The 56547-nt window shown below is 49.5% G+C and carries 57 protein-coding genes, 4 tRNA genes and 1 riboswitch (1 of these 62 only partly in view); of the genes, 19 read left to right on the forward strand and 42 right to left on the reverse strand.

The window, feature by feature from the left end; translation table 11 throughout:
- Nucleotides 1–175 precede the first annotated feature (175 nt).
- From WG68_RS16785 to dnaQ, 6 genes are all read right to left on the reverse strand, one after another.
- Nucleotides 176–252: transfer RNA gene (locus WG68_RS16785), tRNA-Asp, on the reverse strand.
- A 40-nt stretch (nucleotides 253–292) separates the two neighbouring features.
- Nucleotides 293–369 (reverse strand) — tRNA-Asp (locus tag WG68_RS16790).
- A 24-nt stretch (nucleotides 370–393) separates the two neighbouring features.
- Nucleotides 394–470: transfer RNA gene (locus WG68_RS16795), tRNA-Asp, on the reverse strand.
- Nucleotides 471–487: 17 nt separating this feature from the next.
- Nucleotides 488–564, reverse strand: a tRNA-Asp gene (locus WG68_RS16800).
- 108 nt (nucleotides 565–672) lie between these two features.
- Nucleotides 673–2097 carry a TIGR03503 family protein gene (locus WG68_RS16805; RefSeq protein ID WP_046558951.1) on the reverse strand — a complete coding sequence of 475 codons (1425 nt, stop codon included), beginning with the start codon at nucleotides 2095–2097 and terminating at the stop codon, nucleotides 673–675.
- Nucleotides 2085–2789, reverse strand: a complete 705-nt coding sequence (dnaQ, locus tag WG68_RS16810) for a DNA polymerase III subunit epsilon (protein WP_046558889.1) — start codon at nucleotides 2787–2789, stop codon at nucleotides 2085–2087. Before dnaQ ends, WG68_RS16805 begins: the two co-directional genes overlap by 13 nt.
- Before the next feature lie 66 nt (nucleotides 2790–2855).
- Between dnaQ and rnhA the strand changes: the two genes are divergently transcribed.
- The gene (gene rnhA / locus WG68_RS16815) at nucleotides 2856–3332 is read left to right on the forward strand and encodes a ribonuclease HI (RefSeq protein WP_046558890.1); all 477 of its coding nucleotides are present in this window, start codon (nucleotides 2856–2858) and stop codon (nucleotides 3330–3332) included.
- Nucleotides 3333–3604: 272 nt separating this feature from the next.
- Here rnhA and WG68_RS16820 read toward each other — a convergent pair whose 3' ends face one another.
- The 8 genes from WG68_RS16820 to WG68_RS16855 all read right to left on the reverse strand — a co-directional run bounded on the left by WG68_RS16820 (nucleotide 3605) and on the right by WG68_RS16855 (nucleotide 11451).
- Nucleotides 3605–4189 (reverse strand): glutathione peroxidase, encoded by a 585-nt coding sequence (locus WG68_RS16820; protein WP_046558891.1) that lies wholly within the window; start codon nucleotides 4187–4189, stop codon nucleotides 3605–3607.
- Between the two features lie 89 nt (nucleotides 4190–4278).
- Nucleotides 4279–6333, reverse strand: coding sequence for a TonB-dependent receptor (locus WG68_RS16825; RefSeq protein WP_046558892.1), 2055 nt, complete (start codon nucleotides 6331–6333; stop codon nucleotides 4279–4281).
- 20 nt (nucleotides 6334–6353) lie between these two features.
- Nucleotides 6354–6860: a hypothetical protein gene (locus tag WG68_RS16830; RefSeq protein ID WP_046558893.1), complete on the reverse strand. Its 507-nt coding sequence runs from the start codon at nucleotides 6858–6860 to the stop codon at nucleotides 6354–6356.
- Nucleotides 6860–7972 (reverse strand): tetratricopeptide repeat protein, encoded by a 1113-nt coding sequence (locus WG68_RS16835; protein ID WP_046558894.1) that lies wholly within the window; start codon nucleotides 7970–7972, stop codon nucleotides 6860–6862. The genes WG68_RS16830 and WG68_RS16835 overlap by 1 nt, the downstream gene beginning before the upstream one ends.
- A 47-nt stretch (nucleotides 7973–8019) precedes the next feature.
- Nucleotides 8020–8511 (reverse strand): Ig-like domain-containing protein, encoded by a 492-nt coding sequence (locus WG68_RS16840; protein ID WP_046558895.1) that lies wholly within the window; start codon nucleotides 8509–8511, stop codon nucleotides 8020–8022.
- Between the two features lie 10 nt (nucleotides 8512–8521).
- Nucleotides 8522–10105, reverse strand: a complete 1584-nt coding sequence (locus WG68_RS16845; RefSeq protein WP_046558896.1) for a DUF4331 domain-containing protein — start codon at nucleotides 10103–10105, stop codon at nucleotides 8522–8524.
- A gap of 132 nt (nucleotides 10106–10237) precedes the next feature.
- Nucleotides 10238–10912: an anti-sigma factor gene (locus WG68_RS16850; protein ID WP_046558897.1), complete on the reverse strand. Its 675-nt coding sequence runs from the start codon at nucleotides 10910–10912 to the stop codon at nucleotides 10238–10240.
- Entirely contained in the window at nucleotides 10909–11451 is a 543-nt protein-coding gene (locus WG68_RS16855; RefSeq protein WP_083981951.1) for a sigma-70 family RNA polymerase sigma factor, read from the reverse strand. Before WG68_RS16855 ends, WG68_RS16850 begins: the two co-directional genes overlap by 4 nt.
- 207 nt (nucleotides 11452–11658) lie before the next feature.
- Here WG68_RS16855 and WG68_RS16860 point away from each other — a divergent pair, with 207 nt between their 5' ends.
- Nucleotides 11659–12708 (forward strand): glutathione synthetase, encoded by a 1050-nt coding sequence (locus tag WG68_RS16860; protein ID WP_046558953.1) that lies wholly within the window; start codon nucleotides 11659–11661, stop codon nucleotides 12706–12708.
- Between the two features lie 85 nt (nucleotides 12709–12793).
- Entirely contained in the window at nucleotides 12794–12976 is a 183-nt protein-coding gene (locus WG68_RS16865; RefSeq protein ID WP_200897623.1) for a PA3496 family putative envelope integrity protein, read from the forward strand.
- A gap of 65 nt (nucleotides 12977–13041) precedes the next feature.
- Here WG68_RS16865 and WG68_RS16870 read toward each other — a convergent pair whose 3' ends face one another.
- The 3 genes from WG68_RS16870 to WG68_RS16880 are packed head-to-tail and all read right to left on the reverse strand — an operon-like array spanning nucleotide 13042 to nucleotide 15015.
- A complete protein-coding gene (locus WG68_RS16870) occupies nucleotides 13042–13845 on the reverse strand; it encodes a DUF4198 domain-containing protein (RefSeq protein ID WP_046558898.1) in 804 nt (267 codons plus the stop codon).
- Between the two features lie 27 nt (nucleotides 13846–13872).
- Nucleotides 13873–14358 carry a DUF2271 domain-containing protein gene (locus tag WG68_RS16875; protein ID WP_046558899.1) on the reverse strand — a complete coding sequence of 162 codons (486 nt, stop codon included), beginning with the start codon at nucleotides 14356–14358 and terminating at the stop codon, nucleotides 13873–13875.
- A 33-nt stretch (nucleotides 14359–14391) separates the two neighbouring features.
- On the reverse strand, nucleotides 14392–15015 hold the full coding sequence (locus WG68_RS16880) for a PepSY-associated TM helix domain-containing protein (RefSeq protein ID WP_046558900.1): 624 nt from the start codon (nucleotides 15013–15015) through the stop codon (nucleotides 14392–14394).
- Between the two features lie 199 nt (nucleotides 15016–15214).
- On the opposite strand from WG68_RS16880, the gene WG68_RS16885 reads away from it, so the two are divergent.
- Nucleotides 15215–18157: an EAL domain-containing protein gene (locus tag WG68_RS16885; protein WP_235357764.1), complete on the forward strand. Its 2943-nt coding sequence runs from the start codon at nucleotides 15215–15217 to the stop codon at nucleotides 18155–18157.
- A gap of 91 nt (nucleotides 18158–18248) precedes the next feature.
- Here the strand turns inward: WG68_RS16885 and folE are convergent, their stop codons facing one another.
- A complete protein-coding gene (folE, locus tag WG68_RS16890; protein ID WP_046558901.1) occupies nucleotides 18249–18893 on the reverse strand; it encodes a GTP cyclohydrolase I FolE in 645 nt (214 codons plus the stop codon).
- Nucleotides 18894–19005: 112 nt separating this feature from the next.
- Nucleotides 19006–19359: a DUF2750 domain-containing protein gene (locus WG68_RS16895; RefSeq protein WP_019676987.1), complete on the reverse strand. Its 354-nt coding sequence runs from the start codon at nucleotides 19357–19359 to the stop codon at nucleotides 19006–19008.
- Nucleotides 19360–19516: 157 nt separating this feature from the next.
- Here WG68_RS16895 and ettA point away from each other — a divergent pair, with 157 nt between their 5' ends.
- The gene (ettA, locus tag WG68_RS16900) at nucleotides 19517–21178 is read left to right on the forward strand and encodes an energy-dependent translational throttle protein EttA (RefSeq protein WP_046558902.1); all 1662 of its coding nucleotides are present in this window, start codon (nucleotides 19517–19519) and stop codon (nucleotides 21176–21178) included.
- Nucleotides 21179–21269: 91 nt separating this feature from the next.
- On the opposite strand, the gene WG68_RS16905 is transcribed toward ettA, so the two are convergent.
- Nucleotides 21270–22025 (reverse strand): substrate-binding periplasmic protein, encoded by a 756-nt coding sequence (locus WG68_RS16905; RefSeq protein ID WP_235357765.1) that lies wholly within the window; start codon nucleotides 22023–22025, stop codon nucleotides 21270–21272.
- 128 nt (nucleotides 22026–22153) lie between these two features.
- Here WG68_RS16905 and WG68_RS16910 point away from each other — a divergent pair, with 128 nt between their 5' ends.
- Entirely contained in the window at nucleotides 22154–22840 is a 687-nt protein-coding gene (locus WG68_RS16910; protein ID WP_152663147.1) for a thiol:disulfide interchange protein DsbA/DsbL, read from the forward strand.
- A gap of 64 nt (nucleotides 22841–22904) precedes the next feature.
- Nucleotides 22905–23279: a DUF6746 family protein gene (locus tag WG68_RS16915; protein ID WP_046558903.1), complete on the forward strand. Its 375-nt coding sequence runs from the start codon at nucleotides 22905–22907 to the stop codon at nucleotides 23277–23279.
- 57 nt (nucleotides 23280–23336) lie between these two features.
- On the opposite strand, the gene gdhA is transcribed toward WG68_RS16915, so the two are convergent.
- The gene (gdhA, locus tag WG68_RS16920; RefSeq protein ID WP_046558904.1) at nucleotides 23337–24689 is read right to left on the reverse strand and encodes an NADP-specific glutamate dehydrogenase; all 1353 of its coding nucleotides are present in this window, start codon (nucleotides 24687–24689) and stop codon (nucleotides 23337–23339) included.
- A gap of 67 nt (nucleotides 24690–24756) precedes the next feature.
- Between gdhA and WG68_RS16925 the strand changes: the two genes are divergently transcribed.
- Nucleotides 24757–25605, forward strand: a complete 849-nt coding sequence (locus tag WG68_RS16925; RefSeq protein WP_046558905.1) for an alpha/beta fold hydrolase — start codon at nucleotides 24757–24759, stop codon at nucleotides 25603–25605.
- A 3-nt stretch (nucleotides 25606–25608) separates the two neighbouring features.
- Here the strand turns inward: WG68_RS16925 and WG68_RS16930 are convergent, their stop codons facing one another.
- Together WG68_RS16930 and WG68_RS16935 are read right to left on the reverse strand one after the other, a co-directional pair.
- Nucleotides 25609–27381: a TonB-dependent receptor domain-containing protein gene (locus tag WG68_RS16930; RefSeq protein ID WP_046558906.1), complete on the reverse strand. Its 1773-nt coding sequence runs from the start codon at nucleotides 27379–27381 to the stop codon at nucleotides 25609–25611.
- A 37-nt stretch (nucleotides 27382–27418) separates the two neighbouring features.
- A riboswitch (cobalamin riboswitch) is annotated at nucleotides 27419–27605 on the reverse strand.
- A gap of 78 nt (nucleotides 27606–27683) precedes the next feature.
- Entirely contained in the window at nucleotides 27684–28166 is a 483-nt protein-coding gene (locus WG68_RS16935) for a YajQ family cyclic di-GMP-binding protein (protein WP_046558907.1), read from the reverse strand.
- Between the two features lie 94 nt (nucleotides 28167–28260).
- On the opposite strand from WG68_RS16935, the gene WG68_RS16940 reads away from it, so the two are divergent.
- Both WG68_RS16940 and WG68_RS16945 read left to right on the forward strand, forming a co-directional pair.
- Nucleotides 28261–28617, forward strand: coding sequence for a VanZ family protein (locus WG68_RS16940; RefSeq protein WP_046558908.1), 357 nt, complete (start codon nucleotides 28261–28263; stop codon nucleotides 28615–28617).
- Complete coding sequence (locus WG68_RS16945) at nucleotides 28584–29501, forward strand: ketopantoate reductase family protein (RefSeq protein WP_046558909.1); 918 nt, start codon at nucleotides 28584–28586, stop codon at nucleotides 29499–29501. The genes WG68_RS16940 and WG68_RS16945 overlap by 34 nt, the downstream gene beginning before the upstream one ends.
- Before the next feature lie 6 nt (nucleotides 29502–29507).
- On the opposite strand, the gene thiI is transcribed toward WG68_RS16945, so the two are convergent.
- The 3 genes from thiI to pomA form a co-directional block, all read right to left on the reverse strand.
- Nucleotides 29508–30971, reverse strand: a complete 1464-nt coding sequence (gene thiI, locus WG68_RS16950) for a tRNA uracil 4-sulfurtransferase ThiI (RefSeq protein WP_046558910.1) — start codon at nucleotides 30969–30971, stop codon at nucleotides 29508–29510.
- 126 nt (nucleotides 30972–31097) lie between these two features.
- Entirely contained in the window at nucleotides 31098–32054 is a 957-nt protein-coding gene (locus WG68_RS16955; protein ID WP_083981953.1) for a flagellar motor protein MotB, read from the reverse strand.
- A complete protein-coding gene (pomA, locus tag WG68_RS16960) occupies nucleotides 32051–32824 on the reverse strand; it encodes a flagellar motor protein PomA (protein WP_046558911.1) in 774 nt (257 codons plus the stop codon). The genes WG68_RS16955 and pomA overlap by 4 nt, the downstream gene beginning before the upstream one ends.
- 197 nt (nucleotides 32825–33021) lie before the next feature.
- On the opposite strand from pomA, the gene WG68_RS16965 reads away from it, so the two are divergent.
- The 3 genes from WG68_RS16965 to dxs are packed head-to-tail and all read left to right on the forward strand — an operon-like array spanning nucleotide 33022 to nucleotide 36036.
- Nucleotides 33022–33267 (forward strand): exodeoxyribonuclease VII small subunit, encoded by a 246-nt coding sequence (locus WG68_RS16965; RefSeq protein WP_046558912.1) that lies wholly within the window; start codon nucleotides 33022–33024, stop codon nucleotides 33265–33267.
- Between the two features lies 1 nt (nucleotide 33268).
- Nucleotides 33269–34156, forward strand: coding sequence for a (2E,6E)-farnesyl diphosphate synthase (ispA, locus tag WG68_RS16970; protein WP_046558913.1), 888 nt, complete (start codon nucleotides 33269–33271; stop codon nucleotides 34154–34156).
- Nucleotides 34157–34170: 14 nt separating this feature from the next.
- On the forward strand, nucleotides 34171–36036 hold the full coding sequence (gene dxs / locus WG68_RS16975) for a 1-deoxy-D-xylulose-5-phosphate synthase (protein ID WP_046558914.1): 1866 nt from the start codon (nucleotides 34171–34173) through the stop codon (nucleotides 36034–36036).
- A gap of 19 nt (nucleotides 36037–36055) precedes the next feature.
- Here the strand turns inward: dxs and WG68_RS16980 are convergent, their stop codons facing one another.
- The 9 genes from WG68_RS16980 to glyA form a co-directional block, all read right to left on the reverse strand.
- Entirely contained in the window at nucleotides 36056–39142 is a 3087-nt protein-coding gene (locus WG68_RS16980; RefSeq protein ID WP_083981955.1) for a ligand-binding sensor domain-containing protein, read from the reverse strand.
- 32 nt (nucleotides 39143–39174) lie between these two features.
- Nucleotides 39175–39654, reverse strand: a complete 480-nt coding sequence (locus tag WG68_RS16985) for a phosphatidylglycerophosphatase A family protein (protein ID WP_046558915.1) — start codon at nucleotides 39652–39654, stop codon at nucleotides 39175–39177.
- Complete coding sequence (gene thiL / locus WG68_RS16990) at nucleotides 39651–40613, reverse strand: thiamine-phosphate kinase (protein ID WP_046558916.1); 963 nt, start codon at nucleotides 40611–40613, stop codon at nucleotides 39651–39653. The genes WG68_RS16985 and thiL overlap by 4 nt, the downstream gene beginning before the upstream one ends.
- A 35-nt stretch (nucleotides 40614–40648) precedes the next feature.
- Nucleotides 40649–41062, reverse strand: a complete 414-nt coding sequence (nusB, locus tag WG68_RS16995; protein ID WP_046558917.1) for a transcription antitermination factor NusB — start codon at nucleotides 41060–41062, stop codon at nucleotides 40649–40651.
- Nucleotides 41063–41073: 11 nt separating this feature from the next.
- The gene (gene ribH / locus WG68_RS17000; RefSeq protein ID WP_046558918.1) at nucleotides 41074–41538 is read right to left on the reverse strand and encodes a 6,7-dimethyl-8-ribityllumazine synthase; all 465 of its coding nucleotides are present in this window, start codon (nucleotides 41536–41538) and stop codon (nucleotides 41074–41076) included.
- Between the two features lie 76 nt (nucleotides 41539–41614).
- The gene (ribBA, locus tag WG68_RS17005) at nucleotides 41615–42724 is read right to left on the reverse strand and encodes a bifunctional 3,4-dihydroxy-2-butanone-4-phosphate synthase/GTP cyclohydrolase II (protein WP_046558919.1); all 1110 of its coding nucleotides are present in this window, start codon (nucleotides 42722–42724) and stop codon (nucleotides 41615–41617) included.
- Between the two features lie 81 nt (nucleotides 42725–42805).
- On the reverse strand, nucleotides 42806–43927 hold the full coding sequence (gene ribD / locus WG68_RS17010) for a bifunctional diaminohydroxyphosphoribosylaminopyrimidine deaminase/5-amino-6-(5-phosphoribosylamino)uracil reductase RibD (RefSeq protein ID WP_046558920.1): 1122 nt from the start codon (nucleotides 43925–43927) through the stop codon (nucleotides 42806–42808).
- The gene (nrdR, locus tag WG68_RS17015) at nucleotides 43927–44379 is read right to left on the reverse strand and encodes a transcriptional regulator NrdR (RefSeq protein WP_019674770.1); all 453 of its coding nucleotides are present in this window, start codon (nucleotides 44377–44379) and stop codon (nucleotides 43927–43929) included. Before nrdR ends, ribD begins: the two co-directional genes overlap by 1 nt.
- Nucleotides 44380–44439: 60 nt before the next feature.
- A complete protein-coding gene (gene glyA / locus WG68_RS17020) occupies nucleotides 44440–45693 on the reverse strand; it encodes a serine hydroxymethyltransferase (protein ID WP_046558921.1) in 1254 nt (417 codons plus the stop codon).
- 236 nt (nucleotides 45694–45929) lie between these two features.
- Here glyA and dinB point away from each other — a divergent pair, with 236 nt between their 5' ends.
- Entirely contained in the window at nucleotides 45930–46985 is a 1056-nt protein-coding gene (gene dinB / locus WG68_RS17025) for a DNA polymerase IV (protein ID WP_046558922.1), read from the forward strand.
- A gap of 93 nt (nucleotides 46986–47078) precedes the next feature.
- Here dinB and WG68_RS17030 read toward each other — a convergent pair whose 3' ends face one another.
- Together WG68_RS17030 and WG68_RS17035 are read right to left on the reverse strand one after the other, a co-directional pair.
- Nucleotides 47079–47291, reverse strand: a complete 213-nt coding sequence (locus WG68_RS17030) for a cold-shock protein (RefSeq protein ID WP_019674773.1) — start codon at nucleotides 47289–47291, stop codon at nucleotides 47079–47081.
- A gap of 263 nt (nucleotides 47292–47554) precedes the next feature.
- On the reverse strand, nucleotides 47555–48877 hold the full coding sequence (locus WG68_RS17035; protein WP_200897627.1) for a DEAD/DEAH box helicase: 1323 nt from the start codon (nucleotides 48875–48877) through the stop codon (nucleotides 47555–47557).
- A 108-nt stretch (nucleotides 48878–48985) separates the two neighbouring features.
- Here WG68_RS17035 and WG68_RS17040 point away from each other — a divergent pair, with 108 nt between their 5' ends.
- Both WG68_RS17040 and WG68_RS17045 read left to right on the forward strand, forming a co-directional pair.
- The gene (locus tag WG68_RS17040; protein ID WP_046558923.1) at nucleotides 48986–49519 is read left to right on the forward strand and encodes a DUF2058 domain-containing protein; all 534 of its coding nucleotides are present in this window, start codon (nucleotides 48986–48988) and stop codon (nucleotides 49517–49519) included.
- Between the two features lie 46 nt (nucleotides 49520–49565).
- The gene (locus WG68_RS17045) at nucleotides 49566–50429 is read left to right on the forward strand and encodes a TraB/GumN family protein (protein WP_046558924.1); all 864 of its coding nucleotides are present in this window, start codon (nucleotides 49566–49568) and stop codon (nucleotides 50427–50429) included.
- Nucleotides 50430–50460: 31 nt separating this feature from the next.
- Here WG68_RS17045 and WG68_RS17050 read toward each other — a convergent pair whose 3' ends face one another.
- Nucleotides 50461–51198: a methyltransferase domain-containing protein gene (locus tag WG68_RS17050; RefSeq protein WP_046558925.1), complete on the reverse strand. Its 738-nt coding sequence runs from the start codon at nucleotides 51196–51198 to the stop codon at nucleotides 50461–50463.
- Nucleotides 51199–51236: 38 nt separating this feature from the next.
- On the opposite strand from WG68_RS17050, the gene gloB reads away from it, so the two are divergent.
- The 3 genes from gloB to WG68_RS17065 are packed head-to-tail and all read left to right on the forward strand — an operon-like array spanning nucleotide 51237 to nucleotide 54208.
- The gene (gene gloB, locus WG68_RS17055; protein ID WP_052749153.1) at nucleotides 51237–52022 is read left to right on the forward strand and encodes a hydroxyacylglutathione hydrolase; all 786 of its coding nucleotides are present in this window, start codon (nucleotides 51237–51239) and stop codon (nucleotides 52020–52022) included.
- A gap of 54 nt (nucleotides 52023–52076) precedes the next feature.
- Complete coding sequence (locus WG68_RS17060; protein ID WP_046558926.1) at nucleotides 52077–53669, forward strand: lytic transglycosylase; 1593 nt, start codon at nucleotides 52077–52079, stop codon at nucleotides 53667–53669.
- Nucleotides 53670–53716: 47 nt separating this feature from the next.
- On the forward strand, nucleotides 53717–54208 hold the full coding sequence (locus WG68_RS17065; protein WP_046558927.1) for a hypothetical protein: 492 nt from the start codon (nucleotides 53717–53719) through the stop codon (nucleotides 54206–54208).
- A 2-nt stretch (nucleotides 54209–54210) separates the two neighbouring features.
- Here the strand turns inward: WG68_RS17065 and WG68_RS17070 are convergent, their stop codons facing one another.
- The 4 genes from WG68_RS17070 to WG68_RS17085 form a co-directional block, all read right to left on the reverse strand.
- Entirely contained in the window at nucleotides 54211–54462 is a 252-nt protein-coding gene (locus tag WG68_RS17070) for a hypothetical protein (protein ID WP_046558928.1), read from the reverse strand.
- Nucleotide 54463: 1 nt separating this feature from the next.
- Complete coding sequence (maiA, locus tag WG68_RS17075; protein ID WP_046558929.1) at nucleotides 54464–55105, reverse strand: maleylacetoacetate isomerase; 642 nt, start codon at nucleotides 55103–55105, stop codon at nucleotides 54464–54466.
- A gap of 219 nt (nucleotides 55106–55324) precedes the next feature.
- The gene (locus tag WG68_RS17080) at nucleotides 55325–56341 is read right to left on the reverse strand and encodes a fumarylacetoacetate hydrolase family protein (protein WP_046558930.1); all 1017 of its coding nucleotides are present in this window, start codon (nucleotides 56339–56341) and stop codon (nucleotides 55325–55327) included.
- Nucleotide 56342: 1 nt separating this feature from the next.
- Nucleotides 56343–56547: the end of a homogentisate 1,2-dioxygenase gene (locus WG68_RS17085; protein WP_046558931.1), read on the reverse strand. It continues 959 nt past the right edge of the window; 205 of the gene's 1164 nt are visible here — the last part of the coding sequence; the start codon falls outside the window, past its right edge; it ends in the stop codon at nucleotides 56343–56345.

The following is a 56547-nucleotide window of genomic DNA, read 5'->3' on the forward strand; positions in this document are numbered from 1 at the left end:
GGAGTGAGCTGATGCGCTTTGGAAACTGACTGAAATGGCGGAGCTGCCGGGACTCGAACCCGCGAGCAACATAGCTTTGGGCGTGACAGGCCGGCTAAGCTGTTAACAGAGAGCAACCGACTGAACTACCGCTTGGCGTTGGAGTGAGCTGATGCGCTTTGGAAACTGAATAAAATGGCGGAGCGGACGGGACTCGAACCCGCGACCCCCGGCGTGACAGGCCGGTATTCTAACCGACTGAACTACCGCTCCGCACTGGAGTGAGCTGATGCTCTTTGGAAACTGACTGAAATGGCGGAGCGGACGGGACTCGAACCCGCGACCCCCGGCGTGACAGGCCGGTATTCTAACCGACTGAACTACCGCTCCGGAATCAGAAAGCGTTTGCTGCTATGGCGGAGCGGACGGGACTCGAACCCGCGACCCCCGGCGTGACAGGCCGGTATTCTAACCGACTGAACTACCGCTCCGAAGAAGCAACAAAAATTGGCGGAGCGGACGGGACTCGAACCCGCGACCCCCGGCGTGACAGGCCGGTATTCTAACCGACTGAACTACCGCTCCGCGCTAATTACACCAGACAATTTCATTTGGGTATCGTCTGTTGCGGCGGGAATGATACGGATAAGGCCAAAGCCCGTCAACTTCTTTTTTGTCGCTTTTGGCTATTCCTTAATCATCCGGCAGTGAAAGATCCAGAATATCATCCAGATCGTTGTTTTTTTGCGCTTTTGTCTGCGAAGACGCAGATTTTGTAGCATTTCCAGCAGGCGTCGCGGCTTTATTGTCTGACACTGGCGCTGCTTTACGCCAAAACAACAGAGCATTGAGTTTTTTCCCACTCATTACCCACCAGATAGCAATGCTGCCGCTCACCAAAATAAACAAATTGATACCAATAACCAATCCCCAGGGAAATTCAGGCTCAGGCTCTGGTTGAGCGGCAATCTGTTCTGCCAGCAGTTGCTCTGGTAGTTTTTCCAGCTCGGGCGCGGCAAAAGTTTGCTGATTCACCACAAAACTGAGCTCGGGCAAAGTAAGCATAAACTCACGGCCATCTTGCCAGTTACCAAATACAGCAGACTCCATAATGTAGCTGCCGAACCCTTTGTTTTCCAGCAAGAGTGACTTATCTGCAGCGGTGAGTGTATTAAGGGCAAATTGATCAATACTGCCATCGGGATAACGTACCCGCCCCTGGATCAGTAAACTTGTCGCATCTACCATGGGCTCGGTAATGTTAAAGATAATCCGGTGTTTGTCGGTTTCTGTTGTCGCCATAACAACCTCTGGGTTAACAGGCGCTGGCTTTAAAATAAGTGGTGAGTGCTCTACTTCACGGGTATAAAGTGCGGTACGAACAATATATTTTGGGGTCCACTCGCCGGCCACAAAATCCAGTTTAAATTCGCCGGTAAAAACGCCATCTCTTGCCCGCTCATCAAAGCCTCTGCCGTCATCCCGAAAGGTAGCCACCTGAATAATGCCCCGGCCAAAATTGTCATAATCGGCATTATTGGTACTGATGAAAATCACTTCCAGCGTCAGCACTTCACGAAAATCGCGGGCGTTAATCGCAGCCCCGCCATTTAACAACCTTGCTGTTACTTTTACCGTCTCGCCCACCATCAGGTTGTCAGGTAGCGGATCAACATCCAGTTTAATATCGGTAAGCACCATAATACGGCTTTCAGGCAGGAGTCGACCAATAGCCTGCCAGGGTCCGGGCATAGGATTGTTAATTTCGATTAAATCGTAAGTCGCGGCGTCATGCCATCTTATCTGGTTTTGCTCTGCAGTATTAAAGTACAATTTACTGCCGTCAGGCCTTACTAAAACGACTGAGGCGCTACCTGGCCGGCGAAACAATAACAGCGTGATAGTGTCGACGTCGCTATCAATCCGAAAGCGATTATCAAACAAGGGGATCTGGTTCTTGGTGGGCAAGTCGGCTAACAGCGCAAAGCCTTCTTCTTCGGCAGTGGTCAGCTCGGCGCTTGCTGCTGGCGCAGCGGTATCCTGGGCTTGTGTCAGGGCCGGCCACAGCAATGCAGACAGCAACAACAGGTAACCCCACTGAACACTTAATTTCGCCACAAACAACTTCCTCCTTTTTTCTGCACTAAATCAAGCCGGCTTTCGTGGGCTTGTAGTTCATCGGCTGATGCTCTGACAACCTTTAGCTTACTACTACGAATAATGGCAATCTCACCGCTATCGCCTTGTTCACCCTGATGTTGTTCGGCGGCCAGGTTTAAGCTTACCTGGCCACCGGTCATCAGTAAGTAGACATCGGCCAGTATTTCGGCATCCAGTAAGGCGCCGTGTAAGGTCCGGTGGCTGTTATTAATATCATAGCGACGGCACAAGGCATCAAGGTTATTCTTTTGCCCCGGATGCAGCTCCCGGGCTAATTTCAGGGTATCCAGCACGGCGCAGTATTCGTTGACCGGCGGCAACGCCGGGCGCAGCCGGGCAAATTCATGGTCAATAAAGCCGACGTCAAACGCCGCATTATGAATAACCAGTTCAGCACCCTGAATATAGTCAAAAAAGCTTTTAGCAATATCGCGAAACTTCGGCTCAGCCGCTAACCGCTGGTTAGTAATACCGTGTACAGCGATGGCTTCGGCTTCAATTTCCCGCTCCGGGTTAATGTAAACATGGTAGTTATTGCCGGTAAAACGCCGGTTTACTAACTCAACACAACCAATTTCAATGATACGGTGCCCTTCCCGCGGATTAATACCGGTCGTTTCGGTATCCAGAATAATTTGTCGCTTTGCCATGATAGATTTCGCTTTTTACTGCAATTAAGTTAGATTATACGCCGTTTTGCTTCGAGGAAAGGCTTTATGCAGAAAAGTGTTGCGATCTTCACCGATGGTTCTTGTCTGGGCAACCCGGGACCTGGCGGTTATGGTGCCATTTTGGTGTACAACGAACACCGCAAAGAGCTTAGCGGCGGTTTTCGCCTGACCACCAATAACCGGATGGAACTGCTGGCTGCTATTGTCGCGCTGGAAAGCTTAAAATCAGCATGTCAGGTAGATTTAACTACCGACAGCCAGTATGTGCGGCTGGGTATTATGCAGTGGCTGGCCGGCTGGAAACGTAATAACTGGAAAACCAGCCAAAAACAGCCGGTTAAAAATCAGGATTTATGGATACGGCTCGATGCTGCCGCAGCAAAACACAAGGTTAACTGGCACTGGGTAAAAGGTCATGCCGGCCACCCGGAGAATGAGCGTTGTGACGTGCTGGCCCGCAAAGCCGCTGAAGCTAAACCTACAACAGTTGATCAAGCTTTTGAGCAAAGCCAACCAGCTTAAGTATTAATCCTTACGTTCAAACCTGTAACAGACAGTAGCATCACTCAATAGTCAACTGCGGCTGGCGCAAAGTCAGCTGCTTTTGCTACAACACTCGCCTTGGCTCATCACAGCAACTACTACGGGCATCCTGCCCTTCACCCGTGACGGGCCAGCTGAAGCTGTTCAAACTTGTTCCTGACAAGTTTGTCGCTCGCGCTTGCGCACTCACTCAGACACTCTATGATGACCAATTCGAGGTTCTAGCCGCAGCTGACAGTTTAGATCGCTAATCACTCCCCTGCTTTATCAGCTACTGCAACAGCGCCATTAGCAGCCAGCATTTTTTCCAGTTCAGCGATAAAAGCCTTGTCATCTGGCGCGGTACGGCTGCCAAAATGCTTTACCGTTTGCTCATCGCTACTTACCAGATATTTATTAAAATTCCAGGATGGCGTTTCACCGGTTTTGGCAATCAGCGCTTTAAATACCGGGTTCGCATCATCGCCACGTACTTTAGTTGTGGTAAACATCGGGAATTTAACGCCGTAGGTCAGGTAACACACTTCAGCCGTTTTCTCGGCGTCGTCGTACTCTTGCTTAAAACTGTCTGACGGAAAGCCCAGCACCACCAGGCCTTTATCCTGATATTTCTGGTATAAGGCTTCTAAGCCTTCAAACTGTTTGGTAAAACCACATTTGCTGGCAGTATTAACTACCAATATGGTTTTACCCTGATACTGTTCGCAAAGATCAACCGTTTCACGGGTGTTCAGTTGCTGCATAGCATGGCCCAGTATTTCACCACACTGGTTTGCCATTGCCGGTGCCGCTATTACCGTTGCAGCCAATGCGGCTGCACTTAACCAAGTTTTCATTTTAATCTCCAGTTTTGCAGTTGCTATTACGTTACATCGCTTACGTTAGCTTAGCGTAAACCGATCTCCTTTACAGTGATAGTAACTGATTAAAAACGATAAGTGACCTTGGCCCGCACCGTTCTGGGTTCTATCGGGTGCGAGTGGCGGTCTTCAACGCCCTCAGCCGGCTCGCCGGGTAAGCGGGAGGCATAAAAATAATCAATGTCATTGTCGTTACTGTCCAGTAAATTTAATAGCTCCAGACCAAAAGTCCATTGTTGCCAGTTATATTGATAGCCGGCGTTTAATACCGTTGTGCTGGCCGAGCGCTGCTCGTTAAAACTGTCCAGGGTGCGTTTGCCAAAATGTCGCAACCTTAAGCTGGTTTGCCAGGCACTATCGGCTTTATAAATCAGCCCCATACTGGCAACAAAAGGCAATGAACCGTCAATATAATTGCCTTCATCGGCCTCTGGCTCAGTAAAACGGGAACGGGTAACGGCGAGCTCAGCATCCAGACTCCAGTTATTACCCAACCAGTAATATGCGGCTAATTCGACCCCAAAACGCCGACTAGCGCGACTGGGCTCGTTATTGCCAGCATCACCAACATACAACAACTCTGAGTCCATCTGCAGATACCAAAGGGCCACAGAGGCATTAAAAGCCGTGTAGTCAAAAAAGCGCAGCCCCAACTCCGCCCCCTCTGAGCGCACCAGTAAATCCACCGGATCTACCGGCTCGAGGGTTAGCGGATCGGCAGCAGTTGTTACGCCACGGGCATCATTGGAGTGAAACCCCTGGCCGGCATTAATATAAGCGTGCCAGTTGGCTGAAATCTGGTAACTGAGGCCAGCTTTTAATGACCAAATAGCGTCTGATGCGCCACCCGAGTTCGCGGTGGTTAAGGCACTGTCGACCGATACATCAACATAGTCGTATCTTAGCCCCAGGTGCGCTGTCCAGTCGGCACTGAGCTGAATATCAGACTGGCTGAATAGCCCTACTGAACCTTGTTGTACCTCATCGCTACGCACGGTATTTAAACGCTGGCGGGCCCGGGTGTTATACAGGCCAACCTCGCTGATATCATCATAACGCAGCTGCACCCCAAGGTTGTGCTCTACTTCAAACTGTCCTAAGCGCTGATGCCAGTGATGGCTAAGCTGACCGCCATAAATCCAGCGTTTATCAACTTGTTCAAACTGATCACCATTAATTGGGTCTTCCAGAAAGTAAGTAAAGTTCGACCACAAATCCATATCGGATTCAATAATATAGGCACTTAGCTGCCAGGCATCGCTATACCAGTTGGTTGACAGGCTGTAGCGCCTACTCTCTCCCCCAACCGTGGTATCCAGCGAACCTAAACGGTCAAGCTCGCCACTCGACACTACTCTGCCGGGTATTTGATCGGCAGCCTGCCAGCTATTGTCATACGCCATTAAGGTGACCGACAATTGGCCGCTCGCTAATGGCTGGCTGTAGCGCGCCAACAAATTCAGCTTTTCTACATTCTCATTAATATCAGTCCAGGGGCCATCGTATTGCTGCATCTCACCGGCTAACAGCAAATCGCCCTGACCTTGCTTGGCGCTGCCTTTGGCCAGTAAACGTTGATAATTATCCTGGCCCAGTCCTATCGATATTTCATTAGTGGTGCGGTTTTGCAGGCTAAAACGGGCTGAGCCGGCCGCCGAAAAATCACCACTGTCAGCATGATAGGCGCCTTTTTGGTAATCAATCTGGCTAATAAGCTCTGGCATAATAAAGCTTAAATCAGTATAGCCCTGGCCATGACCGTGGCTGCGCATATTGACCGGCATACCATCAATAAAGGTACTGAAGTCGGTGCCATGGTCTAAATTAAAGCCGCGCAAAAAATACTGGTTGGCTTTACCGCTGCCGCTATGTTGAGTCACGACCATTCCCGGAATAAATTCCAGTACTTCGCCAGTGCGAAGTAACGGCCGGTCACTAATCTCAGCATTGCCGACCACCCCTTCTGATGCTGAGCTGGCCTGCCCCAGTAAGTCCGTTTGCCGACCTTTGATGATAATTTGCTCCATAACATGAGCAGACAAGGGATCGGCACGCCCTTCTGTCGGCACTAAACAAACAGATAACACGCTAAATAAAATACTGTACTGATAAATTTTCATAGGGAGACCTGAGAATAAGATTAGTAGACGGGATAAGTGTCGGAATCAGCCGCCAGCACGGCATTGCCGCTACTAACGGCTACCTGCCAGGACAGCAGTAGTTTATGGCTGGCTTCACTTTGAAATAGTGCGCGATACGTTAGCTGCCAGTCACTGTTCGCTGGACAGGTGACCGCCAGCGGCAGCAGCAAGTACAAATCGCGTTGCAAGCGCTGCAGCTGCCATTCGCTGGTTGCTGCCGGGGTAATTTGACAGGCTTGCTGCTGACTAGTAAAACTAAGGTGTTCTGCCAGATAACGATTAAGTACCGGCGCACTGTCCAGCACTTGCTGCCAGCTCACCTGATGATTATTTTTTGCCGCAATAAGTTTGGCCTGTGCCAAATCATGCAGGGCCACTTTCCATAGCAATGTTGGCTGATCGTTAGCTACCGTTACATCCATATAGGCAGTACTGAATTTATGTGCCTGCACAAATGGCGCTAACAGGCAGCAAGCTAAAGCCCCGAAGAGCGTTTTCTTTTTCATTAGTAAGCTTCCGTTAATTTGTTTGATTGGGTAAAGGCCTGCTTGCTTTGCTTAAGTAAAGCAAGGTCATCAGGCTCTTTAGCACTTTGATAATTAAGTTCGGCCCAATGCAGTGCAGCAGCTGCATCAGGCTTAATATGTAAAAAGTAATAGGCTAAATCCGCGGCGTGATCGCTATCACCGCGCGCTATTCTTACGTTAATCCGTTGTGCCAACTCTGCAAAAAATGAGGGTTGGCTGGCGCTGTGTTGTTCAGCCGTTAATTGCTGCTCAGCCATCACTAACCTGACCAGCAAACTATCCGCAAACCCTAAATGTTGTTGTAACGCGGACAGTTTATTGAAAACCCGCTCGGCTTCGCCCAGTTGCAGGCTCAAATCTGCCCACTTCAACCACAAACTGGTGGGAGCCTGAGACAAAATAGGCTGTAACCACTGTTGGGCAACTCGCATTTGGCCCAACTGCTCTGCTTGCTCAGCCAAAATGCCTCTAACCCAAATCTCAATCGCTGGTGGTATGCTGGTTTGTCGCTGATAAAGCTGCTCCAGCGCCGGATAACTGCTGGACCAGTTTCCTTTGCGGCCAGCCACTTCATAGCTACATACCGAGAACAGAAATAAGTCTTGCTGCCATAAGCGGGCACAAGCTTGTTGTGCCGCCTGATGCTGTGCCGTGGCAAGATAAACCCGGGCTGCCATCAGGCTGGCAGAAAGATGTTGCGGATCTTTATTCAAAACAGCCTGCAACGTCTGCAGCGCAGCCTGAAACTGATGTTGCTGCTGCTGAATGTCGGCGCGTAACAACAGATAGTTGATTGAACCAGCACTTTTATTGCCTAAGGTATCAAGCCATTGTTCAGCCTCATGAAACCAATCATCAAAACCAGGTTGCCGCGCCCCTTGTAAGTACAAGCCACTGAGTTCCAGGGTGGCATGTTCCAGTGTAGCGGCTTTATCAGGCTCGCTAGTCAGTCGTGCTAGTAACTCAACCATCCGATCCGTTAGTGGCAAGGCGGCAGCTAACGCCAGGCTATCATCAGCCGCAGGTCGAAAACTGTCTGCCTGCAGTGGCGGCACTAATAACCACACTAAAATTAAAAGGTATTTGTTCATAAGCTTAAGTAAAAACAGGGCGATTGCTCGCCCCGTTTTATGTCCTGTTAAAGGCCCTGCAGCAGATCGGCATAATCGGCTTCAGCCATGGCGTCCATGGTGAACTCCCGACCATTTGCTGATAACGGTGTGGCATCAGTATCCTGGGCAAACGCACTGCGGCTATAGTCCAGAAATGACACTACTGCTACCTGAACATCTATGGTAACCGTCGCCTGCACCACATTCTTACCGTCAGTAATGGCTACAGCAAAGCTGTCGTCACCGGTAAATTCACTGGCCGGGGTATATAAAAATTGCCCGTCGCCTTGCACAGTGACCATGCCCGCTTGCGCGTCGCCTACTAAGCTAAAAATCAGCCGGTCATTTTCCGGATCCGACGCCACTAATTTATCAGCAATGGCCTCGTCCGTTTCAGTTACAAAGCTGGTACTCACCAACTGCGGAGCCTCATTTGGCTTATCGCTGCTACTATTACACGCCACCAGCCCGGACATCATTGCCAGCACCAGGGCGGTTTTAAATGCTACGTTGTTCATTACAACCTCCTTAGTTAGGTGAGCCCGCTAATGGGGTTAATAAATAGGGGAAGCTGCTGTTTAACATAGTGGCATTTAGCGGCGCACCGTCAGTAAAGGGCACATTACCTACTGGCGCATCTTCCGGCATGCAGTACCCCAGATTAGTAGGGGTGCCATTTACCGGGATATCGTGACACAGCGCTCCCATTACTACCCGTAGTGCAATATCAACTACATCATCACCCGGACGACGACCATTAGGGAAACCGGCTAAATCATCACCCGCCACACCAAAAGCAGACTGCATCGCCGCGGGCTTGGCCGGAATGGCCGTGTTTAAGCGCAACATTTCTGACGGTGTTACGGTCGCTAATTGGTTAACCCCTTCGACACCGGTTAAAAACACATTAACCAAATCCAGACGTGGAAAGTTTGACGGCGCTAAATCGTCGATATTGGTACCAAGTGTGCTGTTTACAGCGTCTCTGAAGAGGATATTCAAAAGTGCAGGTAAGCTTGGATGCGTCACATAGTCAGCAAACTGGCCATCAGCAGCCGGCTTGCTACTATTAAATTTATCTTTATCGGCTAACCCAATTACCAACTCATTGACCAATGGATTACTTAAGCGTGAAACCTGAACCAGAGCACCGCCATTAACGTCGGGCCGGTCAAATGTCGCATTGGGGTTTAAAATGCGGGCTTGCGGTAAGCTGGCTGTGGTCCACGCCCCTACAACGCCATTGCCGCTGCCGGTAATACAGGCTGTGGGTACTTCAACTGCCAGAGACGTTACATTTTTGTCTACTAAATCATCATTGGCACTGCTTTGAGTGATCCCGCCCGGAAAGCCAGCACCATCTCCGGCTCCCGGTGCACTGTCACCTTCTACCGGCACATAGTTCACTAAATCAAAGGTTTCGCCCAGATTGACTACAAAGGGGTCTTTGCGCTGGCCAACAAAGATCCGCGCTGGGGCGTCACAACCCGGTAATGCCACGTCATACACATATTGATCGGCATAGGCCTGATAAGCAGCACTGTTGCTGAAAGTTTTATTGCCGACATAGTCATAAGGCTTGGTAAATTGCATGGTACCATCGTCAGGCATTAACATACTGCTACTGCTGCCACTGGCCAGTTCTACTGTGTAGTTTTCAATAAAGTTAAGTGCAGCGCTACTGTCGCTACTGATACCACCGACGTTTTTCAGCGGCACACCGACCATCCGCTGATTACCTTCCGGCCCTATGGCTAACTGCACACCATTGCCTTCATTCGCCAGGCTTTGGCTAAAACGAAAGTTAAAGCTCATGTTGGGCATGGCATCACCGTCGTTGTCGATATGAATACTGTAGACAGCTGCTGGGTCGAGGGCGAAATAATTGGGGCCGCCATAGGCGTCCTGCAGTGGAATATAATTTGCGATCAGTGTGACATAACCCTCGCGTCCACTCTCATAACTGTTAAACACATAAAAGTCTGTTGCATCGACAGTGGGTGAACGGGTAATACTGGGTGCTTCGCGGTGGCTTGATGCCTGCACATCGGCAACCATTACCGCAGCGCCTAGTGCTGATGTTACTGCTAGACATAATATTGAACGTTTCATTTTCTGGATCCTTTTTTATTTATATTGCGACCTAGTAACGACTGACTTGTGCTACTGGATGCAGCTATTCCAAAAATAAAAAATAAAAAAACCGCCGCAGCGGTTTTTTAGTTTGAATTGAGTGAAGCGAGCTTAAATTGCCATAATCTCCGCAGTAAAGAGCACAGTCCCGGTGGGCTGGCCGGTTGGTGAACCGCCTAATGGCTCAAAACTGACTGCCAGCGCGGCAATATCAATGCCCCTGGCAGCTTGTGGCCACTGCACGGTACTTTCACCTTGTTGGGGTAATAACCCCAGCGAAATAGGCGGCTGACCATCGGCTGGCAACATCCACAGCTGATAATCATTTTCAGCGGCAGCAGAAACGGCTGCGGTCGCTTTAAAGACTAACTGCTGCTGCTGGCGTGATACCAGCCACAATGCCTTTGCATCACTGGTTTGAATAATCGCTACTTCAGTTTTTACCGGCGCTGTCAGCATCGGTTGCAACAATACTACTGCCAGTAACAAGCTAGCAGCGGTGGCCAGGCTCAGCCAAAATGGTCGCACATTGCGGCTAACGGCTTGCTCAGGCGCTAACCAGCCCAGACGGCGTTGGATTTTTTGCCACACCTCAGACCGCGGCGATGTAGCGGGCAGAGACTCGGCCAGTGGATTTAAGTGCTGCTCCCAATGCCACACCGTGGTTCTTACCTGACTTTCGGTGGAAATAAGTTTTTGAAAGCGCAAGCGGGCGCGGCCGCGCATACCGCCCAGCACATAATTAACCGCTAATGCATCCAGTCGTTGTTGCTGTAAATAATTCATCCTTCCAGACACCTCTTTAACTGGGTTAAACCCCGGCGGATCCAACTTTTCACCGTACCTAATGGCGAGCCGGTATGCTCGGTAATTTCATGATGACTCAGGCCATTTAAATACGCTAACTGGATAGATTGACGTTGCTCAGGCACTAACGCATCCATACACTCGTCCAACTTAACCTTTTCCCTGGTTAAGCCCAGCACCTCCCCCGGCTTTATCTCGGCGGCCAAGTCTTCTGTGACATCAAGGTGCTCTGCTTTAATCCGGCGTGATTTAAGCAAATCCAGTGCTCGGTAACGGGTAATGCTGATCATCCAGGTCATTACTGTGCCTTTTTCGGCATGATAATCCGAGGCATTGTGCCAAATTCTGACAAAGGCATCCTGCAGTACATCTTCTGCCCAGTCATGACGGCGAAGCAAATGCAGTGACACAGAGAACAATTTTCCCGAACTGGCCTGATAAAGCTTTTCGAACGCTGAACGGTTACCATTAGCCGTAGCATACAACCACTCCAACAACTGTTGTTGCGATGTTTCCATATCTGATCCTTTGTTGTTTTTTGACAAGCTACGACCTGGCGCGCTAATCAGATGCAGCCACAGGTGTATTTTGTCGACATATTATTATTTTTAAAAAGCCGCAACAAATATCAAGGCTTACGCTATCATCCACTTTCATTTTTGCTCAAGCCCATTATGCTTAGCACATTATCAATAAAAATACCCTACCAACAAAATGAGTATCAGATGCGTATTTGTTTTCTAATGTATCCGTGGGAAAAAGTGATGCCCGATGGTGATAGCACCATCCGGATGATCCATGAAGCAGTAAGCCGCGGCCACAGCGTGGCTATAACCCATGCCAATAACCTGACCGTGCGCGACAGCATTGCCCAGGCATTTTGTAAAGTGGTGGTAAAGGGCCAGAAAATTTCCAGTAATATTGCCAGCTTTTACCAAAAGGTCGAATTTAACCAACAGAAACTGCCACTGGCTGCTTTTGACGCTATTTTTATCAGGCTTAACCCGCCGCTTGACCCTATTGTACTGAACTTTCTCGACTCGGTACGAGAGGATACCTTTATTATGAATGACTTAGATGGTATTCGTATCGCCAATAATAAAATGTATACCGCCTCATTGCATGATCCGGCCAATGAGTTTATTCCGGTAACCCACGTGTCAAAGAACAAAGACTATCTGGCACGGGTACTGGCTGAATCGACCAACGATAAGATGATTTTAAAGCCCCTGAACGGCTATGGCGGCAAAGGCGTGATTGTGATGGAAAAATCCGCCGTGCAAAGCGCCCGCTCATTACTGGACTTTTACATCGGTGATGGTGATAAGGGTAACTACGTTATTTTGCAGGAATATGTTGAGGGTGCAGAGCAAGGCGATATCCGCATACTGATGTTAAACGGCAAAGCCATTGGCGCGATGCGGCGTGTTCCGCCGGCTGATGATATGCGCTCCAACGTGCATGCAGGTGGCACCGTGGTAAAACATCAACTCAGTGAGCAGGAGAAAAAACTGTGCGCCCACATCGGCCCAAAGCTCGCCCGCGACGGTTTATTTTTTGCCGGTATTGATGTTATCAACGGCAAGTTAATTGAAGTTAACGTAATGAGCCCTGGCGGCATTGCCCGGATTAACCGGCTGAACAAGGTTCGATTGCAAGAGAAGGTAATTGATTTTATTGAAAATATTGTCGAGGCCAAACAAAGTGTCTCGCCGCGAAAGCAAGTATTTCAGCCTTTACTGGCGGCGGCGGAATTACAAATTGCTCTTGAGTAAAAAATTTTTATCGTTAGTTGCAAAATAATTCACTGTTTTATCGGCCGAAATAACGGTAAATAGGCAAAAAACGGAGGTGTTGTCTATGTTGTTAGCTGTAAACCCTGAAGTAGAAGAAGACGATATTGCCACTGACATTGAACTGCGCAAAGAAGTCAGCAAAGATAGTAAAGCCAAACAAAAGTATGAAGCACGCCGGCGCATTGACGATCTGCTGGAACAAAAGCGGCTGCGTCAGTTGCTGGACGACTGGGATTTGGAAGAGTAACAAAATGGCCTGGCGATATCACCAGGCCGACTTATGCAGCTGTTGCTTGTACTCAAGCCTATAGCCTAAGGTAAGGCGACTTCGAAACTCCAGGTCAGGCCTTCCGATATCCTATCGGCTCTGGTTGTCGCCACGTCCGCATTGTAACGCGCTTCCAGTAAGTAACGCCCAGCGCTGGCTGGTGTATAAGTAAATTGGCCGTGGTTGTCTGTTGCAGCCAGTACCCGCATAGCATCATCCCGATAGTTTTCACCATCAAAGCTCAGCTCAAGCGCCACGCCAGCCTGTGCTTTGCCATCCAGTAACAGGGTTATCGCCAGTGGCTCGCCGGCAACAATATCGGCCGGGTGTAAACTGGTTACCAGTTCCAGTCCTTCGCCGCGAGGTGTTATAACCGTGGTCGTTGGCTGCTTTAGTGTAATATAACTAATGGCTTTACTGCGACTTTGAGTAGTTTGGATATTTTCGGCACCCGCCGGTAAGCTGGCAGCGCGCTCTGTTTTATCAGCCTGTAACCGCTTACGCTCGCCGTTCAACTGATAGCTGGTAAAGTAGCGGGCCGGCCCACCCAGCTCTAAACGATAAGTACCCTCTGCACTTAACTCGACATCCACCATTGCCTTACGCTTGCCCTGATGGCTGCCAGCAGCCTGTTGTACGGAACCATCAGGTAAATGCAGCCGGAAGTTTGCCACACTGACCCCTTTGTCGGGTTGAAAGGTCATATTCGCCGCAGAAATATCGGCGGTTATCCAGCTACTGTCAGTCGATATAACAAAGTGGCTGGGCAAAATGTACAAGGTATGGCTGCTGGCGGGGGCTGCCAGCACACTGAATACAGCAGCAGCGAGAGATAAGCGTACTTTCATAATAACTATCCTTAGGTTATACAAAATCTATTTTATGGTCACCGTAAGCTGGCCTAATTCAGGCTCTGCTGCTTGTTGCAAAGTGACAGCGCTGTTGTCCCAGCTAAAAGGCTGGCGCTGTAAACTACGCCCGCCCTGCTCGCGTGCGGCCTCCACAAACAGCACATAATTGCCTGCCGCTACCTTATTCGCTTCATTGTCCAGCCCGTCCCAGCTAAGCTGGTAACTGCCGGGCCCGCGGGTGGCACCGGTCATCGCATCAACCAGCGCACTGTCGCTACGGCCGGTTTTACGCCAGAAACGGCGTAGGTCTTTTAACCAGTCTGGCTTTTGTTGCCAGATAGCCAACAGTTTAACCGGCTGTTGCTGCTCGTTTTCAATCCAGACCGCGATATACGGCCGGTAATATTGCGCAGCCTCCAGCTGCGGTATCTCAACAGTAATGGTCATTTGCGAAGCCAGCAACGGGCTACTCAAACCCAACAATAACGGTAACATAGCAGCTTTTTTCATAAAGTCAGGGCTCCGTAATAGCCAAAGGCGAAGTCAATGGAATGATATAAGATAAGCCAGTAAGGCCAGAATAATGCCCAGCAGGGCCAGGCTATTTCCTATGCTGCGCTGTGACATACTGCGCAACATCAGATAAAAACCGGTCAGGGCAAAAATAATGCAGGCAACGGCAGTCATATCAATCAGCAGAGTCCAACTGGCGCCAGCATCCCTACCCTTATGCAGATCATTTGCTAACGCCAGATATCCGGCGAAGTAATGGTCTACCTCAACCGTATTAGCTGCGAAATCAACCCAGACATTGCTGTATCCTGCCGGACGTTTAACATCAAGCACTAAGGCCTGCTCATCCGGCTGCAGTTCATATTGCAGCTGGCCGCCTTTTAGCTGATGGCTCTTACGCAACCATTCGTTAATTGCTAATGCCAAAGCCTGCAGTTGTTCAGGCTCAGTGGGTAACTCATTGCGTTGCAATGCAGCAGGCAAGGGGTAATGCTGCTGATGCTGATATTTACCGGCAGTGCTACTGAAAAATGTAGTGTGGTTCAGGGTAATACCGGTAACCGCAAAAAACAGCAGTAACACTAAAACCAGCATTGAGCTGTAGCTATGTAATAACCGCATCACGCGATGAAAAGCCTGGTTTTGCCACAACATAGTGCATGAATCCGGGATAACAATTCCGATATGCTAATAGAAATCATTATCATTAGCAATGATGGGCTGAGCTTATTTTTAGTTAAGCCAATATTTCCGTTCCTGAACTGCTACAATGTGTACTCAAAATCCTGAAAATTGTATGTTTTTCTATAAACTTATGCCTCAACTCATTCGAAAGCAACGCCGTCTTGTCATTGTGGTTACTTTGCTGGTCCTTGCGCTGGCCTTACTGTTGAGTGTCAGCCTGGTGCTTTATCTGGCCGAACAACGACAACAGCAACAGCAACGTCAGGTTGCTGAAACAGCCAGTAATTTTACTTATGCGTTGCAGCAGGAACTGAGCCGCGAACTTAGCGCTGCCCATGCGTTAGCCGCTTTTGTCAGGCAGCAGGATGGTGATATTAGCCAGTTCAATCAGTTTGCCCGTAAACTTTTTCCTTATTATAAAAACGTGACTGCTTTTTCGTTAGCTCCGGGAGGATCCGTGGCGGCGGTTTATCCGTTGAGCGACAACCAAAACTTACTGGGCTATGAAATTCTGACTGATCCGCAGCAGGCCGCTGCTGCTAAAGCCAGCATAGCCAGCAATACCATTAATGTGACGGGCCCTTATCAGCTAAAGCAAGGTGGCGAAGGTGTCATTGGCAGACTGGCGATATATTCTGATCCAGCGCAGCAAGTCTGGTGGGGGCTGGTTAATGTTACCTTACGTCTGGCAGATTTAAACAGCCTGGCGCGGCTTGATAGCATGCAGCAACAAGGGCTGCAGTTTCGTTTAACAAGACTATCGTCCGACCACAGCGCCCCTGAGCTGATCCGCCAGTCTGATACTGAAATTTTTAAGCAGCCACTCATTCAGTCAATCGCATTGGGAGATACCAACTGGCAACTGCAATTAGTACCCAAATCAGGCTGGAGTAACAAACTGATATTATATCGTCAACTGGCACTGGCGATGTTATTCAGTGTTATGCTGGCGGCACTGGTGGCGCAACTTATCCAAACCCGAATTCATAAATATCAATTAGAAACTCTGGTCAGCCAGCGTACAGCCGCCTTACATACTGAGTTGCAGCGGCAGAAGTCGTTTATTTCGGCTTCAAACACAGGTAGCTGGGAGTTTAAACAACAAACTAATCAGCTATATGGCGGTTTTGAATATTATGCACAGCTTGGCTATAACCAAGCTGAATTTGCTAACAACCAACCCAACAATCTGCATGAATGCTGGACAAACTTAATACATCCTGCCGATAAAGCCCAAGCTTGCGCCATTTTTCAGCAATATCTTCAGCATAGCGAGCCTGATAGTATTTATGAGAATACGTTTCGAATGCGGCACGCTGATGGCGGCTGGCGCTGGATACTGTCACGCGGTAAATCGCTGCTGGATGAGCACGGCTGGAAAACGGGGCTAAGTGTAGGCATTCATCTGGATATCACGGCACGAAAAGAAGCAGAACTGCAATTACAACTACTGGCCCGCATTTTTGAACAAAGCTCAGAGGGGGTACTTATTACCAATGCTGAGCAAAAAATTGTTATGGTTAACAACGCATTTAGTAAAATTAGTGGCTATAGCGCAGCAGAAGTCATGGGTAAAAACCCTAAAATTCTGGCATCCGGCCGTCAGGATAAAAGCTTTTACAGCAACATGTGGCAGGCTATAGCCAGCCAAGGCAGCTGGCAAGGCGAAATTTGGAACCGGCGCAAGGATGGCACGCCTTATCCGGAATGGCTCTCTGTCAGCCAGATCACTGATGAACATCAGCTGGTTAGCCATTATGTCGCCCTGTTTAGTGATATTAGCCAGTATAAAGAAGATGAAGCGCAAATAAAGTTTCTGGCGAACTACGATCCACTAACCCAGTTACCCAACCGTAGCTTATTGGTAGACCGAACTGAGCAGGCGCTGATGCATGCCAAACGCAACAGCCAACCATTTGCCATGCTACTGATGGACTTAGATCGCTTTAAACAAATCAATGAAACTCTGGGCCATGAAATGGGTGATGAGCTGCTTATTCAAGTGGCAAAGCGCTTGCGCAAACTATGTCGGGCGGAAGATACTCTGTGCCGGCTTGGCGGAGACGAATTTGTATTGGTATTGCCTGAAGCTGATGCCAATAGTGCAGCTCACTTAGCAGAAAGAATGCTGCCGCTGATTCTGCAGCCCTATTATCTTGACGACCATGAACTTAACCTGTCGATGTCTATTGGTATTGCAATGTACCCAGAAGACGGCCAGAAATTTCATCAACTTTACAAACATGCTGACATTGCTATGTATCGGGCAAAAGAAAGTGGCCGTAACCGCTACTCGTTTTTCACTGCTGATATGCAGCAATTTCACACCCGTAACCTGCTATTGGAAAATGCGCTGCGCCGGGCCATTGACCGTAACCAGCTTAGTCTGGTTTATCAGCCACAGTACTCATTAGTTGATCAACAGCTGTTTGGTTTTGAAGCCTTGCTACGCTGGCACCATGACGACTTTGGTCAGGTATCGCCAGCCGAATTTATTCCACTGGCCGAGCGCAGTGGTTTAATTGTTGCAATTGGTGAGTGGGTTATTATAACGGCCCTGCAGCAACTGGCTCAATGGCATAATTCAGGCTATCGCCAGTTAAATATGGCAATAAATTTATCCAGTATTCAATTCAGGCAAGAGAATTTACAACAATTTGTGTATAACGCTATTGAATTTAGTGGCGTACCGGCAAACTGTGTAGAGCTGGAAATTACCGAAAGCGCCATGGCTGAGCAACCAGAAAAGGCTATCGCGTTAATTACCGGGCTAAGAGCTAGCGGTCTGAATATTGCTATCGATGATTTTGGAACTGGTTATTCCTCGCTCAGTTACCTTAAACGTTTTGCATTAACGAAACTAAAGATAGATCAGTCTTTTGTTCGTGATTTACTTAAAAACAGTCAGGATAAAGCCATTGTCAGAGCCATTATTAATATGGCGGCTAATTTAGGGTTAAAAACCATCGCTGAAGGGGTAGAGACTGAACAACAACGCGACTTATTAATTCAACTGGGGTGTGATGAAATACAAGGTTATTATTACAGTAAACCACTGCCAGCCGGGCAGGCAAGTGAGTTTATTCAGCAACAGTTGCAATCTAATACTTGATTAACTGCACTATCAGTAACAAAAAAGGTGCCGTAGCAGTAACAAAAAAGGTGCCGTAGCACCTTTTTTTACTATAACTTACCAGTTGTCATTAATAACGCGCGAGAAACTCAGCTCTTGTCCGGCCATCATCTTTAAAAATACCACCAAGCGCTGTCGTTTGCGTTTTGGAATTCATATCCATCACGCCTCGCGATTTGACACAGTAATGCACTGCATCCATGGTTACCGCCACGTCTTTGGTTTGCAGCAAGGCTTGCAAGGCCAGCAATATTTGCTGAGTCAACCGCTCTTGTACCTGTGGGCGCTGCGCAAAAAAGCGAACAATCCGGTTTATTTTTGATAAACCAATAATTCTACCCTGCGGAATATAAGCCACAGTAGCACTGCCATCAATGGTGACAAAATGGTGCTCGCAGGTGCTGGTGAAGCTGATATCTTTCACCTTAACCATTTCCCGCACCTGCATTTTGTTTTCAATCAGGGCTATTTTGGGAAAATTCTGATAATTCAGGCCACCAAAAATTTCATCAACATACATTTTAGCAATGCGATGCGGCGTCTCTCTCAGGCTGTCATCAGCTAAATCGAGGCCAAGCGTACTGACCACCTGTGTCATTAACTGTGAAATCTTCTGATACTTTTCATCTCTGGACAGGCCATTATCCAGCATGGGCGTTTCAAGCCCCTGCGCTTCCAGCGCACTGCGCACTATAATAGCTTCTTCTGACAACATATTTTAAATCCAACTAAACGCTGTGTTGTGCTTTTACGTCACAACAAAACCTATAGTTTAGTAAATAACTCAACTTTCTGCGAAAAAGTCACCAATGGTGGATTTTCCGCGCTTACTGAACCCGAGCTAAGGATTCCAGCAGCTCACGTGGCTCGACTTCCGGGCCATTTAGCGATTCATCCCAGTTGGTACCAATTAGTACGCCATCGTCATACATTTCTTTTAACCAGCCATCACAAAATACGTCCAGCGGAATGGCTTCAGGCTTATAACCGGCCCATTCATCTGAGCAATGAGCCTGTGCATCAGCTTTATTTGACCAAAATGGCATCACATCGGTTTCTTCAAATTCAACTGATTCTACTACTAATAAATCCTCACCATCAGCCAAGGTCCACACCACGCCATTGGTTTTGGCTTCCTCAACAAATTTCTGATAACTTGGATCGTGTTCAAACTCGGCCATAACATACCTGCATTTTAGTGGCTAATAATGCCAGCTATTAGAACAGATTTGCCGGGTAAAAAGCCATCATTATCGTTGCGCCAGCCAGTGGCTTTCCCTGTTGGCGTAAAATAACGTACAATTTGCATCATCTTTAATAACTGGTTGCAAGAGCACTATGGCGCAATATATTTACTCAATGTATCAGGTGTCGAAAGTTGTCCCACCGAAAAAAACGATCCTCAAAGATATTTCGTTGTCATTTTTCCCGGGAGCCAAAATTGGCGTGTTGGGTTTAAACGGGTCAGGCAAATCGACACTGCTTAGAATTATGGCCGGCGTCGATACCGAATTTGAAGGAGAAGCCCGGCCACTGGCCGGCACCAAAATAGGCTATTTGCCGCAGGAGCCAGTGCTGGATACCAGCAAAACGGTGCGTGAAATTGTCGAAGAAGCGGTTGTGGATGTCAAAGAGGCCTTTAGCCGGCTGGATCAGGTGTATGCTGCTTATGCTGAAGAAAACGCTGACTTTGACGCCTTAGCACGCGAGCAAGGCGAACTGGAAGCGCTTATTCAGGCTAAAGATGGCCATAACCTGGAGAATACGCTGGAACGCGCGGCCGATGCGCTGCGCCTGCCGCCCTGGGATGCCAATATTGGCCACTTATCAGGGGGAGAGCGGCGCCGGGTCGCTATCTGCCGCTTGTTGTTGCAACGGCCGGATATGTTGCTGCTGGATGAGCCTACTAACCACCTGGATGCCGAGTCGGTTGCCTGGTTAGAGCGCTTTTTGCATGACTACCCGGGCACTGTGGTGGCCATTACCCACGACCGTTATTTCCTCGACAATGTGGCCGGCTGGATTTTAGAGCTGGACCGTGGCTATGGTATTCCCTGGGAAGGCAACTACTCGTCCTGGCTGGAGCAAAAGGATGCCCGCTTACAGCAGGAAGAAAAATCTGAAAATGCCCGCCAGCGTTCGATTAAACAGGAACTGGAGTGGGTACGCACTAACCCCAAAGGCCGCCACGCGAAAAGCAAAGCACGGATGGCCCGCTTTGAAGAGCTGCAAAGCCAGGAGTTTCAGAAACGTAATGAAACAAACGAGCTGTTTATTCCACCGGGGCCGCGCCTTGGCGATAAGGTGCTGGAAGTTAATCACCTGCGCAAGTCGTTTGGTGATCGCCTGCTGATTGATGATTTGACATTCAGTATTCCTAAAGGTGCCATTGTTGGCATTATCGGACCAAATGGCGCCGGTAAGTCCACCTTATTTAAAATGATCACCGGCAGTGAGCAGCCTGACGGCGGCGAAATCAGTATTGGGGACACCGTGCAGGTTGCCAGTGTTGATCAGTTCCGCGATAGCATGAACCCGAAGAATACCGTCTGGCAGGAAATTTCTAACGGCCAGGATATGCTGCAAATTGGTAATTTCCAGATCCCCAGCCGGGCTTACGTGGGCCGTTTTAACTTTAAAGGCAACGACCAGCAAAAGTTTATTGGCGAATTATCGGGTGGTGAGCGCAACCGGGTACATCTTGCGGCACTGTTAAAAGCTGGTGGCAATATGTTACTGCTGGATGAACCTACCAACGATTTAGACGTCGAAACCCTGCGCGCATTAGAAAACGCTCTGCTCGACTTCCCTGGCTGTGCCATGGTGATATCGCACGATCGCTGGTTTCTGGACCGGATAGCCACCCATATTCTGGATTACCGGGACGAAGGCCAGGTAAATTTCTTTGAGGGGAACTATTCTGACTACGAGGCCTGGTTAAAAGCCACTTATGGTGCAGCGGCACTGGAACCGCACCGGATAAAATATAAGAAAATTTAAACGACCAGCTTAGTCATGCTAAGTCAGCCGTTACAGACAAAGCAGGCCGCATACGCGGCCTGTTTTGTCTGAGTGATCTGCTAGCTGGTATTTAATCAAATTCAGACCGCATCACTTGCCGATACAACGCCGTAGCGGCCACCTCACGGTGAGCTTGTTGCAAGGCAGCAACAATCTCAGACGACGTCGCTTTACTGGCGGCCAGATAAGTTTGCTGCTGCAAAGGCGCTATCGCAAATGCAAACGTTACATGTTCAGGCTTAATACTGAAATGCGTCGCCATCGCGCTTAGTGCATTCGGATCATCAATGATTAGATCTACCTTGCCATTGAGCAACAACTGCCAGGATTCGGTAATATCTGCCGCCAGCACCAGCTGACCCGGCTGTCCAAAACCATGCGCAGTTAAAAAGGTCTCGGCAATATCATGCCGTTGTACCGCAATGCTGTATTGCTGGGCATCCGCTAACGTATGAAGCACTATATCCTGCCGATGGGCCAGTCTTACAAAGCCAAGCTGATAGGCTGCGACCGGCCCAATCCAGTGGAACAATGACTCGCGCTCGGCACTACGGGCTATATTATAAATTAAAGTATCAGGCTGTTGTAATGCCATGCGGTATGCTCTCGCCCACGGATACAACTTAATATCGGCGGCCAAACCCGCTTGTTGCAAAACAGCTTGCACCAGCCGGGTACTGTAACCGGCAACTTCACCGTCAACCAGGGTCTGATGTGGTGGCGACAGTTCAGTGACCACCTGCAGCTTGCTCGCTTGCAATGCCGCGCTACTGCCGGTAAACAATGCTACTGCTACCATCGCCAACCATCGGCTAACCAACACCATAGTAATTCCTCTGATTACCCGCGGTTTCATTCAACCCGGACCGCAACAAAGTCAGCTTACTGCCAGTTGACAACAAGCAGCTGCCCTGTTGTTATAACGCCACTTTATCTCTAATACAACCGACTTCTATGACAGTGAATACTCCTTTATCAAAGTTGACTAAATTGCTGCTGCTAGTCAGCATCAGTTGGTTAATAGTGGCATGCTCTGAGCCTGCCACTCTGACCAATAACAATGAACAAACCGCTGCAACGCCACATAAAGCAGCCAACATGCTGCAATTTCAGCAAGGTAAACACTACCGATTGGTCGAAAATATCGACGCTGAAAATGCTAAGTCCCCTTATCTGGTGCAGTATTTCTGGTTTGGTTGTCAGCACTGTCAGCAGTTTGAACCCGTGTTGGAAGCGATTATGCTGCGCCGCCCTGAGCTGAGCCTGGTGCGCAAACATGCCGCTGCGGTGCCGCACTGGCAAACTGATGCCAGAATATTTTACAGCTTGCAGCAAATGGGACTGGAACATCTTACCGATCCGTTGTTTAAGCTCTACGAAGCAAAACGTCAGCTCACCCCGCTAGATTTGCAGCAGTTTCTGACAACACATCAGGTTGATCAGGCTGATTTTTTTGAGATAGCGGAGAGCAGCGAACAGGTTGTAGCTAAAATGCGGCGCAGCAGCAGCGAGATGCAAAATAATAATATCGGCGGGGTGCCGGCGTTGGTAGTAAATGGCCAGTATTTAATCACTCCGACTGCTGAGCTCAATAGCCTGGATGCTTATTTAGCGTTAATTGACTATTTACAGAAAAAATAATCGTCAACCTGGCAATGGCATGCTAACCTAACTGATAATCATTAGCATTAACTCCGGAGGTTTTATGAACACTGCTTTAGCCCTTACCATTACGTTAGTCTGTGCTATTTACGCGCCCATCAGCCTGGCTGAGCAACCACGGCCGGATCATTTCAAAGGACAACAAGCCGCTACACTTAGCGAAGCGGTTGAATTATTCCGCAATAGTAATGTAACGTTACAAAAGCTTATCGCCGGTGAATTAACCCCTGCGGTGATGGTCGAAATTCATCAGCTGACTTACACCCTGGAAAATGCGCTGGAGAAAATTCATAGCGAAACCACTCTGCTAAAAGATGTGCTGGAAGAAGTGCATCTGGGTTCAGAGCATATGGACTTTGCTAAAGTTGAGCATCAGGCGAAGCGTTACCTGGAAACGGCGACTACCCTGATAAAATAGCTCGCTATTTTATCAGTTCACTGCATTATCCAGCCTGTTATTGGCAATAACGGGCTGCTATACCACCCCCTGCTGAATCATCGCTTCGGCTACCCGTCGAAAACCGGCAATATTCGCCCCCAGAATAAAATTAGTGGGCTGTTCCAGCTCTGCCGCTGTCTCACTGGTGCGCTGATAAATGCCCTGCATAATATCTTTCAGTTTCTGGTCGACTTCAGCAAAACTCCAGCGCTGCATGCTGGCATTCTGGGCCATTTCCAGCTGACTGGTCGCCACCCCGCCGGCATTTGCGGCCTTACCCGGTGCATAAGCTATTTTGGCTTGAATAAACAGCTCGGCCGCCTCTGCAGTGCAAGGCATATTAGCCCCTTCACATACTGCGATGCAGCCGTTATCCAGCAGGGCCTTTGCATCTGCTGCCGTTAACTCATTCTGAGTGGCACAAGGGAAAGCAACCTGCCCGGCAAAACGCCAGACGGCATGGCCATCATCCGGGTAGCTATCGCGACTGATGTACTCCGCATCCGGATGGCGTTTGGCGTAGTCACTCAACCTGCCCTGCTCTACTTCTTTGATTTGTTTCAGGCTCTGCACATCAATACCGCTTTTCTGATAAATTGTGCCTCCAGAATCAGAACAGCTGACTGGCTTAGCGCCCAGTTCCCGTAATTTTTCAATGGTGTAAATAGCCACGTTACCCGAGCCGGATACCAAACACTCCTTCCCCTCCAGACTGTCTTTATTGCCCTCAAGCATATGCTCAGCGAAGTAAACACAGCCATAACCGGTGGCCTCTTTGCGCGCCAGTGACCCGCCCCACAGCAAATCTTTACCGGTCAGTACGCCATCAAAGCTATTGGTTAGCTTTTTATATTGGCCAAACATATAGCCTATTTCGCGTGCTCCCACCCCAATATCGCCAGCGGGCACATCTGTAGTGGGCCCGATATGCCGGTATAACTCACTCATAAATGCCTGACAAAAGCGCATAATCTCGCCATCTGACTTACCCTTAGGGTCAAAATTGGCTCCGCCTTTAGCCCCACCCAGCGGTAAGCCGGTAAGGGCATTTTTAAGTACCTGCTCAAACCCCAGAAACTTGATAATGCTGGCGTTAACACTGGGATGAAACCGAATACCGCCTTTGTAGGGTCCCAGTGCAGAATTAAACTGTACCCGGTAACCTTTATTTACCTGAACGTTGCCGTTGTCATCGACCCAGGCCACCCGAAACATAATTTGCCGCTCAGGTTCTACTAACCGCTCGATGATGGCATGCTGACAAAAGCGGCTGTCGACGTCCAGCACTGGCGCTAATGAATCCAGTACCTCTTCAACCGCCTGGTAAAACTCAGTTTGGGCCGGGCTGCTCTTTTGCAGCTTAACAATGGTATTGTGGGTATAGGGCATAACGTAAACCTTAAGAAATTTACCAATAAATCGTTGATACCAGCTGTTAACGAGGGAAACACTGACGATGGATCACTCACTATACTTTAGCTTAACGGGCTATAAAAACACTATGCGGTTGGCAGCACTAGCCAACCGGCCGGCTTTTAGCGCTGCCCAGCCGCCGGTACTCTGTCTGCATGGCTGGTTAGATAATGCCGCCAGTTTTATTCCGCTGGCCCGAGAGTTAGCCGATATGCCAGTACTCGCCCTGGATTTCCCGGGGCACGGCCATTCACCTTACCGCAGTAGTGATGCCCATTACTACTTTTTTGATTGGGTGGAAGACATTGTAGCATTATGTCAGCAGCAGGGCTGGCAGCAACTGACTGTCATAGGCCATTCTATGGGCGGTATGGCAGCAACAGCGCTGGCGGCGGCGTTTCCCGAACTGGTTGCCCGGCTGGTGCTGATAGACAGTCTGGGATTTGTCACGGCAGAAGACAACTGCTGCACCGCTCAACTGCGCGAAGGCATTTTGTCACGCCTGAAAAAGCCACCAGTCCGAAAACGGCAGTATCCGGATTTAGCCGCAGCGGCGCAGGCCCGTGTGGCGCAAAGCGACTTTAGTGTAACCGAAGCGCTGTTACTGGCAGAGCGTGGCACCAGCACCGATCACAACGGTGTTAGCTGGGCCAATGACTACCGGCTAAGATATAAATCAGTACACCGGCTTACGCCGGCTCAGGCACAGGCGTTGTGTCAGGCGGTCCAGGCGCCGGTACTGGCCATAGTAGCCAGTGATGGGCCTTTTGTCGCTAAGCTTACAGAGGTGGCAGCTTGGTATCGACAGTTAAAAATAGCAAAGGTAACCGGCGGCCATCATTGTCATATGACTGCCGCCGCCGAGGTTGCCGGGCTGATCCGGACCTGGTAGCTATTACCGTGGAATGTAGCTGAAACTAATACCGAAATGGGTACCCGCTGTGGCATAACCCCGGCTGGTGTAGTAATGCTTATCCGTTAAATTGGCAATTTTGGCTCTGATAGCAAATTCATTGCTAAGCGCATAGCTCACACCCACCCCCCACACGGTGTGCGACGGGGCATTGGCAAAGCTGTCACCGGTAAACCAGTCGGCCCCCTGGTAAGTCGCACTTTGATAATCAGCCGTTATAAAACCTGACCATTGATCGGCGGTATAGCTGCCGCGCCAGTTAAGGGTATTTTCAGGCCGGCGCTCCAACTGCAGTCCGGTTTGCCGGTTTTCGGTATCAAGCCAGGTATAATGCAATTGACTGGCCCATTGCTGCCAATGTCTGGATACGCTGAATTCGAGGCCAGTTACCCTCGCCAGTAACACATTTTCTGCTTGCTCAACCCCTTGGATCAGATTAGTGACATCGCGGTCAAACCAGGCCAGTTGCACCGTTAAACCAGCGCTTTGATAGCTTAATGCCACTTCATCGGAGACAGATTGTTCTGGCTGCAAATCGGGATTAGCAAAGCCTGGGAAATACAACTGATTAAAGGAGGGCATTTTAAAGGCGGTACCCCGGCTTGCCCGCAGCAGCCAGTGCTCAGTCAGCTGATAGCCGGCTGCCAGTTGCCAGGTGTTCTGGCTCCCATACTGACTGACGCTATCACGCCGCGCTGCCGCTTCAAGTTGCACGGCGTCAGCCTGATAGTGTAAGCCCGCGAATACCGCCCGGTTAGTTCTGCTGGTTTGCTCGTACGCGGTGGCAGATTTGGCCACCTCCTCCTGATACCAGTTGACGCCGCCCAAAAAGCGCAGGCTGTCGCTCAAATCCGTGGCGCTTTGCCAGCTAAACTCATCCCGCTCAGTAATAAAGGGGCTGCGTGAATCAGGACCGTAAGTGGTATCGCCGTCCAGGTTACGGCTAAGCTGAGCCTGATGTTGCCAACCTGCCAGCTGTTGCTGCCACCCCAGCAAATAAGCACGGTTGAGGATATCCGATTCATCTTCACTACCCCAACTGGTGTCAAACTGATAAAAACCCGAGTTAACATCAAGCTGGGCCGTCCACAAACCAGCAGCTGTCTGATAATCGGCAGCCAGTTTAATAAACTGCTGTTGGTAGCCATCCCGATCAGGGTCTTGCGCTGGCTGGGCATTAAAACCATCAGCATGGCTATAGCCTGCGGTGGCACGAAGGCTTAATTGTTCGAGTTGCTTAACGACACTGACATCGGCACCAGCCTGGCCAAAGCTGCCCAGGTTGGCATGTAACTCCAGTGCATTACTGCGCCGGGTGGTAATAGCGATAACCCCAGCCAGCGCATCTGAACCATACCAGGCGGCACGAGGCCCGCGGATCACCTCAATTCGTTCAATAAGCTCCAGCGGTAACATCGACAAGGTTTTATAACCAAGGGTAGCAGAGCCACTGCGCACGCCATCAACGATGACCAGCGTATGGCCAGCATTGCCGCCGCGCAGATAAACACTGCTGTTCTGGCCGCGGCCACCATCGCGGGAAAGGTTAATCCCCGGCAGCTGCGCCAGCAGCTCGGGTAAATCATTAGCCTGGCGCGTAACAATATCTGCCCGTTCCAGCACGGTGATACTGGCTAATACGGCTTGTTGCGGTGTAACAATACGATTGGCGTAAATACTGATATGTTCGACATCATCAGCCTTAGCTGCAAAACAGGAAGCGACCAACACGGCCACCAAAGCAGGTTTAAACATGTAAGCTCCTACAATGTGCCCACCGCACATGTTAGTTGGTTAATGGGCTTTTCAGGCCGGTCTCCGGGCTTACAACCTGCTTGCGCCAAAGCTTTACCTTCCCATCAATTGACAGTGGTATTTAAAGCCTTGATAGTTGTTTACCGTTGCGGGGGCAGCTCTGGCTTGAACCAGATTCCCGTTTAACTGCAGCGTGCTGCAGCACCTGAAAAAAAGCGGCCTTAAAAAGGCCGCGTGCAGTGTAGCTGGGGAGCGGTAAATGTCAATAGGTATCCAGACGGCTAAAATTAGCCAAATAGCCCTTAATCACGGAAATTAGTAAACTGAAACGCCTGCTCTAACTCACTTGCGCGCACTACGGCAATGGCATCTTGTAAATCATCACGCTTTTTACCGGTTACCCGCACCTGATCTCCCTGAATAGCGGCTTGCACTTTAAGTTTGTTATCTTTAATCAGCTTAACCAGCTTTTTCGCCATCTCCTGCTCTATCCCTTGCAACAGACTAACGCTCAAGCTATAGGTTTTTCCAGAGTGCACCACATCGCCCTCTTTAAACGAGCGCACATCCAGGCCACGCTTGACGGCTTTTGACAAAAAAATCTCCAGCATTTGCTGTAACTGAAATTCGGCTTCAGCTTTCATGTTGATAGCCTTCTCTTTCAGGGTAAACTCCGCCTGTACCCCTCGAAAATCAAAGCGGGTGGCTAATTCTCGGTTAGCATTTTCTACAGCATTCAATACTTCTTGCTGATCGACTTCTGATACGATATCAAATGAAGGCATGTAAATTCTCCTTAGCATAAGCCATTCTGTCTGCTGGTGATTATAACCAGAAAACTGCTACAATCCGAGCGCAGTTTCTGACAGAGGGTTCGCTGTGCCGCAGATATTTTATCGCTTCGTATGTGTGCTGTGCTTTGTGCTGGCAACAGCTGGCTTTTTGGCTGAGCTAAGCGGGCACCGGATTGGTGGTGGTTTTGCACACATCGACAAACTCGCCCATTTTGGTATTTTTGTGGTACTTACCGCGCTGCTCTGGAAGGGCTTCAAACTTGCGCCCGGGGCGGCATTTTTGCTATTGGGCACATACGGCGGTGCTGTCGAGTTAGCACAGCATTATTTCACCCGGCGTACCGGCGATTGGTGGGACTGGCTGGCTGATATTGCTGGTGTCATCGTCTTTTATCTGGCACGCGCATTGTGGCATCATTTACGCCCACGCAGCCAGCGCTAAGCTGGTGTATAGTTGGCCGCGGCGCTATCGGCCTGTTGGCCAGCTCCCGGCTGCAGCTTGCTGGCTACTCTCCCCGGCTATGGTTAAAGCAGCCTGAGGATATCGAGCTGCTCTTTACTGATCTGCAGCAGCACCGCCAGCAACTGCTGCTACCGTCACAGCCATGTAGTGAACCCATCAGCCAGTTACTGATCCCGGTTAAAGCCTATGATATCTGCCAGGCGGTCAGCCAGTTACTACCTTACCTGACTGACACCGCGCAACTGGTGCTATGTCACAATGGCATGATTGCGCTTGAGTCCATCCTGAAACAATTAGTACCCGGACAGGGATTATGGTTTTTATCCACCAGCCAGGCAGCATATAAGCCGGCTGTTGATCAAGTCGTGCACAGCGGTGCAGGCAACAGCTATCTGGCAAAATTAACCGCACCCGGCGAGCAAGACCCAGGCATAATTGAGGCGATGAGCGCAGCGCTGGGGCCGCTGACAGTGGTGGCAGACATTAATCCACTGCTGTGGCAGAAGCTAGCAATTAATGCCGCCATTAACCCCCTGACAGCACTTGAAAACTGCCCAAATGGCCAGTTAGCACAGAGGCGTTATCAGGCCCAAATTACCGCGCTGGTAAACGAAGTATGTCAGGTTGCCTCAGCACTCGGCTACCCGTTAGACAGCAACGCTACTATAGCCAGGGTACTGCAGGTGATTGACGCTACCGCCCGCAACTATTCTTCTATGCAACAGGATGTTCAGGCAGGCAGGCCAACCGAAATTGAAGCCATTTGTGGTTATATCTGCCGCCAGGCGGCACAGCTGCAGATAGCCGTGCCGGCAAACCTGCATATGTTAAACCAGATACGGGTGCTGACAGCTAAGCGTTAACAGCTATCAGTAAACGGGCCGGTACACTGACACGTTACTATGGCCCTGCTCGTGCAGCAGCAGGGCCTGCAACCGGCTCATCACGCCTTTACTGCAGTAGCAATAATAATGGCGGCTGGGGTCAAGTGAAGCAAACTGGCTGGCTAAACGAAAGAAAGGCAGCTCTAGCACCGGCACCCCATCCACTACAAACGGTGTTTGATCAGTCTCTTCCGGGCTGCGAATATCCAGAATAACGGCATTAGCCGCCAATTCTGTCAGCTCACTGACGACATGGGCTTCCTGCTCTGCCTGATAGTCAATAGTGCGGATATCCAGCACTTTGGCAGCTCGAACCACCTGCGTCAGCAGTTCCATATCCAGTTTAGCTTCGTTTTGCTCTACCTCTGACAACACAGCATTAACTGTTGGTTTGTTAGAAATCACTCCGCAATACTCAGGCATGCTCTTTGCCAGCTCTTCCACCCCAATCTGCCTGGCAAGGTCAATAATGTCCTGCTTGTCGTGGTAAATAAGCGGTCGCAGTACTAAATCAGGGGTAACCCGGTCAATCACCGCCAGGTTAGCAATGGTCTGGCTGGACACCTGACCAATGCTTTCACCCGTCACCACCGCTTTAATACCCAAATCGTGCGCAACACGACTTGCTGCCCGCAGCATCATTCGCTTTAAAATAACGCCCATCACGCCGTTATCAACCTGCTGCAGGATGTTATTCACTACTGGGGCAAAATCGACACTGACAAACTTAACCCGGTGCGACAAGCTGTACTTTTGCCACAGGTAAAATGCCATTTCACGCACGCCGGCTTCGTGCGCTGCACCGCCCAGATTAAAAAACAGATAGTGGGTACGCAAGCCTTTGCGGATCATCAGGTAGCTGGCAACCGCAGAGTCGTAACCGCCTGAAATTAAAGATAATACATCAGATTGCGACGGCAGCGGGAAGCCGCCCATCCCCCGGAAGCTTTCACTTAGCAGCAACAGCTTATCCTGTTTAATCTCCAGCTTAATGGTGATATCAGGTTGTTTTAATTGCACTTTAGCTGAAGTAACCTGCTGGTTCAGGCCGCCGCCAATATAGCGCTCGGCTTCAATCGAACTAAAACTATGGCTGCCCTGACGCCGCACCCGCACACAAAAGGTTTTTCCCGCTAACTGGCCCTGATACACCGCCAGCACTTGCAAATAGATATCGTGCAAATCAGCAAAGCTGGCGGTACGCATCTCGGAAAAAGTCACAATGCCCGGAATACAGCTAAGCCGCTCAATTAACTTGCGGCGAATATGTGGCGTGCTCTGCAGGCTGCTAACAGTAAGGTGGTCAAACAAATTAGTGACGATTACATCAGGGTCAACCTGAGCTAAAATAATTTTCAGGTTACGCTCCAGCAACTTGGTCTGGCGTTTGCGAACTGACTTACTTTTAATCGAGATTTCAGGATGAAGTTTTATAATAAATTCAAGCATAACATTCAATGGTGGCGGCAACAGTGCGAAAAGTGGCGCGGATTATAGCGCAAAGCCAGGCAAACCGCTAACGTGACACGATTGCCTGGCTTTGCCAAAAGCCGAAACATCAGGCCGGAGCCCCTGCTAGTTTGCTGCGGGCTCCAGGCTAATCGGCTCGGACACCTTAGCTTTGCCCTGCATAATAGATATTTCTACCCGCCTGTTGCGACGCCGGTTTAGCTCAGAGGTATTTTCTACCAGCGGCCGGGTGTCGGCATGGCCCATCACCACCAGCCGTTGCCGGTCAAAACCTGGCGCGCGGATCATTTCCGTTGCCACCGACACCGCGCGCTTTGCCGACAACTCCCAGTTGTTACTGTGTAACTCATCCGATACCTGAATATCATCGGTATGACCACTAACCGTTATCTCTCCCGGCACTTCATTTAACAAGCTGCCAATTTGCTGAATGATTGGCCGAAACCTCGGTTGTAAAAACGACGAGCCTGAGGGGAAAGAGCCATTTTCGCGGATCCGGATAATAATCTGCTGCCCTAATGACTCCAGCTCAATGGCACCATCAACAATTTGTTGCTCCAGTTGTTCGGCCAGCTTTTTAACCATCTCATTGGTTTGTTGTTGCATTTCTTCTGCAGCAGCGTCGGCGGCCGCTGCTTCTGCATCTGCTGTTTCTTCTGCATTAGCAGCCGACTGGCCCCCCGTCATATCATCCCGCTGCTCTTGCCGGCCGCCGGCTGAATCTTCTTCACCAGCCTGAAACTCAATAACCTGCTGGGTAATTTCCATAGTTTGCTGCTGTATCGTTTCAATCGGTGTCGGGTCAGGCCGCCCTGGCCGGAACTCCATAGCAATAACACTGGTGCCTTTTGGGATATCCTCTACCTCTATTTTATTTTGCACCCCAAAAGCAAATTTCATTGAACCGGCAATTTGCTTAAATTTCAGCACATCCATTTCAGAAAAGGCTAAAAGCAATACAAAAAAGCACATTAGTAGCGCCATTAAGTCAGCAAAGGTGCCCATATACTGCGGCAGCCCTTTGGGCGGGCAATTACACTCCTGTTCTTCTTCTTCTCTCATGCCGGCTCTCCGGATGCGACCTCGCGCTTACCCTGTGCCAGGTAATTGCGTAAAATACCTTCAATAACTTTCGGGTTCTGGCCATCTTGAATGCCTAAAATAGCATCAAGAATCAACTGGTTATTCTGTTTTTCCTGTTGATTACGAATAGCCAATTTATCGGCCAGCGGGATGGCAATAACATTAGCAATAAAGGCACCATATAAGGTCGTCAGTAATGCTACCGCCATCGCCGGGCCAATGGCTTTCGGGTCATCCATATTTGATAACATCGCCACCAGACCAATCAGGGTTCCTATCATGCCCATAGCAGGCGCCACATCACCTAAGCTGCGAAAGATAGCGATACCTTGTTCGTGGCGCTTTTCAGTCAGGCTGATATCTTTTAACAAGGTTGCCCTAACCACATCTGCATCGTGGCCATCTACCAGCATATTCACACCCTTTTGCATAAAAGCGTTGGGTATTTCTGCCTCTTCCAGCGCCAGAAAACCGCCTTTACGGGCCGAATCGCCCAGCTGCACCGCTTTTTCAATCAGTTCTTCCGGCGCTTCAATTTTAAATATAAATGCCTTTACCGCGACTTTACCAGCACCGAGAAACTGGCCAAGAGTAAACTTGGTAATCACCACGAAAACAGAACCGCCGACGACAATGAGCACTGAGACTAAATCAGCAAACATAGCCGGGTCGCCGCTACTGCCTATAATCATCGCCATGACGACAAAACCGATAGCGCCAATCAAGCCAACCAGGGTTGCTATATCCACCGTTTACTCCTTAATACAGACCCCAAGCGGGAATTATGATTATTTTATATTAGCTTATAGTCGGTTATCGACATAACTTCGTAAACATTAAGTACTGATTAATAGAAAAGAAGCAATTTAAGCTTTCACTTATTGGTTATGATTGACCATAATAGCCTGCTAGGGTAACGTTGCGCACAGTTTTTTTGGGGATTGTCATGAGTAAAAAGAAAGCCGACCTTAGCCAGTTTGAGCAGGCAATGGCAGAACTCGAGAATATCGTACAACAGTTAGAACAAGGCGAGCTATCACTGGACAGCTCTCTGACGCAGTTTGAACGCGGCATCAGCCTGGTAAAACAAAGTCAGCAGCAGTTGCAAAGTGCTGAGCAAAAAGTCCAGTTACTATTGCAACAACAGCAGCAAGAAAGTCTGCAAGCCTTTACACCACCGCCAGGAGAGTAACTTGGCACCAGAAAGCCTTAGTCTCTACCAGCATCGGGTAGAGCAACAATTGCAATTGTTAATGTCCGCCCAGCCAGAGACAGCCTCGCGGTTGCACCAGGCCATGCGTTACAGCCTGACCAATGGCGGCAAGCGGATCCGCCCCTTTTTAGTGTACGCCTGTGGTAGCATGTTAAAGGTACCACTTGAGACACTTGACCGTGCCGCGTTAGCGATTGAGTGCTTACACAGCTATTCGCTAATCCATGACGATTTGCCGGCAATGGATGACGATGATTTACGCCGTGGTAAGCCGACATGCCACAAAGCCTTTGATGAGGCTACGGCTATTCTGGCCGGTGATGCCCTGCAAGCACTGGCTTTTAGTGTGCTGGCTGACAATGATGATCAATCACTGAGTGCCACACTGCGCTTAAAACGCATTCAATTGCTGGCAAGCGCCGCTGGTATTGCCGGCATGTGTGCCGGCCAGGCCATTGATTTGGCTCAAACCAATCAGCAGACAGATTTAGCTACTTTGGAACACATGCATCGGCTGAAAACCGGCGCCCTGATTGAATGTGCAGTGCAGTTGGCGTACTACAGCAGCGAACTTAACTGCACTGATACCCTACATGCATTAACCGAATTTGCCAGCTCGCTTGGTCTGGCGTTTCAGGTGCAGGACGATATTCTGGATATTGAAAGTGATACGGCTGTGCTCGGTAAGCCGCAGGGATCCGATTGCAAAGCAAACAAGCTTACTTACCCGGCACTGTTGGGGCTGGAAGGAGCCAAAACCAAAGCAAACCAGCTTTACCAGGATGCTTTGGCGGCGTTGGCCCGTCTGCCATACAATACCGATGAGTTAAAAGCCTTTGCTCATTACATTATTGCCCGTAAGTTTTAATAAAGGCATTGAACATGGCATTAAATATGACCGATTTCCCGCTGTTAGCCAAAGCCAATGTGCCAGAGCAACTGCGTCAGTTACCTCAGGACAGCCTACCGGCACTGAGCGCAGAGTTACGCAGTTTTTTATTAAAAACCGTTAGTCAGAGCAGTGGCCATTTCGCCTCAGGCCTTGGTACCGTTGAGCTGACCGTCGCCCTGCATTACGTTTACAATACGCCGTTTGACCGCTTGATCTGGGATGTGGGCCATCAGGCCTATCCACACAAAATTTTAACCGGAAGGCGTGACCAGATGCACAGCATCCGCCAGAAAGAGGGGCTGCATCCTTTTCCATGCCGGGAAGAAAGTGAATACGACACCCTGACTGTTGGCCATTCCAGCACCTCGATTAGTGCGGCGTTAGGCATGGCCATTGCCGCCAGCCAGGCGAAGAGCAAACGCAAAGTGGTCGCGGTGATTGGCGATGGTGCGATAACCGCCGGTATGGCATTTGAAGCGCTGAACCACGCCGGTGAGGTACGCCCCGATATGCTGGTGATCTTAAATGACAACGAAATGTCGATTTCAGAGAACGTGGGCGCACTAAACCAATATTTTGCCCGGATATTATCAGGCAGTTTTTATACCAGCCTGCGTGAGGGGGGAAAGAAAATACTCAGCGGTGTGCCCCCCTTACATGAGCTGGCCAGCCGTGCCGAAGAGCACTTTAAAGGCATGGTAACTCCAGGTACCTTTTTTGAAGAGCTGGGATTTAATTATATTGGCCCGATTGACGGCCATGATGTGATTACCCTGGCCGATACCATCCGCAATATGCGGAATTTAAAAGGTCCGCAACTGCTGCATATTGTAACCAAAAAAGGTAAGGGTTATGCGCCAGCAGAAGCCGATCCTATTGGTTACCACGCCGTGGCAAAGTTTGATCCTGATGCCAGTAGTCAGCCGGTAAAAAAGGCCGGCAAACCGAGTTTTTCCAATATTTTTGGCCGCTGGTTGTGTGATATGGCGACACAGGATGAACGGTTGCAAGGTATTACCCCGGCCATGCGCGAAGGCTCGGATATGGTGCAATTCTCCAAAAGCTTCCCCAAACGCTATTTTGATGTAGCCATTGCCGAGCAGCATGCCGTTACACTGGCAGCCGGTATGGCCATTGAAGGTTTAAAACCCGTAGTGGCAATATACTCCAGCTTTTTGCAACGTGGTTATGATCAACTGATCCACGATGTGGCACTGCAAAACCTCGATGTGCTTTTCGCCATTGACAGGGCCGGTATTGTCGGTGCTGATGGTCCTACGCATCAAGGCGCGTTCGATATCAGCTTTATTCGCTGTATACCCAATATGTTGCTGATGGTGCCATCGGATGAAAATGAGTGCCGGCAAATGTTATATACCGGTTACCAGCATCCCGGCCCCGCAGCAGTGCGTTATCCCCGCGGCATAGGCACGGGCATCGACCCGGAACAGCATATGCAACTGCTGCCTATAGGTAAAGCAAGGGTGGTTCGCCAGGGCAACAAGCTGGCTATTTTAGCCTTTGGCACGCTACTGGCCAGTTGCCAGGATATTGCCAATGCGCTTGACGCGACCCTGGTCGATATGCGCTTTGTTAAACCGTTAGATAAGCGCTTGCTGCAGGAGCTGGCGGCAAACCATAGTCATATTGTTACCATAGAAGACAATGCACTGATAGGTGGTGCAGGCTCTGCAGTTAACGATTATCTGCTGCAGCAGGGCCATAAACTGCAAGTATTAAACTTAGGCCTGCCAGATCAGTTTATTAAACACGGCACTCAGCAGGAAATTTATGCTGAACTGGGTTTAGACAGTTGCGGTATCAGCCAGCAAATTACCGCGTTTATCAACCGTTAATAACAACTCGCCAGGCACTTTACAGGGCCTGGCTGTCTCCCTGTTCAAACCAAACCAGGCCTTCTGCCAGCAGTTTTTCAATTTGTGCTTCAATATGGGCCGAATCTTCAAACTCAAATGCATCAAGCTGCGAGTCGAAAGCAAGGGTTGCCACCGCATTTTTGCCATGGTGCTTTACGTGATACAACGCCAGCTCAGCCAGTTGCAACGACACTTCCCAGTTTATTAGCTGTCCACCCAGTAACGGCAATGGATAGCGAGCATATCCAATTGAGCACGTTAGCCTGACAACCTGACCATCTGGTAGCGTAAAGGCTGCCTTGCCAATCTGTTCATTCAAGCGGTAACTGAACTGACGCACCAGGTCAGTTTGAATATCCCGCAACACCAAGACAAAAGCAGCACCACTGAACCGCACCACATAATCAGAGCCGCGGGTTTCCCGGATCAGCAAACCACTCACTTGCTGGATCAGGCTATCCCCCGCACTATTACCATACTGATCGTTAACCTGTTTAAAATTATCTAAATCAACATGCAGCAAAGCTATACACTTACCCTGGGCCTGCATAGATTCGCGATTGCGCTGAAAGTGCTCGATATCTTTCGGTAGTTGCTCAAACATAAAACGGCGGTTGCGCAGACCCGTTAAATTATCTTTATGGGTTAACTGGCTTAGCTGATCATTTAACTCATTCAACCTGACATTGCTATTTTCCAGCTCCTGGGTGCGTTGCTTAACTAAGCGCTCTAGTTCCAACTGTTTGTGCAAGGTATTTCGTCTTAGCAGCCACAACACACCGTACAGACAGCAAAGCAATAACAGTAACCACAAGGTTCGGTACAGTAAGGTCTCGTCAAAGCGCTCTGGGACAACCAGCGTCAACTCCGTCAGATCAGCACTGCGCCAACCATGGCCACTTTGGCTGACCTGCAACTGAAAGATATAATTGCCCGGTGGCAAATTGGTATACACCGCCTCTCGCCGCTCACCTACGTCGTGCCAATGGCTGTCAAATCCCTCTAACCGGTAGCGAAACTGCAAGGCATCAGGCTTGATAAATTCCAGAGCAGAATAAAGCAAGGTGACATTGCGCTCGTTCATTTCCAGCACCAGCCGTTGCTGACCGGGTACAACCTGATACAGTTGTGTGGTATTAACCTGCTTAATTTGTGGTTTGAGCACCTGCGCTGTCAGTCTTTTTAAATCGGCCTGCACTGCGATCAAACCGTTCAGGGTCGGAAACCAGTATTCATCCTGCCAACGCACAATCTTGGCATGGCCAGCGCCATTGCAGCAGCGATTAGGGCCACTACCCAATTGTCGGTCAAAGGGCGTCAGCACCTCATCAATTACAAATGGTTGGGTGCTGTCCTGTGGCAAATTGGCCAGCAGCAAGCGGAAGATGCCTTTATGGCTGCTTACCCATACCAACTGTTGTTCATCATCATAACTAAAACCCACTGCCGGACCGTGCGGCATGCCATTAGCACTGTGCAGTTGCAACCACTTGTTGTCATGGCGCCGGATAAATATACCGTCATCAATAGTACTGACCAGCAAACTACCATCAGGTAAATGCAACAAGGCGAGGATAAAGCTATTGTACAATGGCGAACCTACGCCGAGGCGTTGTAGTTTATTTTGATCATGCTGGTACAAGCCCCGGGTGGTACCAATGAATAATTGTTCAGGCGTTTGCTGCAGCACGGTAATATTACGCGACTCAAAGTGTTCATTCAGGGGCGAAAACGTCAACTGGTTGCTGGCAGCATAATACAAGCCTCTGACGCCGCCCAGCCACACCCCGCCGTCTACAGCAGGTTGTACTACTTTAATCGCATTGCCCTGCAAGCTGGGAAAAGGCACACTGAGTTCACGACTTTGTCGGTTGTATTGTAGCAAACCACTGTCAACCCCAAACCAAAGTACATGAGGTTCAGGCCAGAATAAGTCATTGATTGTCTGATTGCCCAAAATATCAGCATCCAGTAAAGTCGTAAATTCACCATCTGAATTAAGAATTTGCAGTGCTGATTGACCAGCAATAACCAATTCATTATCTGGCGAAACGCCAACACTTCGCACCACAGGATCGGCTAAGCCATTTACTATTCTGCGAATATGACCGGCGGTTGCCCGGTAAATACCATCACTGTAACTCGCCAGCCAGATGTTGTGCTGTGCATCTTCGAAAATGTCGCTAAACCAGGGCGTGCTGCCCAGTTCAGCACTGGTCACCTTTTGCCAGTGTTGCTGATGCTGGCGATAAAACAACTTGCGGTACGTTGAAATCCAACTGCCTTGCTGACTATCTTTAAATAACTTATACACCGGGCTATGCTCACCATCGGGTAAGTCACACTTTTTAATCTCAGAGTCTGCGGTTAAATGATAAAAACCACTTTCACTGGCCAGATGTAAGCCCGCCTCAGTAACAGTTAAATCGTAAACCGGGGTTTGCGCCAATTCCAGCGGCAGTGGATACATCTGCAGTTGCTGGCTGCCGTCAGCGTTCAGCAGCACAATATGCTCAGCGGTGCTGACCCAAATGCCTTCACCTGCGCGTTCCAGTTGATTGACCTGGCTGCGTACCGCTTCAATCCGGCTGATTTTTCCAGCTCTAATCCGGAACAAATTGTCAGCAGCAACCCACACTTCGTTCTCGGCCACGGCAATAATTGCGGTAACCTCGGATACGATGGGGTAGCGTTCAAATTTCAGGGTAGCGGGATTAAAGCCAGACAGGCCGGCTTTAGTACCAACCCAAATGTAACCATTGTTATCGCGTAATAAACGGGTAATAGAGTTACTGGCCAGATGACGGGTGTTATCAGTGGTAAAATGTTCAAATTGCAAACCATCAAAGCGGTTAAGGCCATACAAAGTGCCGAGCCACAGATAACCCATATCGTCCTGCGCGACAGAGCGCACAGAGTTACTGGACAAGCCATCATTACTGGTCCAATGGCGGATATCAAAGTCATAAACCGACTGCAGCGGCTTGGTGTTGCTACTTACCTGAGCTAACAACACGTCCTGTGGCTCAGCCTTAGCGACCAGACTAAACAGTAACCCAACTGCCAGTAGCATTGTTTTTTTCATGTACTCGCCCTGTGCCTGGTACTTAGCGACCGTTAATTCAGTAACTGGTAATGCAATAATAATTGTAAGATCAGCCAGGCGGGTAGTGCTGCCAGAATATCATCCAGCATAATGCCAAGCCCTCCATGCACTTTTTGATCAAACCAACGAATTGGCCAGGGCTTTACAATATCAAAGAAACGGAATAATAAGAAACCTGCCACTACGCTTTGCACACTGATGGGTACCAGTAGCATAGTGAGCGCATAACCTATAATTTCATCCCAGACAATAGCGCCGTGATCGTGCTCACCAACATCGTCTGCAGTTTTACCGCAGATATAAACCCCAAGCACCGTGCCAGCCACCAGAAATGCCAGATACCAGGTCAGGCCCAACGCCGCAAAGGCCATAATAAAAGGGATCGCAACTAAAGTACCGAAAGTACCAGGCGCTTTGGGCGCCAGGCCTGCACCAAAGCCCAATGCCAACAAGTGCTGCCAGCGACTAAGTTGAAACCTAACCTTATTCATGGAAAATGCAAAAATCCCTGATGCTGATAGTCAAATGGTTGCTCCCCGGCTTTTAATTCCAACTTGCCAGTAGCCCCTGTAATGCGACCGATACAGGTAAAGGGCACGCCGTAGGGTGATAATAACACATCAAGGCTACCACGCTTACTTTCAGGTACCGTAAACAGAAGCTCATAGTCCTCGCCGCCCGATAAGGCCATTTTAAATGCCACAGGCTGATCACAGCTATCTTTTAACGCTTGTGATAACGGCAGCTTGTGCACATCAATATAGGCGCCTACGGCTGAGCGACGCAAAATGTGAGGCAGATCACCGCACAAGCCATCGGAGAGATCCATCGCACTACTGGCAACATTACGCAGCGCCTGCCCTAATGCCACTCTGGCTGAAGGGAAGTGAAAGCGCTGCAACAAATGCGCCTGATGCTTTTTACTGGTTTGCGCCTGGCCCTGACATACTTTTAACCCCAGGGCCGCGTCACCCAGTGTACCAGTAACATAGATATAGTCACCGACTTTGGCACCAGCGCGGGTAATAGCCCGGCCACGTGGCACCTGGCCTTTAGCAATCATAGTCAGACTCAGTGGGCCGCGAGTCGTATCGCCTCCCACTAAGCGACAGTTATAATAATCTGCGGTTTCAGCCAGGCCAGCAGCAAACTGGCGCAGCCAGGCTTCATCGACACTCGGTAAGGTTAAAGCTAACGACAACCAGGCAGGCTCTGCGCCCATCGCCGCTAAGTCGCTGACATTGACCGTTACTAACTTATGGCCAAGTGCCCGGGGATCAACGTCAGGGAAAAAATGGGTACCACAAACCATGGTATCGGTTGTAACCACTAAATCGTAGCCATCGCGCATTTGCAGCACCGCACCGTCATCGCCCACGCCAACAATGACATCCTGGCGCGCAATACCAGAGTCAGCAAAGAAGCTGGCGATAAGTTCAAATTCACCCATAGTGTATAAAAAAGCCGACTAACGTCGGCTCTCCGTTAGTTGGTTCGCAGTACTCGTACTGCTTTATCCAGAATACCATTGACAAATTTATGACTGTCATCGGCAGCGAAGGCCTTCGCCAGCTCAATGGCTTCGTTAATGACCACTTTGTATGGTACATCCAGCCGGTATTTCAGTTCATAGGCAGAGACCCGCAAGACCGCCTTCTCCACTAAATCGACATCTTCAAACGGCCGCTCCAGATAAGGCTTTAACGCCTCATCCAGCTTGCTATGGTGCAATACCACACCCCGTAAAATATCCTGGAAATAGGCCACATCCAGCTGTTTAACATTATTTTCCAGCAATAACTGCTGTTCAATATCGGCTATCGGATTATGGCTGACCTGCCAGCTGTAAATCCCTTGTACCGCCAGTGAACGCGATTGACGACGCACATTTGGTTTCATAAATTTTCCTGTTACAGCTGGTCCAGCACATTAACCATTTCCAATGCCGACATAGCCGCCTCCGCGCCTTTATTGCCAGCTTTGGTACCCGATCGCTCTATTGCCTGCTCTATGCTATCGACCGTTAACACACCAAAGGCAACCGGCAAGCTATGTGCCAACGCCACCTGGCCAATACCATTGGTACAGCTTCCGGACACATATTCAAAATGCGGCGTACCACCACGGATCACCGCACCCAGCGCTATAATAGCATCATACTTTTTGCTGGCAGCAACCTGCTGCACGGCCAGTGGCATTTCAAAAGCGCCTGGGATCCGCACTACCGTAATATCTTGCTCAGCGACGTTGCCTACCCGTTTTAAGGTATCTATTGCACCTTCTAACAAGCTTTCTACGATAAAACCGTTGAATCGTGCCACGACTAACGCGAACTTCTTGCCTTTGGCTACATAGCCGGCTTCAATCACTTGCATGGTAAATCCTCTCGAATCTGGGGCTGCAAAAATCAGCCGCGCATAGTATCACAAAAACGCACATTCGGCATCGCAGTTATTCTGACACATAGTCCACAACTTCCAGGCCAAAACCCGACAGAGCATGGTATTTTTTAGGCTGGCTTAGCAAGCGCATTTTTTTCACGCCCAGACTGGCCAGAATTTGTGAGCCCACCCCCACATTACGCGATGTGCCCTTCCACGGCGCCGTTTTCGGTTGCTCGCCTTTATCCTCGGCTTCAAAAGCTTGCACCATACGCACCAGCTCTGCGGTAGATTCATGTTTACCCAGCAATACCAGCACACCGCCTTCATCGGCGATCCGTTTCATGGCGGTATGCAAAGGGAAACTACGATTGGCAGCACGATCAGCTAACAGTAAATCGGAAAACGTATTGTGTAAATGCACTCTGACCAGGGTTGGCGCTTCCGCTTTAATTTCACCTTTGACTAACGCGAAATGCAGTTGATTATCGATGGTATCTTTAAAAGTCACCAGCTGAAAATCGCCCACTTCAGTTGCCAGCTGACAGGTAGCTACTTTTTCAATGGTGGTTTCATTTAAATTTCGATATTCAATTAAATCAGCAATAGTGCCAATTTTAATATTATGTTCGCGGGCAAAAACTTCCAAATCAGGCCGCCTGGCCATAGTGCCATCATCGTTCAGTATTTCCACGATGACCGCTGCCGGCTCCAACCCTGCCAGCCGGGCTAAATCGCAGCCAGCTTCAGTATGACCAGCCCGCACCAGCACCCCACCATCCTGCGCCATTAACGGAAAAATGTGCCCAGGCTGGACGATATCTGCCGGGCTGGCATCGCGCGCTACCGCAGCCTTAACCGTACGCGCCCGGTCAGCCGCGGAAATGCCTGTGGTAACCCCTTCTGCCGCTTCAATGGACACGGTAAAGTTGGTCGCGAAGGGCGATTTATTAGCATCGACCATCAACGGCAAGTGTAATTGCTGACAACGCTTTTTACTTAGTGTCAGACAAATCAGGCCGCGGCCATGTTTTGCCATAAAATTGATGGCTTCAGGCGTGACATAATCAGCCGCCATCACCAGATCGCCTTCGTTCTCGCGATCTTCGTCATCCATCAATACCACCATCTTGCCCTGACGAATGTCTTCAATAATTTCAGCAGGTGTATTCAGTTGCATAAAAACCCTTGTTAAATAAAGCCACGTTAGGGCGATATAGCCGTGCCCGCAACACTGGCGGGAAAAGCGGTTAAAAAATTACTACGTTGTCAGCGTTGCCGTCAGCCTGATATCAGGCCCCAACCGGCTAACATCGGTAAACTCGAAACGTCTGGCCTGCGCCAACTCGGTTAATTCTGGTAACAGCGCCAGTGCTTTTGCCTGCGGCCCTAACAGTACTGGCGCCTGATACAGGATAAATTCATCCACCAGCTGTTGTTGCAATAAGGCCCCCGCAAGCATAGCGCCGGCTTCAACCCAGATACTTCGCACCTGTGCGGCGGCAAGCGTATACAACAACGCCGTTAAATCAAAATAAGCATCCGCTGCCAGTGGTATTGCTTGTTGCTGTACCTGTGCAGGCATCTTGCGCGTAGTTTGGCCGGGGCTGATACACAGTAAAATTGGCCCCGGCAGGCTAAACAGCGGCTCGCTGCCGGTCAACTGCTGACGCCGGTCCAGAATGACTCTTAACGGCTGGCGCAATTGGCCATTTTGCAAGGTAGTAATCTGCCTGCCGGTGGTTAACTGTCGTACATTCAGGCGGGCGCTATCTGCCAGTACCGTACTGGCGGTCGATAATATGGCACTACTTTGCGCTCGGCACAGTTGCACATCGGCTCTGGCTTCCGGGCTGGTTAACCATTGGCTCTGCCCATTGGCCAATGCTGTACGACCATCAATACTGGCCGCCAGTTTTAATGTAAGCCACGGCCGCTGTCGCTCCATGGCACTTAAAAAACCGCGGTTTAATGCCCGGGCCTCTGCGTGCATTAAACCGCTACTTACGGCTACCCCGGCTTGCTGTAATAATGTCACCCCTTTACCAGCCACCAAGGGATTAGGATCAGGCATCGCAATCACCACCCGGCTTATCCCTGCGGCAATTAACGCCTCAGCACAGGGCGGTGTACGGCCATAATGGCTGCATGGCTCCAGTGTGACGTAACAGGTAGCCCCCCTGGCCTTGTTGCCGGCCTCTGCCAGCGCATACACTTCAGCATGACCCTGCCCGGCCTGATGATGATAGCCGCTACCCACCACCTCGCCTTGTTGCACAATGACCGCACCCACATTAGGGTTGGGGTCTGAAGTAAAACGGCCGTTAGCGGCAAGTTGCAGCGCTAGCGCCATAAACTGATGATCCGCTGCGCTAAAGGCCACTATTGCTCTCCTAAGCGGGCAATTTCCTCGCCAAACTCACGAATATCTTTGAACGAGCGATACACTGAAGCAAAACGGACGTATGCCACCTTATCCACTTTCACCAGTTCATCCATAATCAGATTGCCCAGCATATTGCTGGCCAGTTCACGCTCGCCTGTGGCGCGCAGTTGCGATTTAATTTTCTGAATCAGTTGTTCTATCTGCTCGGTTGAGACCGGCCGCTTTTCCAGCGATCTTAATAAACCGTTACGCAGTTTATCTTCATTAAAAGGCTCGCGTGAGCCATCCCGTTTAATGATCCTGGGCATCACCAATTCGGCGGCTTCAAAGGTGGTAAAGCGCTCATGACAGGCCAGGCACTCCCGGCGGCGGCGCACCTGATGGCCGTCTGCCACCAGGCGCGAATCAATCACCTTGGTGTCATCAGCATTACAAAAGGGACAATACATAGGCAGTTCTCAGAGATAAAAATGGCCGCAAATGCGGCCATAATAGCACTAATTTAACGCTTAGGCATAAACCGGGAAGCGACTGCACAACTGGCCAACATCGGTTTTAACGCGTTCAATCACGCTATCATCATGAATATTGTCCAGTACATCACAAATAAAGCCGGCAACCTGGCGGGCCTGCTCTTCTTTAAAGCCACGACGGGTTATAGCTGGCGTGCCAATCCGCAAACCACTGGTGACAAAAGGTGAGCGTGGATCATTGGGTACTGAGTTCTTATTAACAGTAATATGGGCCTTGCCTAAAGCAGCATCGGCATCTTTACCGGTAATGTCTTTGTCAATCAGATCCATCAGGAATAAATGATTTTCAGTGCCGCCAGACACGATCTTAAAACCGCGTTTGATCATTTCATCACACATGGCTTTAGCATTGTTCAGCACTTGCTGCTGATACACTTTAAATTCAGGCTCTAACGCTTCTTTAAAAGCTACCGCTTTTGCCGCGATAACATGCATTAACGGGCCGCCCTGACTCCCCGGAAATACCGCAGAGTTCAGCTTTTTCTCAATGGCTTCGTTTTTACGCGCCAGAATTAAACCACCACGCGGGCCGGCCAGTGTTTTATGGGTGGTAGTGGTAACAACGTCAGCCACCGGCACCGGGTTTGGATATAAACCGGCTGCCACCAGGCCGGCAACGTGCGCCATATCAACCAACAAGTAAGCGCCAACTTTATCGGCGATGTCACGAAAACGCTGCCAGTCAACAATGCCTGAGTAAGCAGAAAAGCCGGCAATAATTAATTTTGGCTTGTGTTCCAGCGCCAGCGCTTCAGCCTGATCATAATCAATCACACCCGTTTCTGGATGTAAGCCGTATTGTACCGCTTTATATAATTTGCCTGACGAGCTGACGTGCGACCCGTGAGTTAAATGGCCACCATGCGCCAGGCTCATGCCTAAAATGGTATCACCGGCTTCCAGTAAGGCCAAAAACACCGCGGCGTTGGCCTGTGAGCCTGCGTGCGGCTGCACATTAGCGTAATCAGCAGCAAACAGTTGCTTGGCGCGGGCTATCGCTAAATCTTCCGCAATATCAACAAACTCACAGCCACCATAGTAGCGCTTGTGTGGGTAACCTTCGGCATATTTGTTGGTAAGCTGTGAACCTTGCGCTTGTAACACCCGCGGGCTGGCATAATTTTCAGACGCGATTAGCTCAATGTGCGCTTCCTGACGGGCGGTTTCGTCGGTAATGGCCTGCCATAATTCCGGGTCAAAATCGGCAATATTCATCTCACGCTTTAACATGCTTTCTCCTGGGCGCGGTTTACGCTTACTGGTTTATTAACTAGGGGTTCTGAATTGGCAGCTATTCTACCCTGATTTTATGGCGGATGCACCGAAAATATAGCCGTCTGGCCATCCATTTAACTTATTGCCAGTACATTATCAGAGCTGGACAGGTCGCGCTAACGTTACTGACACTTTACAAGACCGCAGCCAGCCACTACTATACTGTATATCAATACAGTTAAAATACACTTATGACCAATCAGCGCAAAATTATTCATATCGACATGGATTGTTTTTTTGCTGCAGTGGAAATGCGCGATAACCCATCACTCGCCAGTCTGCCATTAGCCATTGGCGGCAGTCGCAGCAGCCGCGGCGTTATTGCCACCTGTAATTACCCCGCCCGTGCCTTTGGCGTGCGTTCAGCTATGCCAACCGGCCAGGCTCTGAAATTATGCCCACAACTGCATTTGATGGCTGGCAATATGGACAAGTACAAAACTGTCAGCCGCCAAATACGGGCCGTTTTCCAGCGTTACAGTGATGTAATTGAGCCGTTATCTCTGGATGAAGCCTTTTTGGATGTCACAGATAGCAGCCATTTTGCTGGCAGTGCAACCCGTATCGCCGAGGATATTCGCCGGGTTATTCTGGCTGAAACCGGCTTAACTGCCTCAGCCGGGGTTGCCCCCAATAAATTTCTGGCAAAAATTGCCAGTGATGAAAATAAACCCAATGGTTTGTTCGTTATTACACCTGCTGATGTCGCCGCTTTTATGGCAACCTTACCGCTGGCGAAAATTCCCGGTGTTGGCAGTAAAACGGCAGAACGTTTGGCCAAGTTGGGACTGAGGCAATGTAAGGACATTGCCGGATGCGATCTGGCGCTACTGGTAAAGCATTTTGGCGCCATGGCAGACAGCCTGATTAAACGCAGTCAGGGCATAGATGAGCGGCCGGTAAGGGTGGAGCGCCATGCCAAATCGGTTGGTGTAGAACACACCCTGGCGACCGATATCGCAGCCTATCAGGATTGTGTCAACGCGCTAAGTGTACTGTGGCCAAAGCTACAAATGCGGCTGGCGAACCAGGGCAATCAAGGCTTACATAAAATTGGGGTAAAACTTAAATTCAGCGATTTTCGGCAAACCACAGTAGAGTGTCAGTCTAACAGCGTCAGTCTGGAGCAGTTTATGCCGTTGTTGCAGCAAGCCTGGCAACGCCGGCAACAACAAGGAGTTAGGCTGGTTGGCTTGCAACTGGGCTTTAACTCACCCAACCCTGGCCAGCTCAGCTTACCCTTTTAACGGTTTTTGTCGGAACTAGTGTCAATGGCTGATGACCGAATTTCAGACATAAAAAAGCCAGCTCAGTGGCTGGCTCTTTACAAAACTATCAGATTAACCGGTTACAGTGACGTTTTCAGCCTGTGGACCTTTCTGACCTTCGGTAACTTCGAAAGTTACACGCTGACCTTCAACTAAAGTTTTGCGGCCTGTACCATTGATAGCGCGGAAATGAACGAATACGTCTTTGCCGCCTTCGCGCTCGATGAAACCGAAACCTTTATCTTCGTTGAACCACTTAACTGTACCAGAAATTAACTGTGACATAACACTCTCTTACTTTAACTAAATTTGCCGATATTCCGGCGACTTAAATATTACCGGCCAGGTAATCAAGCGGGTAAATATTCAACTGCATTATCAGTTAAGCTGATCATGCGGTCAACACAAATACCAGACGAGCAGAAAATATATTCTTTTACAGGCCGCACCGGCTAAATTGCATCTGCTATAACGAGTTAGCGCCAGCAGATATAACTTAACTTTTTCAGTGTAGCAGTAAAAACGCTGAATAATTAACCAGCATGCAATTATTTTTTCCGCCTTACCGGACCACTGCCGTCATCACCGCCTTCAAAGAACACCGGCGCCTTGGTTTTAGCGCTGCCAGGCTTCGCCGGCCGGGGCTTCGCCACTGTTGCTGCTGCACCACCTTTAGCCGCTACTTTGGCATGTTTTAGCGGGGCAACGATACCACTGAAGCGCGCCGGTAAGGCGTCAACCACAGAGAATTCGATTGCCTGGCGTAAAAAAGCTTCAATATTTTGTAAACTGGGCCAGTCTTTTGGCCCCACCAGGGATATCGCCCGGCCTTTAGCTCCAGCCCGGCCCGTGCGACCAATCCGGTGGACATACTCTTCCGGGTGTTTGGGCAAGTCAAAATTAATTACATGAGATACCTGCAGTAAATCCAGGCCGCGCGAGGCTAAATCGGTGGTTACCAACACCTGAAACTTACCGGTGGCAAATTGCTGCATCACGCTATTACGTTGTTGCTGGCTTAACTTACCGCTTAGCCCCACTGCCGTAAAACCTGCGGCTTCACAAACGCTGGTTAACCGTTCGGCGTCAGCCCGGGTAGCGGTAAACATGATCAGCTGCTTTATATCCGGTTGCTGTAAAAAGTGACTGAGCAGCGCTTCTTTATGGCTCAGATTATCGGCCAGAAAAAATTGCTGCTCAATATCCTGATGTTGCTGATAGCCCGCGCCTATCGCTACCCGGTAGGGGTTCTTTAATAACGCCAGCGCCAGATTATCCACTTCGGCATGATCCAAAGTGGCCGAAAACAACATGGTTTGGCGTAAACGATGATCCGCTGCTTTGTTAATTACAGTAAGCTGGGGCAGGAAGCCTAAATCCAGCATTCGATCAGCTTCATCCAGGATCAGCATTTCCAAACCTTGCAAAAACAGGGTTTTATGCTCCAGGTGATCAACAAAACGTCCGGGAGTCGCGACCACAATGGTGGGTTGGCGTTTCAGAATTTTTTCCTGATCATTAAAGTTTTCGCCTCCGACAATTAATGCAGCGGTTACCGGCGTATTTGATACCAGCAGGCGCAGCTGGGCATATACCTGCTTTGCCAGCTCGCGGGTTGGCGCTAAAATCAGTGCCCGGGCATCCTGTTTCGACAAAGCACGGCTTTTTAGCAGGCGTTGCATCATCGGCAGCAGATAAGCCAGTGTTTTGCCAGAACCCGTTTGTGATGACACAATTAAATCGCGCCCCACCATCACCGCCGGTATGGCCTCCTGCTGGATCTCGGTAGGCTTATCAAAGCCCAAATGCTGAATTGACCTGAGTAAGCGTGGATCTAACGCTAAATCTTTAAATGGCAAAATTAACCTCATCACCTTAGAGTACTGCTATATGATAACCGAACTGGCCCATTTGAGTTAATAAGATTGCTTAAGGTACACTAAGCAGCTTATTTACCCAGCAACCCGAGTAGCCCCATTATGAGCAATGCGTTACGTGACCAGCTTTTAAAAGCTGGCTTGGCTGATGCCAAAAAAGTTAAAAAAGTTAAAAAGGAAAAGCACCAGCAAAAAACCCAGTCTGGCAAAAATACGGTGCTGGCCAATGAAGCCACCACCCTGGCACAACAGGCAAAAGCCGAGCAGGTCGCTCGCGATCGTGAACTTAATCGGCAAAAGCAAGCCGAGCTGGCCCAAAAAGCGCTAGCCGCTCAGGTAAAACAAATTATTGAAACGAATGCCATTAGCAATAAAGGGGAATTGGGTTTTAATTTTGTCGATGGCAAACTGGTTAAAAAGCTATATGTCAGTAAAAAGCTTCATGATGAACTAAGCCGTGGCTTAGTGGCCATAGCCCGCCTGGCAGAGCAGTACATTTTAATCCCCGCCCCGGTAGCTGAAAAAATTATACAACGTGATGCCAGCAGTATTGTGCTGCTGAACACCAAGCAACAACAACCCGATGAAGATGACCCTTACGCTGATTATCAGATCCCGGATGATTTAATGTGGTAACTTTTATCGGTTACTTTTTTGGTACGTTTTTTGGTAAGGAGACACCATGCGTTTATTAACTCAGATTTTTTGCCTGGCGTTGCTGCTGTTAAGCAATGCACTGTGGGCTGCCAGTGTCTGGAAAGTCAGTAAAGACGGTCAGCATTTTTATCTGGCTGGCACTGTCCACGTCCTGAGTAAAAGTGACTACCCGTTGCCCACAGCATACGACACCGCCTTTAACGCCAGCAGCCATTTGCTGTTTGAAACAGACTTAAATGTGCTGACCAGCCCGGCAGGGTTAACTAAAATGATGCTGCAAAATACCTATACTGACGGCAAAACCTTAGAACAGGTGTTATCTGCCGGGGTTTATCAGCAACTGAAAGCCTATGCAACTGAACGCAATATGCCGATTGCCGCAATCAGCCGCTTTAAGCCTGGCTTTGCCACCATGATGCTGGCCATGGTTGAAATGAAACGAATAGGCGCCGCTGAAACCGGGGTGGACCTGCATTATATGCAGCTGGGCCAGCAACAGGGTAAAGGCATTGCCGGCCTGGAAACCATGGACGAGCATCTGGCAGTGCTTGATGGTATGAATCAGCTTGATCCGGATCTGACTATCAGTTCAACCCTGAACGATATGCACAAGGTCGAAAGCCAACTGGCTGACATGAAACAAGCCTGGCGTAGTGGTGATACGGCCAAACTGGAACAACTATTTATTGGCGATTTAAAGCAAATTCCTCAGCTGTATGAAATTTTGCTGGTTAACCGCAACCATGCCTGGATGGAACAGTTAAAAGCGCTGAGCAGTGAGCAGCACGTCACAATGGTCTTGGTCGGAGCGCTGCATCTGGCAGGTGATGACGGGCTATTAAAACTGTTACAACAACAAGGCTACCTGTTAAGCCAGCTTACCGAGTAAGTTTAAGCTTATCCCGCCGCAAACAGAGCCTTTAACGGCAGTCCTGGCGGGCACTTACTCCTTTTACCCCCTCGCCAAAGGCTGGCGAAAGTTGCCAGCGCGGCCGGATAGGTGTCAACGGCAACTCACGTTTACGCGCCACCAACAGATAACAGCCGGCAAAATAATTCAGGTACTTTTCCGCAAAGCGCTGCATACCGTTATTGGTATATTCGTTTACCAGCATGCTGCCATAAAAGAACCGTTGCTCAGCCAGCACTTCAAAACCAATCAGGTGTAGCCAGTCTTTTACCCGGCCAGCAGAAAAAAACCGTCCCTGCCATGGGTAGCGCTGTTTCAGCCAGGGTGCTACCCCCGCTAAAGCCAGTAAACTCAGTGGATTAAATCCTGTGAGCAGCAAATAGCCATCTGGCATCAGTACCCTGTGTGCTTCTCTGACAATATGGTGCGGATCGGCTTGATACTCCAGGCACTGACTCAGTAAAACGGCATCAATGCTGTGGCTGTCGATCGGCAGAGTATCCGGCAGGCCTATCAGATGATTATTGCCATTATCAACGCTGCCTAAATGCACCTGATGCTTAAGTTTGCAACCGGGCAGCGTTAAATCACTGCTCAGATCGCCGACTTTTAATAAATAATAACCAAATATCTGCTGCCACCATGGCTGTAACTGCTCGCCAATGGCCTGGGCCAGCGCCGGCCCTTGCAAAAATGCCTGCCAACTGACCGGTACCTGTGATTCGTTTTCGTTCAATGCCGGTTTCATGATAAAGTTGTGCCTGCTTTAACGTTGAGGGCGCTTTAATGTTAAAAGAAAATCTGCTGCTGACTATTAGCCCACTTTCTGCCTTTGAGGATAACTATATTTGGAGTCTGTGTCAGCCCGATAACCCATTTTGTGTTGTGGTGGACCCTGGCGATGCCACTCCTGTGCTGCGACTTTTACAACAACAGCAAAAAACCTTATATGCTATTTTAATCACGCACCACCATCCTGACCATACCGCTGGTCTGGCGCAATTACAACTGGCCTTTCCAGAAGTACGCATTATCGGCCCTGCGGCTGAACGCGCTAAAATACCGCTGCTAACGGAATACGTGCAACAAGGTGATACTATCGAGCTTACACCTTTTCAGTATCAGTTTCAGGTATTAGATTTACCCGGCCACACCCTTGGCCATATTGGCTTTTACGCCGCCCCGTATTTATTATGTGGTGATACGCTGTTCAGTGCCGGTTGCGGCAGGTTGTTCGAAGGCAGTCCCGCCCAGTTGTATCACTCCTTGCAGAAACTGGCGGCGCTGCCTGACGCAACAGAGGTGTATTGCACACACGAGTATACCCTGGCAAATTTGCGTTTTGCCTTAACGGTAGAGCCAGATAATCAGGCACTGCTGGCCTATCAGCAACAATGCATCATGTTGCGCCAGGCTAATCAGCCAACCTTGCCGGCAAACTTAGCTACAGAAAAACAAATTAATCCCTTTTTGCGATGCGAAAACAAAGCGTTGCAACAACGCTTGCAACAAGATAATGCCATTGACTTGCTTACCCGGCTACGCGCAATGAAGGACCAGTTTAAATCCTGACTTGCAATCAGGCATTGAACAGGTAACATGAGATTTTTTCCGCGGAATGACTCTATGCATTTAAAAATTTCTGCCGTCATGTTAGTTGCACTGCTCAGTGGCTGTGTCAGCACGACAGGATCTGCTCCTGAAAAAACACAAGTAACCAAAAACAGCGCCGCACTAACTCAGGTGAAAGGCGCCAGCGCCGAGCAAATTGCCAACCGGTTATGGTATGCCGATACAGCACCAGAACAGCTGGTGCCGCTGGATGCGACTGAACTGGAAGATTTATGGCAACGCATTCAGTTACAACTTACCTTTAATGTGCCGCAAACCCGACCGATAGTCGAACAACGTAACTTTTTCAGCCAACACCAGAGTTATCTGGACAGGGTTGCCAACCGGGCTCAGCCTTTTTTGTATTACATCGTTCAAGAACTGGAAAAGCGCAATATGCCGCTGGAGCTGGCCTTACTGCCTATAGTTGAGAGCGCCTTCGATCCTTTTGCCTACTCACACGCCCGGGCGTCAGGCATGTGGCAGTTTATGCCTGCTACCGGCACCCGCTTTGGTTTGAAGCAAAACTTCTGGTATGACGGCCGGCGCGATGTGATTGAATCAACCCGGGCCGCGCTGGATTACCTGCAATATTTATATAATACCCTGGAGCATGACTGGCTCAATGCCATCGCCGCCTATAATGCCGGTGAAGGCCGGATTGGCCGGGCTATTCGCGCCAATAAACAACGTCGTTTGCCCACTGATTTCTGGTCACTGGACTTGCCAGCAGAAACCACCGCTTATGTGCCGAAGTTACTGGCACTGGTCGACATCTTAAAACGACCTGATGATTTTGACATTGTCTGGAAGTTTATCGCTAATGAACCCAAGATAACCGTGGTTGCCACTGGCGGGCAGATTGATCTGGCCATCGCCGCTGAGCTGGCAGGGTTGAGTGTTGCCGAACTACAAGCACTGAACCCCGGATTTAACCAATGGGCAACCGATCCCGATGGTCCGCATCAGTTAGTGTTGCCGCTGGCTAAAGCAGACAATTTCAGCTTACAACTGGCTAAAACTGCTTCAGAAGACCGCTTACAATGGCAACGTTATACTGTCGTCAGTGGCGATACCCTGGGTAAGATTGCCCGCCAGCACAAAACCACCGTTGATGCCATCAGCCGCTTAAACAACTTAACTGGCAATACCATCCGGCTGGGCCAGCATTTACTGATCCCGATGTCAGCAAGGGCTGCCGACAGTTACCAGCTGAGCCAGCAAAACCGGATTGCCAAAGCACAAAGCCGCACTGCTGGCAGTGTAAGAACCGACTATATTGTTAAAAGCGGGGATACGCTGTGGGACATCAGCCGGGCTCACAAAGTCACTGTTGCCGACTTAGCAAAATGGAATGGCATGGTACAGCGCGACCCGCTCAAGCCTGGCCAGAAGCTGGTATTGTGGCATGATAGCCAAAGTAGCCCCAGTACCGCTGTTACCCGTACGGTGAACTACAAAGTACGTAAAGGCGACTCACTGGCCCGGATTGCCCAGCGTTTTAGTGTCTCAGTTGCAGAAATTGTAAAATGGAACAATATTAATACCGAGCGGTACTTACAGCCAGGCCAACAGTTAAAGCTGATTGTTGATGTCACTCAGGTTTAGCCGCGCCTGGCGGGTACTGGTTTTAAACAGTTTACGGAGTTAACACTATGAGAATTATCACACTAGTTATCAGTTTACTGTTTAGCCTGCCGGCTTTAGCCCAGTTTCAGTTGATGGGCAAAGGCAGCTATACCCTGCAAGATGGTAAAACCATACCGCTGCAATATGGCTTTAGTTATATCCGTAAAGACGGTGAATTTTATTTCAGTGCCGGCAAGCAAAGCCTTACCGTTAGCAGCCTACCCCAGAAATATTCGTTAACGCTGATCCTGCAAAACGAAAATGAAGTGTGGGTACCTGATTTTGTTAACGCCCCACTTGCGGGTTTTGAATTTGAGATTGCTGACTTCGACTTAAAACTTACCCAGGACCCTGATCTGAAAGATGGCCGCGGTAATTATATACTGTACTACGACGGTGGCCGCTATCGCTTCAGCCGCGGTCCGGGCCAGGTTAACTTTGTGTTTAATGATGAAGGCATCGCCCGGGTAGAAATTAAAGGTATGTTGAAACTGCCTAACACTAAACCCAAAGCATAAGGTTATGCGTCTGGCTCGCGCTGTAACTGTAGCGCAGGTACCATTCCAGAAAAAACACACAGCAACGGCGCCAGCAAAGTGATAAACCAAAATTGTTGCAAGTACACGCCCTGCCACAACGCGTATAGCGCTGCTGTTAGCTGAAACACGATACCAAATACCCCAACATACACCAGCACCCGGTTAAACCAGCGCTTAGGCATTCTGGGTATTCGCTGCGGTTTAAGTGGCACAACCGGTTTTAAATCTGCCATGTTACACCTGGGCATCACTTTGTTGCTCAGGTGCCGCCAGCGCAAACGCGGCTAATTGCTGGCAATGATGATAAATCCGGCTAATGGTCGGGTATTGCAGGGTATCGAGTCTAAAACGCAGGGCATTGTACATTTGCGGTACCAGGCACAAGTCAGCAAGCGTAATACCGTCACCATAGCAAAACTCACCCGCAGTCTTTTGCAGCCGTTGTTCCAGGGCACTAAAACCAGTATGCAGCCAGTGATGGATCCACTCGGTTTTCTGCTCGTCATTTAAACGCAGCGGCCCGGTCAAATACTGTAATACCCTAAGGTTGTTCAACGGGTGAATATCGCAGGCAATATCCAGCGCCAGTGAGCGTACCTGCGCTTTAGCGGCCGGGTCTTCGGGCAGCAACGCCGGCTCGGGGTACATTTCGTCGAGGTATTCAATAATGGCCAGTGACTGGTTCAAACTTAACTCACCATCGACATAAGTCGGTACCAGCTGATTGGGGTTTAGCTGCTGGTACTCAGCACTATGTTGCTGGCCACCGTCTTTAATCAGGTGTACCGGTATCGTTTCAAAACTAAGTTGTTTTAAATTCAGGGCGATGCGCACCCGGTAGGCGGCTGAAGAGCGCCAGTAGCTATAGAGTTTCATAAACTGTTACCTTAAGCGCTTCGAACCCGCTGCTGCTACGTACATTTTCCCTGCGACACGCCGTAAACCCATCCCTGGGGGCTCGTTTATGAACTTCGTCCATAAAGTTCACCGTTCGGCCCGCGGAGCGGTACAAATTCGTTCCTGACGAATTTGTCCGTCCGTCCAGGGCTGCAACGGTCGCAGAAAAAAGTACATCCGCATCCACTGGGAACGTGATTAAACCTTATACTGCACCACTTGCTGGTCGATAGCACCAAAAATACTCTGGCCATCACTATCCAGCATTTCCATTTTAATGGTATCACCAAATTGCATAAAGGAGGTGCTGGGCTTGCCATCGCGAATAGTTTCAATCATCCGGATCTCAGCGATACAGCTGTAACCTACGCCACCTTCGTTAATGGCAGTACCATACTCGGTGCCCTGCTTATTCGATACAGTACCTGAACCTATTACCGCACCCGCACCCAGGTTACGGGTTTTGGCAGCATGGGCAATCAGCTGACCAAAGTTAAAGGTCATATCAATACCGGCATTGGGCTTACCAAATGGCTTATCGTTGTAGGTCGACAGCAAGGGTAAATGCACACGGCCATCCTGCCACTTATCGCCCAACTCATCTGGGGTAACGGCTACCGGGCTAAAGCTGGAGGCCGGTTTTGAGTTAAAAAAGCCAAAGCCTTTGGCCAGCTCGTTTGGAATTAAACCACGCAGCGATACGTCGTTAACCAGCATAATCAGCCGCACTTTTTTAAGCGCCTGCTCCGGGCTTACTGCCATCGGAACATCATCGGTGATAACCGCAACCTCACCTTCAAAGTCGATACCATGCTCAGTACTAATTGCCTCAATCGGGTCGCGCGGGCCGATAAAATCGTCAGAGCCGCCCTGATACATTAAAGGATCGGTCCAGAAACTGGGCGGCATTTCAGAGTTACGCGCCTTACGCACCAGCTCGACATGGTTTACATAGGCACTGCCATCAGCCCATTGATAAGCCCGCGGCAAAGGTGACTCACACTGCGTTGGTTCAAACGGCATTTCACCGTTAAAGCTACCACTATTTAATGCCTCATAGCGCTGTTGTAATGCTGGCGCCAGGTTAGCCCAGTTATCCAGCAACTGCTGCATAGTGGACGCCACATCGGTTACGGTAACACAACGGCTTAAATCACGGCTTACCACCACTAACTGGCCGTCACGGGTATTATTTTTTAAACTAGCTAATTTCATATTATTCCTTAACTGAACCTGTGGCTGGGTCCTGTGGCTTGGTTTTCCAGCTATTAACGTAATCCGGATTTTCGGTGGCCAGGGCAGCTTCGCCTACTTGCAGCGCATCGCGGGTATCCAGCATTACCGCCACTTCGTCGGTAAACTTCTTTTTATACTCGCGCCCGGCAGCAAAGGCTTTCGGATGTGGCCCATGGGTAAAACCG

Source organism: Arsukibacterium ikkense (assembly GCF_000987775.1).
Taxonomy (GTDB): Bacteria; Pseudomonadota; Gammaproteobacteria; order Enterobacterales; family Alteromonadaceae; genus Alishewanella; species Alishewanella ikkense.

Bases quoted from the DNA above. Each gene is read 5' to 3' on its own strand.
- WG68_RS17080 (WP_046558930.1), bottom strand. From the start codon at position 56,341: ATGAAATTAGCTAGTTTAAAAAATAATACCCGTGACGGCCAGTTAGTG.
- WG68_RS16855 (WP_083981951.1), bottom strand. From the start codon at position 11,451: ATGGAAACATCGCAACAACAGTTGTTGGAGTGGTTGTATGCTACGGCT.
- dnaQ (WP_046558889.1), bottom strand. From the start codon at position 2,789: ATGGCAAAGCGACAAATTATTCTGGATACCGAAACGACCGGTATTAAT.
- WG68_RS16875 (WP_046558899.1), bottom strand. From the start codon at position 14,358: ATGAAAAAAGCTGCTATGTTACCGTTATTGTTGGGTTTGAGTAGCCCG.
- nusB (WP_046558917.1), bottom strand. From the start codon at position 41,062: ATGAAACCAAATGTGCGTCGTCAATCGCGTTCACTGGCGGTACAAGGG.
- ribBA (WP_046558919.1), bottom strand. From the start codon at position 42,724: ATGCAACTGAATACACCTGCTGAAATTATTGAAGACATTCGTCAGGGC.
- WG68_RS16830 (WP_046558893.1), bottom strand. From the start codon at position 6,860: ATGAAAAAGAAAACGCTCTTCGGGGCTTTAGCTTGCTGCCTGTTAGCG.
- WG68_RS16880 (WP_046558900.1), bottom strand. From the start codon at position 15,015: ATGTTGTGGCAAAACCAGGCTTTTCATCGCGTGATGCGGTTATTACAT.
- WG68_RS16825 (WP_046558892.1), bottom strand. From the start codon at position 6,333: ATGAAAATTTATCAGTACAGTATTTTATTTAGCGTGTTATCTGTTTGT.
- WG68_RS16835 (WP_046558894.1), bottom strand. From the start codon at position 7,972: ATGAACAAATACCTTTTAATTTTAGTGTGGTTATTAGTGCCGCCACTG.
- folE (WP_046558901.1), bottom strand. From the start codon at position 18,893: ATGTTGTCAGAAGAAGCTATTATAGTGCGCAGTGCGCTGGAAGCGCAG.
- WG68_RS17035 (WP_200897627.1), bottom strand. From the start codon at position 48,877: ATGAGGTTAATTTTGCCATTTAAAGATTTAGCGTTAGATCCACGCTTA.
- WG68_RS16985 (WP_046558915.1), bottom strand. From the start codon at position 39,654: ATGAATAAGGTTAGGTTTCAACTTAGTCGCTGGCAGCACTTGTTGGCA.
- WG68_RS16895 (WP_019676987.1), bottom strand. From the start codon at position 19,359: ATGGCCGAGTTTGAACACGATCCAAGTTATCAGAAATTTGTTGAGGAA.
- WG68_RS16925 (WP_046558905.1), top strand. From the start codon at position 24,757: ATGGATCACTCACTATACTTTAGCTTAACGGGCTATAAAAACACTATG.
- ettA (WP_046558902.1), top strand. From the start codon at position 19,517: ATGGCGCAATATATTTACTCAATGTATCAGGTGTCGAAAGTTGTCCCA.
- dxs (WP_046558914.1), top strand. From the start codon at position 34,171: ATGGCATTAAATATGACCGATTTCCCGCTGTTAGCCAAAGCCAATGTG.
- thiL (WP_046558916.1), bottom strand. From the start codon at position 40,613: ATGGGTGAATTTGAACTTATCGCCAGCTTCTTTGCTGACTCTGGTATT.
- dinB (WP_046558922.1), top strand. From the start codon at position 45,930: ATGACCAATCAGCGCAAAATTATTCATATCGACATGGATTGTTTTTTT.
- WG68_RS16980 (WP_083981955.1), bottom strand. From the start codon at position 39,142: ATGAAAAAAACAATGCTACTGGCAGTTGGGTTACTGTTTAGTCTGGTC.
- WG68_RS16965 (WP_046558912.1), top strand. From the start codon at position 33,022: ATGAGTAAAAAGAAAGCCGACCTTAGCCAGTTTGAGCAGGCAATGGCA.
- WG68_RS16820 (WP_046558891.1), bottom strand. From the start codon at position 4,189: ATGAAAACTTGGTTAAGTGCAGCCGCATTGGCTGCAACGGTAATAGCG.
- WG68_RS16915 (WP_046558903.1), top strand. From the start codon at position 22,905: ATGAACACTGCTTTAGCCCTTACCATTACGTTAGTCTGTGCTATTTAC.
- rnhA (WP_046558890.1), top strand. From the start codon at position 2,856: ATGCAGAAAAGTGTTGCGATCTTCACCGATGGTTCTTGTCTGGGCAAC.
- WG68_RS17050 (WP_046558925.1), bottom strand. From the start codon at position 51,198: ATGAAACCGGCATTGAACGAAAACGAATCACAGGTACCGGTCAGTTGG.
- WG68_RS17070 (WP_046558928.1), bottom strand. From the start codon at position 54,462: ATGGCAGATTTAAAACCGGTTGTGCCACTTAAACCGCAGCGAATACCC.
- thiI (WP_046558910.1), bottom strand. From the start codon at position 30,971: ATGCTTGAATTTATTATAAAACTTCATCCTGAAATCTCGATTAAAAGT.
- WG68_RS16840 (WP_046558895.1), bottom strand. From the start codon at position 8,511: ATGAACAACGTAGCATTTAAAACCGCCCTGGTGCTGGCAATGATGTCC.
- gloB (WP_052749153.1), top strand. From the start codon at position 51,237: ATGTTAAAAGAAAATCTGCTGCTGACTATTAGCCCACTTTCTGCCTTT.
- WG68_RS16845 (WP_046558896.1), bottom strand. From the start codon at position 10,105: ATGAAACGTTCAATATTATGTCTAGCAGTAACATCAGCACTAGGCGCT.
- WG68_RS16905 (WP_235357765.1), bottom strand. From the start codon at position 22,025: ATGGTGTTGGTTAGCCGATGGTTGGCGATGGTAGCAGTAGCATTGTTT.
- glyA (WP_046558921.1), bottom strand. From the start codon at position 45,693: ATGTTAAAGCGTGAGATGAATATTGCCGATTTTGACCCGGAATTATGG.
- WG68_RS16935 (WP_046558907.1), bottom strand. From the start codon at position 28,166: ATGCCTTCATTTGATATCGTATCAGAAGTCGATCAGCAAGAAGTATTG.
- WG68_RS16910 (WP_152663147.1), top strand. From the start codon at position 22,154: ATGACAGTGAATACTCCTTTATCAAAGTTGACTAAATTGCTGCTGCTA.
- WG68_RS16860 (WP_046558953.1), top strand. From the start codon at position 11,659: ATGCGTATTTGTTTTCTAATGTATCCGTGGGAAAAAGTGATGCCCGAT.
- WG68_RS16870 (WP_046558898.1), bottom strand. From the start codon at position 13,845: ATGAAAGTACGCTTATCTCTCGCTGCTGCTGTATTCAGTGTGCTGGCA.
- WG68_RS17040 (WP_046558923.1), top strand. From the start codon at position 48,986: ATGAGCAATGCGTTACGTGACCAGCTTTTAAAAGCTGGCTTGGCTGAT.
- WG68_RS17030 (WP_019674773.1), bottom strand. From the start codon at position 47,291: ATGTCACAGTTAATTTCTGGTACAGTTAAGTGGTTCAACGAAGATAAA.
- WG68_RS16930 (WP_046558906.1), bottom strand. From the start codon at position 27,381: ATGTTTAAACCTGCTTTGGTGGCCGTGTTGGTCGCTTCCTGTTTTGCA.
- WG68_RS16850 (WP_046558897.1), bottom strand. From the start codon at position 10,912: ATGAATTATTTACAGCAACAACGACTGGATGCATTAGCGGTTAATTAT.
- WG68_RS16955 (WP_083981953.1), bottom strand. From the start codon at position 32,054: ATGAGAGAAGAAGAAGAACAGGAGTGTAATTGCCCGCCCAAAGGGCTG.
- nrdR (WP_019674770.1), bottom strand. From the start codon at position 44,379: ATGTATTGTCCCTTTTGTAATGCTGATGACACCAAGGTGATTGATTCG.
- WG68_RS17065 (WP_046558927.1), top strand. From the start codon at position 53,717: ATGAGAATTATCACACTAGTTATCAGTTTACTGTTTAGCCTGCCGGCT.
- WG68_RS17045 (WP_046558924.1), top strand. From the start codon at position 49,566: ATGCGTTTATTAACTCAGATTTTTTGCCTGGCGTTGCTGCTGTTAAGC.
- gdhA (WP_046558904.1), bottom strand. From the start codon at position 24,689: ATGCCCTATACCCACAATACCATTGTTAAGCTGCAAAAGAGCAGCCCG.
- ribH (WP_046558918.1), bottom strand. From the start codon at position 41,538: ATGCAAGTGATTGAAGCCGGCTATGTAGCCAAAGGCAAGAAGTTCGCG.
- WG68_RS16865 (WP_200897623.1), top strand. From the start codon at position 12,794: ATGTTGTTAGCTGTAAACCCTGAAGTAGAAGAAGACGATATTGCCACT.
- WG68_RS17060 (WP_046558926.1), top strand. From the start codon at position 52,077: ATGCATTTAAAAATTTCTGCCGTCATGTTAGTTGCACTGCTCAGTGGC.
- maiA (WP_046558929.1), bottom strand. From the start codon at position 55,105: ATGAAACTCTATAGCTACTGGCGCTCTTCAGCCGCCTACCGGGTGCGC.